The organism is Serratia sp. Tan611 (genome assembly GCF_905188235.1).
Taxonomy (GTDB): Bacteria; Pseudomonadota; Gammaproteobacteria; order Enterobacterales; family Enterobacteriaceae; genus Serratia_B; species Serratia_B rhizosphaerae.
Genome location: NZ_LR994655.1, coordinates 4,751,659 through 4,809,329, shown reverse-complemented (window position 1 = coordinate 4,809,329; position 57,671 = coordinate 4,751,659). Strand labels below are relative to the sequence as shown.

46 protein-coding genes, 4 tRNA genes, 3 rRNA genes and 1 riboswitch (2 of these 54 only partly in view) are annotated in these 57,671 nt (G+C 57.4%); of the genes, 33 read left to right on the top strand and 20 right to left on the bottom strand.

Annotation, left to right across the window (positions count from 1 at the left end; genetic code table 11):
* Positions 1–145, top strand: the 3' portion of a protein-coding gene (locus TAN611_RS22695) for a DUF805 domain-containing protein (RefSeq protein ID WP_111737952.1). 278 nt of this gene lie to the left of the window's left edge; only the last 145 of its 423 coding nucleotides appear in the window; the start codon falls outside the window, past its left edge; the stop codon is at positions 143–145.
* On the opposite strand, the gene fpr is transcribed toward TAN611_RS22695, so the two are convergent.
* Positions 146–892: a ferredoxin--NADP(+) reductase gene (gene fpr / locus TAN611_RS22690; protein ID WP_105233056.1), complete on the bottom strand. Its 747-nt coding sequence runs from the start codon at positions 890–892 to the stop codon at positions 146–148.
* Positions 893–1,240: 348 nt separating this feature from the next.
* On the opposite strand from fpr, the gene emrD reads away from it, so the two are divergent.
* A complete protein-coding gene (emrD, locus tag TAN611_RS22685; protein ID WP_105233055.1) occupies positions 1,241–2,425 on the top strand; it encodes a multidrug efflux MFS transporter EmrD in 1,185 nt (394 codons plus the stop codon).
* A 35-nt stretch (positions 2,426–2,460) separates the two neighbouring features.
* On the opposite strand, the gene glpX is transcribed toward emrD, so the two are convergent.
* The 3 genes from glpX to TAN611_RS22670 all read right to left on the bottom strand — a co-directional run bounded on the left by glpX (position 2,461) and on the right by TAN611_RS22670 (position 5,999).
* Positions 2,461–3,471 carry a class II fructose-bisphosphatase gene (gene glpX / locus TAN611_RS22680; RefSeq protein WP_203067027.1) on the bottom strand — a complete coding sequence of 337 codons (1,011 nt, stop codon included), beginning with the start codon at positions 3,469–3,471 and terminating at the stop codon, positions 2,461–2,463.
* A 126-nt stretch (positions 3,472–3,597) separates the two neighbouring features.
* On the bottom strand, positions 3,598–5,106 hold the full coding sequence (gene glpK, locus TAN611_RS22675; RefSeq protein ID WP_105233053.1) for a glycerol kinase GlpK: 1,509 nt from the start codon (positions 5,104–5,106) through the stop codon (positions 3,598–3,600).
* Between the two features lie 41 nt (positions 5,107–5,147).
* Positions 5,148–5,999 (bottom strand): MIP/aquaporin family protein, encoded by an 852-nt coding sequence (locus tag TAN611_RS22670; RefSeq protein WP_111737951.1) that lies wholly within the window; start codon positions 5,997–5,999, stop codon positions 5,148–5,150.
* A gap of 529 nt (positions 6,000–6,528) precedes the next feature.
* Between TAN611_RS22670 and zapB the strand changes: the two genes are divergently transcribed.
* Positions 6,529–6,768: a septal ring assembly protein ZapB gene (zapB, locus tag TAN611_RS22665; protein ID WP_015962322.1), complete on the top strand. Its 240-nt coding sequence runs from the start codon at positions 6,529–6,531 to the stop codon at positions 6,766–6,768.
* Positions 6,769–6,826: 58 nt separating this feature from the next.
* Here the strand turns inward: zapB and rraA are convergent, their stop codons facing one another.
* The 7 genes from rraA to priA form a co-directional block, all read right to left on the bottom strand.
* Positions 6,827–7,312 (bottom strand): ribonuclease E activity regulator RraA, encoded by a 486-nt coding sequence (gene rraA, locus TAN611_RS22660; protein WP_111737950.1) that lies wholly within the window; start codon positions 7,310–7,312, stop codon positions 6,827–6,829.
* Positions 7,313–7,391: 79 nt separating this feature from the next.
* The gene (locus TAN611_RS22655) at positions 7,392–8,309 is read right to left on the bottom strand and encodes a 1,4-dihydroxy-2-naphthoate polyprenyltransferase (protein WP_105233050.1); all 918 of its coding nucleotides are present in this window, start codon (positions 8,307–8,309) and stop codon (positions 7,392–7,394) included.
* Positions 8,310–8,405: 96 nt separating this feature from the next.
* Positions 8,406–9,737, bottom strand: a complete 1,332-nt coding sequence (gene hslU, locus TAN611_RS22650; RefSeq protein ID WP_105233049.1) for an HslU--HslV peptidase ATPase subunit — start codon at positions 9,735–9,737, stop codon at positions 8,406–8,408.
* 12 nt (positions 9,738–9,749) lie between these two features.
* A complete protein-coding gene (gene hslV, locus TAN611_RS22645) occupies positions 9,750–10,280 on the bottom strand; it encodes an ATP-dependent protease subunit HslV (protein WP_015962318.1) in 531 nt (176 codons plus the stop codon).
* A 102-nt stretch (positions 10,281–10,382) separates the two neighbouring features.
* Positions 10,383–11,240 (bottom strand): cell division protein FtsN, encoded by an 858-nt coding sequence (gene ftsN, locus TAN611_RS22640; protein WP_203067026.1) that lies wholly within the window; start codon positions 11,238–11,240, stop codon positions 10,383–10,385.
* A 65-nt stretch (positions 11,241–11,305) separates the two neighbouring features.
* Positions 11,306–12,334, bottom strand: coding sequence for a DNA-binding transcriptional regulator CytR (gene cytR / locus TAN611_RS22635; RefSeq protein ID WP_105233047.1), 1,029 nt, complete (start codon positions 12,332–12,334; stop codon positions 11,306–11,308).
* 272 nt (positions 12,335–12,606) lie between these two features.
* A complete protein-coding gene (priA, locus tag TAN611_RS22630; RefSeq protein ID WP_203067025.1) occupies positions 12,607–14,802 on the bottom strand; it encodes a primosomal protein N' in 2,196 nt (731 codons plus the stop codon).
* Between the two features lie 199 nt (positions 14,803–15,001).
* On the opposite strand from priA, the gene rpmE reads away from it, so the two are divergent.
* A complete protein-coding gene (gene rpmE, locus TAN611_RS22625; protein WP_015962314.1) occupies positions 15,002–15,217 on the top strand; it encodes a 50S ribosomal protein L31 in 216 nt (71 codons plus the stop codon).
* 74 nt (positions 15,218–15,291) lie between these two features.
* Here rpmE and metJ read toward each other — a convergent pair whose 3' ends face one another.
* Positions 15,292–15,609 (bottom strand): met regulon transcriptional regulator MetJ, encoded by a 318-nt coding sequence (gene metJ, locus TAN611_RS22620; RefSeq protein ID WP_006317756.1) that lies wholly within the window; start codon positions 15,607–15,609, stop codon positions 15,292–15,294.
* A gap of 314 nt (positions 15,610–15,923) precedes the next feature.
* Here metJ and metB point away from each other — a divergent pair, with 314 nt between their 5' ends.
* From metB to metF, 3 genes are all read left to right on the top strand, one after another.
* Positions 15,924–17,084 (top strand): cystathionine gamma-synthase, encoded by a 1,161-nt coding sequence (gene metB, locus TAN611_RS22615; protein WP_105233045.1) that lies wholly within the window; start codon positions 15,924–15,926, stop codon positions 17,082–17,084.
* Positions 17,085–17,086: 2 nt separating this feature from the next.
* Positions 17,087–19,522 carry a bifunctional aspartate kinase/homoserine dehydrogenase II gene (locus TAN611_RS22610; protein ID WP_105233044.1) on the top strand — a complete coding sequence of 812 codons (2,436 nt, stop codon included), beginning with the start codon at positions 17,087–17,089 and terminating at the stop codon, positions 19,520–19,522.
* A 226-nt stretch (positions 19,523–19,748) separates the two neighbouring features.
* Positions 19,749–20,645 (top strand): methylenetetrahydrofolate reductase, encoded by an 897-nt coding sequence (metF, locus tag TAN611_RS22605; RefSeq protein ID WP_105233043.1) that lies wholly within the window; start codon positions 19,749–19,751, stop codon positions 20,643–20,645.
* Between the two features lie 598 nt (positions 20,646–21,243).
* Here the strand turns inward: metF and TAN611_RS22600 are convergent.
* From TAN611_RS22600 to argE, 3 genes are all read right to left on the bottom strand, one after another.
* Positions 21,244–21,408 carry a hypothetical protein gene (locus tag TAN611_RS22600; RefSeq protein WP_187043904.1) on the bottom strand — a complete coding sequence of 55 codons (165 nt, stop codon included), beginning with the start codon at positions 21,406–21,408 and terminating at the stop codon, positions 21,244–21,246.
* 455 nt (positions 21,409–21,863) lie between these two features.
* Positions 21,864–24,509, bottom strand: a complete 2,646-nt coding sequence (gene ppc, locus TAN611_RS22595) for a phosphoenolpyruvate carboxylase (protein WP_105233042.1) — start codon at positions 24,507–24,509, stop codon at positions 21,864–21,866.
* Positions 24,510–24,844: 335 nt separating this feature from the next.
* Positions 24,845–25,990, bottom strand: a complete 1,146-nt coding sequence (gene argE / locus TAN611_RS22590; protein ID WP_105233041.1) for an acetylornithine deacetylase — start codon at positions 25,988–25,990, stop codon at positions 24,845–24,847.
* Positions 25,991–26,207: 217 nt separating this feature from the next.
* Here argE and argC point away from each other — a divergent pair, with 217 nt between their 5' ends.
* The 4 genes from argC (at position 26,208) to argH (ending at position 30,707) form a co-directional block, all read left to right on the top strand.
* Entirely contained in the window at positions 26,208–27,212 is a 1,005-nt protein-coding gene (gene argC, locus TAN611_RS22585; protein ID WP_105233040.1) for an N-acetyl-gamma-glutamyl-phosphate reductase, read from the top strand.
* Positions 27,213–27,232: 20 nt separating this feature from the next.
* Positions 27,233–28,006 carry an acetylglutamate kinase gene (argB, locus tag TAN611_RS22580; RefSeq protein WP_105233039.1) on the top strand — a complete coding sequence of 258 codons (774 nt, stop codon included), beginning with the start codon at positions 27,233–27,235 and terminating at the stop codon, positions 28,004–28,006.
* A gap of 27 nt (positions 28,007–28,033) precedes the next feature.
* On the top strand, positions 28,034–29,248 hold the full coding sequence (locus TAN611_RS22575; RefSeq protein ID WP_105233038.1) for an argininosuccinate synthase: 1,215 nt from the start codon (positions 28,034–28,036) through the stop codon (positions 29,246–29,248).
* Between the two features lie 85 nt (positions 29,249–29,333).
* Positions 29,334–30,707 (top strand): argininosuccinate lyase, encoded by a 1,374-nt coding sequence (argH, locus tag TAN611_RS22570; RefSeq protein WP_105233037.1) that lies wholly within the window; start codon positions 29,334–29,336, stop codon positions 30,705–30,707.
* Between the two features lie 189 nt (positions 30,708–30,896).
* Here the strand turns inward: argH and TAN611_RS22565 are convergent, their stop codons facing one another.
* On the bottom strand, positions 30,897–31,628 hold the full coding sequence (locus TAN611_RS22565) for a glutathione peroxidase (protein WP_105233036.1): 732 nt from the start codon (positions 31,626–31,628) through the stop codon (positions 30,897–30,899).
* 151 nt (positions 31,629–31,779) lie between these two features.
* Between TAN611_RS22565 and oxyR the strand changes: the two genes are divergently transcribed.
* The gene (gene oxyR, locus TAN611_RS22560) at positions 31,780–32,697 is read left to right on the top strand and encodes a DNA-binding transcriptional regulator OxyR (RefSeq protein ID WP_105233035.1); all 918 of its coding nucleotides are present in this window, start codon (positions 31,780–31,782) and stop codon (positions 32,695–32,697) included.
* On the opposite strand, the gene sthA is transcribed toward oxyR, so the two are convergent.
* On the bottom strand, positions 32,680–34,077 hold the full coding sequence (gene sthA, locus TAN611_RS22555) for a Si-specific NAD(P)(+) transhydrogenase (RefSeq protein ID WP_105233034.1): 1,398 nt from the start codon (positions 34,075–34,077) through the stop codon (positions 32,680–32,682). The two genes, oxyR and sthA, sit on opposite strands and share 18 nt — an antisense overlap.
* A gap of 216 nt (positions 34,078–34,293) precedes the next feature.
* On the opposite strand from sthA, the gene fabR reads away from it, so the two are divergent.
* On the top strand, positions 34,294–34,926 hold the full coding sequence (fabR, locus tag TAN611_RS22550) for an HTH-type transcriptional repressor FabR (RefSeq protein ID WP_015962297.1): 633 nt from the start codon (positions 34,294–34,296) through the stop codon (positions 34,924–34,926).
* Between the two features lie 18 nt (positions 34,927–34,944).
* Positions 34,945–35,319 (top strand): YijD family membrane protein, encoded by a 375-nt coding sequence (locus TAN611_RS22545; protein WP_105233033.1) that lies wholly within the window; start codon positions 34,945–34,947, stop codon positions 35,317–35,319.
* Positions 35,320–35,364: 45 nt separating this feature from the next.
* Here the strand turns inward: TAN611_RS22545 and trmA are convergent, their stop codons facing one another.
* Positions 35,365–36,468 (bottom strand): tRNA (uridine(54)-C5)-methyltransferase TrmA, encoded by a 1,104-nt coding sequence (gene trmA / locus TAN611_RS22540; RefSeq protein WP_105233032.1) that lies wholly within the window; start codon positions 36,466–36,468, stop codon positions 35,365–35,367.
* Between the two features lie 119 nt (positions 36,469–36,587).
* A riboswitch (cobalamin riboswitch) is annotated at positions 36,588–36,802 on the top strand.
* A gap of 67 nt (positions 36,803–36,869) precedes the next feature.
* Between trmA and btuB the strand changes: the two genes are divergently transcribed.
* The 9 genes from btuB (at position 36,870) to TAN611_RS22495 (ending at position 45,451) form a co-directional block, all read left to right on the top strand.
* Complete coding sequence (gene btuB / locus TAN611_RS22535; protein ID WP_105233031.1) at positions 36,870–38,738, top strand: TonB-dependent vitamin B12 receptor BtuB; 1,869 nt, start codon at positions 36,870–36,872, stop codon at positions 38,736–38,738.
* Positions 38,683–39,546, top strand: coding sequence for a glutamate racemase (gene murI, locus TAN611_RS22530; RefSeq protein ID WP_203067024.1), 864 nt, complete (start codon positions 38,683–38,685; stop codon positions 39,544–39,546). Before btuB ends, murI begins: the two co-directional genes overlap by 56 nt.
* 374 nt (positions 39,547–39,920) lie before the next feature.
* Positions 39,921–41,462 (top strand): 16S ribosomal RNA (locus TAN611_RS22525).
* A gap of 74 nt (positions 41,463–41,536) precedes the next feature.
* Positions 41,537–41,613: transfer RNA gene (locus TAN611_RS22520), tRNA-Ile, on the top strand.
* 130 nt (positions 41,614–41,743) lie between these two features.
* Positions 41,744–41,819 (top strand) — tRNA-Ala (locus TAN611_RS22515).
* Between the two features lie 207 nt (positions 41,820–42,026).
* A 23S ribosomal RNA gene (locus tag TAN611_RS22510) occupies positions 42,027–44,934 on the top strand.
* Positions 44,935–45,040: 106 nt separating this feature from the next.
* Positions 45,041–45,156: ribosomal RNA gene (rrf, locus tag TAN611_RS22505) — 5S ribosomal RNA — on the top strand.
* Together the 16S, 23S and 5S rRNA genes with 4 tRNA genes alongside form the textbook arrangement of a ribosomal RNA operon.
* A 91-nt stretch (positions 45,157–45,247) precedes the next feature.
* Positions 45,248–45,324, top strand: a tRNA-Asp gene (locus TAN611_RS22500).
* 51 nt (positions 45,325–45,375) lie between these two features.
* Positions 45,376–45,451, top strand: a tRNA-Trp gene (locus tag TAN611_RS22495).
* Positions 45,452–45,650: 199 nt separating this feature from the next.
* Here TAN611_RS22495 and hdfR read toward each other — a convergent pair.
* Entirely contained in the window at positions 45,651–46,478 is an 828-nt protein-coding gene (hdfR, locus tag TAN611_RS22490) for an HTH-type transcriptional regulator HdfR (protein ID WP_105233029.1), read from the bottom strand.
* 120 nt (positions 46,479–46,598) lie between these two features.
* Between hdfR and TAN611_RS22485 the strand changes: the two genes are divergently transcribed.
* The gene (locus TAN611_RS22485) at positions 46,599–46,937 is read left to right on the top strand and encodes a DUF413 domain-containing protein (RefSeq protein ID WP_105233028.1); all 339 of its coding nucleotides are present in this window, start codon (positions 46,599–46,601) and stop codon (positions 46,935–46,937) included.
* Between the two features lie 27 nt (positions 46,938–46,964).
* Here the strand turns inward: TAN611_RS22485 and TAN611_RS22480 are convergent, their stop codons facing one another.
* Complete coding sequence (locus TAN611_RS22480; RefSeq protein ID WP_187043909.1) at positions 46,965–48,485, bottom strand: YifB family Mg chelatase-like AAA ATPase; 1,521 nt, start codon at positions 48,483–48,485, stop codon at positions 46,965–46,967.
* Positions 48,486–48,817: 332 nt separating this feature from the next.
* Here TAN611_RS22480 and TAN611_RS22475 point away from each other — a divergent pair, with 332 nt between their 5' ends.
* The 9 genes from TAN611_RS22475 to TAN611_RS22435 all read left to right on the top strand — a co-directional run.
* Positions 48,818–50,050: an MFS transporter gene (locus TAN611_RS22475; protein WP_203067023.1), complete on the top strand. Its 1,233-nt coding sequence runs from the start codon at positions 48,818–48,820 to the stop codon at positions 50,048–50,050.
* 133 nt (positions 50,051–50,183) lie between these two features.
* Positions 50,184–50,282 (top strand): ilv operon leader peptide, encoded by a 99-nt coding sequence (ilvL, locus tag TAN611_RS22470; protein WP_015962288.1) that lies wholly within the window; start codon positions 50,184–50,186, stop codon positions 50,280–50,282.
* Positions 50,283–50,424: 142 nt separating this feature from the next.
* A complete protein-coding gene (gene ilvG, locus TAN611_RS22465; RefSeq protein WP_160029515.1) occupies positions 50,425–52,071 on the top strand; it encodes an acetolactate synthase 2 catalytic subunit in 1,647 nt (548 codons plus the stop codon).
* The gene (gene ilvM, locus TAN611_RS22460) at positions 52,068–52,331 is read left to right on the top strand and encodes an acetolactate synthase 2 small subunit (RefSeq protein WP_105233024.1); all 264 of its coding nucleotides are present in this window, start codon (positions 52,068–52,070) and stop codon (positions 52,329–52,331) included. Before ilvG ends, ilvM begins: the two co-directional genes overlap by 4 nt.
* A 20-nt stretch (positions 52,332–52,351) precedes the next feature.
* A complete protein-coding gene (locus TAN611_RS22455) occupies positions 52,352–53,278 on the top strand; it encodes a branched-chain amino acid transaminase (RefSeq protein ID WP_105233023.1) in 927 nt (308 codons plus the stop codon).
* A 114-nt stretch (positions 53,279–53,392) separates the two neighbouring features.
* Complete coding sequence (gene ilvD / locus TAN611_RS22450; RefSeq protein WP_105233022.1) at positions 53,393–55,243, top strand: dihydroxy-acid dehydratase; 1,851 nt, start codon at positions 53,393–53,395, stop codon at positions 55,241–55,243.
* A 5-nt stretch (positions 55,244–55,248) separates the two neighbouring features.
* On the top strand, positions 55,249–56,793 hold the full coding sequence (gene ilvA, locus TAN611_RS22445) for a threonine ammonia-lyase, biosynthetic (protein WP_111737942.1): 1,545 nt from the start codon (positions 55,249–55,251) through the stop codon (positions 56,791–56,793).
* On the top strand, positions 56,747–57,364 hold the full coding sequence (locus TAN611_RS22440; protein WP_238404487.1) for a hypothetical protein: 618 nt from the start codon (positions 56,747–56,749) through the stop codon (positions 57,362–57,364). Before ilvA ends, TAN611_RS22440 begins: the two co-directional genes overlap by 47 nt.
* 20 nt (positions 57,365–57,384) lie before the next feature.
* Positions 57,385–57,671, top strand: the start of a protein-coding gene (locus TAN611_RS22435) for a DUF2461 domain-containing protein (protein WP_203067022.1). The gene runs 415 nt beyond the window's last position; only the first 287 of its 702 coding nucleotides appear in the window; the start codon lies at positions 57,385–57,387; the stop codon falls past the right edge of the window.

Genomic DNA, 57,671 nt, shown 5'->3' with positions numbered 1-57,671 from the left:
GGCGCCGATCTGGCAGTGGGGCGTCGGGCGTTTTATCCCGACGCTGATTATCGTCATGATGGCCATCGATCTGGGCGCTTTTGTCGGTACGCCCGGCGACAACCGTTTCGGGCCTGAAGCTGAACCGGTCAAATTCCGCGGTTAATCACCAGTAATGTTCGCTGGTGATATGACCCGGCTTGCGGCGCAGGTGTTTGCGCATGCCGTGCAGTTCCTTCAGCGTTTGCTGGGTGTCGCGCACCATCTGCGGGTTGCCGCACAGCATTACATGGCTGGTTTCTGCATCCAGCGGCAGGCCAATGGCGGCCTCCAGCCGTCCGTCTTCAATCAGCGCCGGCACCCGGCCGGTCAGCGAGCCGGCGACGTCCTCGCGGCTGACCACCGTCTGAATGCGCAGTTTGCCGTTGTAGCGCTGCTGAAGCTGCTGCATCAGCGGCAGGTAGCTCAGGTCGCGGGCGAAGCGGGCGGCGTGCACCAGCACCAGGTTTTTGAAGCGCTCGAGGCCTTTGCCTTCTTGCAGAATCGACAGGTAAGGGCCAATGGCGGTGCCGGTCGCCAGCATCCACAGGGTTTCGCACTCCGGCACTTCATCCAGCACGAAGAATCCGGCGGCCTCTTTGGTCACCATCACTTCCGCACCCGGCTGCAGCTGGTTCAGGCGCGGGCTGAGTTTGCCCTCCGGCACCGTAACCAGATAAAACTCCAGGTTGGGGTCGCAGGGCGCGTTGACGTAAGAGTAGGCGCGCTGCACGCGCTCGCCGTCAATCTCTAACGCCAGTTTGGCAAACTGGCCGGCGGTAAATGGGTCGATGGCGGCATCGACGGTGAGACTGAACAGCCCATCGGTCCACTGTTCCAGATGAGTAACCTTGCCTTTTACCCATTCAGCCATACTTCATGCTCCCATCATCAAATCAAATAAAATTAGCACTCTGCGCGGTCGGCGTCGTTATTGCTGTCTGATATTTATCTTATGGCAAGTTGATGCAAACAATTATCGATTAAATGCTAAAGCCTTGCCTGCCCGCGTTGCTCGCGGCCGCGTCATGCGCGACGTACCGTTTAATTTACGAGAATGGATGACTTTGCTGCCAGTGTGATCGGGATCAATATTTGGCGGGGACTCGCTAAAAAAAATAGATTTGTTAGTTTATGCGCCAACAAGAGGATGTCTGCGCAACGCTGGCCAAAATTGCCGCCATGCGCAGGGTTTTGGCGAGTTAAGACGTTAACAAAGAGAATGAGAAAACTAGAGAATTTTCACCTGTTGGTGATGTTGATCCTGCTGGTTGCCGTCGGTCAGATGGCGCAAACCATTTATGTCCCGACGATTGCAGATATTGCCCACGACTTGTCGGTGCGCACCGGCGCCGTACAGCAGGTGATGGCGGCTTATCTGTTGACCTACGGATTTTCACAGCTGATCTACGGCCCGCTGTCGGATCGCGTTGGCCGCCGTCCGGTGATTCTGGCCGGGATGGCGATTTTTATGGTTGGCGCTGCCGGCGCGCTGCTGGCCGACAGCCTGACCATGCTGGTGGCCGCCAGCGCCATTCAGGGCATGGGCACCGGAGTGGCCGGCGTGATGGCGCGCACCATGCCGCGCGACCTGTATGCCGGCACCGCGCTGCGCTATGCCAACAGCCTGCTGAATATGGGTATTCTGGTCAGCCCGCTGCTGGCGCCGGTGATCGGCGGTGCGCTGGCGATGGTCTTCGGCTGGCGCGCCAGCTATGCGTTTCTGCTGGCGCTGTGCGTGGGCGTTGCTTTCGCCATGTTTCGCTGGCTGCCGGAAACCCGTCCAGAGCAAACTGAAAAACGGCGCATGCTGGCCAGCTTCCGTCAGCTGCTGGCGGACGGGTCGTTCAGCCGCTATCTGGTGATGCTGATCGGCGGTCTGGCGGGGATTGCGGTGTTTGAGGCCAGCTGCGGCGTACTGATGGGCGGCGTGCTGGGACTGAATGGACTGACCGTCAGCATCCTGTTTATTCTGCCGATCCCGGCGGCTTTTTTCGGCGCGTGGTATGCCGGCCGTGACGGCAAAAGCTTCCATCAGCTGATGTGGCATTCGGTGCTGAGCTGCCTGCTGGCGGGCCTGATGATGTGGATCCCCGGCTGGTTCGGCGTGATGAATATCTGGACGCTGATTGTTCCCGCTGCGCTGTTTTTCTTTGGCGCCGGGATGTTGTTCCCGCTGGCGACCACCGGGGCGATGGAGCCGTTCCCTTATCTGGCCGGCGCTGCTGGCGCGCTGGTGGGGGGGATGCAGAATATGGGCTCCGGCCTCGCCACCTGGTTGTCGTCCATGCTGCCGCAAACCGGGCAGTTCAGCCTGGGTCTGCTGATGTTCGCCATGGCGCTGCTGATTCTGCTGTGCTGGTGGCCGCTGTCCAACCGTATGCAGCAGGCGGGGCATACGGCTTAACGTGAGCGGCCAGAGGACTCTGGCCGCATAACGGATTACAGCAGGAACGGGTGCAGCGCCGGGTCCTTACGATCCAGATAGTGGGTTGAGCGGATGCGGCGGATGGTGCGTGATTTACCACGGATCAGCAGCGTTTCCGTGGTCGCCATATTGCCCTTGCGGCTGATGCCTTCCAGCAGGTCGCCTTTGGTGATGCCGGTGGCGGCGAAGATGACGTTGTCGTTGCGCGCCATATCGCCCAGCAGCAGCACCTTGCCCGCCTCTATGCCCATCTCTTTACAGCGCGCCAGTTCCTGTTCGCCGAGGCGGCGGTTGGCGTCGCTGTCTTCCTTCACCTGATGGCGCGGCAACAGACGCGCCTGCATATCGCCGTCCAGTGCGCGAATCACCGCGGCTGAAATCACCCCTTCCGGCGCACCGCCGATGCCGTACATCACATCCACTTCGCTCTCCGGCATACAGGTCAGGATGGAGGCGGCGACGTCACCGTCAGGAATGGCGAAGACTTTGACCCCCATCTGCTGCATTTGCGCGATAACGGCGTCGTGACGCGGTTTGGCCAGCGTAATCACCGTCAGCTGCGACAGCGGCTTGTTCAGCCGTGCCGCGACGTTTTGCAGGTTGTCGGCAAGCGGCAGGTTAAGGTCAATAGCGCCGCGGGCTTCCGGGCCTACCACCAGTTTTTCCATATACATATCCGGCGCGTGCAGGAAGGCGCCGCGATCGCCGACGGCCAGCACCGCCAGCGCGTTGGACTGCCCCATGGCGGTCATGCGTGTGCCTTCAATCGGATCGACGGCGATGTCTACCGCATCGCCCTGACCGGTGCCGACCTGCTCGCCGATATACAGCATCGGCGCTTCATCGATCTCGCCTTCGCCAATCACGATGCGGCCATCGATCGCCACCTTGTTGAGCATAATCCGCATTGCGTGCACGGCGGCGCCGTCGGCGGCATTCTTGTCGCCGCGCCCCAGCCATTGGTAGCCGGCTAACGCCGCAGCTTCGGTGACGCGGGAAAATTCGATGGCTAATTCACGTTTCATGGCAAAACCTGTCAGTGCGTAGAGGGGAAGAGCGGATAAGTTTACCACAGCGGCAGGGGCGCGCGGCGGAGCAAAAAAAAGCGCTGCCTTGCGGCAGCGCATTGATAACGTGACTCCGGCGCGGAATTATTCGTGATCTTCCCACGCCTGCGCGCGGGCGACCGCTTTTTTCCAGCCGCTGTAACGGTAGTTACGTTCGGTAGTTTCGATGCTCGGGCGGAATTCCCGCTCGATGACCGCCTTGCTCTTCACCTCATCCAGATCGTTCCAGTAGCCGATAGCCAGACCGGCGAGGAACGCCGCGCCCAGCGCGGTGGATTCGCGCACTTCAGGACGCTCTACGCGCGTGCCCAGAATGTCGGACTGGAACTGCATCAGGAAGTTGTTGGCGACGGCGCCGCCGTCAACGCGCAGCGACTGCAGACGGGTATTGGAATCGGCCTGCATGGCGTCCAGTACGTCGCGGGTTTGGTAGGCGATGGATTCCAGCGTCGCACGGATGATGTGGTTGCTGTTCGCGCCGCGGGTCAGGCCGAAGATGGCGCCGCGTGCATACGGATCCCAGTATGGCGCACCCAGGCCGGTAAAGGCCGGCACCACGTAGACGCCGTTGCTGTCTTTCACCTTGCTGGCGAAGTATTCGGAGTCGGCCGCATCGCTGATCAGTTTCAGTTCGTCGCGCAGCCACTGGATGGACGCGCCGCCGATAAATACCGCGCCTTCCAGCGCGTAGTTCACTTCGCCGCGCGGGCCGCAGGCGATGGTGGTCAACAGGCCGTGGCTGGAGCTGACCGCTTCTTCGCCGGTATTCATCAGCAGGAAACAGCCGGTGCCGTAGGTGTTTTTCGCCATTCCCGGCTGAACGCACAGCTGGCCGAACAGCGCAGCCTGCTGGTCACCGGCGATGCCGGCGATAGGGATACGCGTGCCGCCTTTGCCGCCGATGTTGGTCTGGCCGTAAATTTCGGAAGATGGGCGCACCTTCGGCAGCATGGCGCGTGGGATATCCAGCGCCTGCAGCATACGCTCATCCCAGTCGAGCTGGTGGATGTTGAACATCATGGTGCGCGAGGCGTTGGTGTAATCGGTAACGTGAACCCGCCCCTGCGTCATTTTCCACACCAGCCAGGTGTCTACGGTGCCGAACAGCAGTTCGCCGCGCTTGGCGCGTTCACGGGCGCCCTCGACGTGATCCAGGATCCATTTCACCTTGGTGCCGGAGAAATACGGATCGACCACCAGGCCGGTATTCTGGCGGATGTACTCTTCCATACCGTCGCGCTTGAGCTGCTCGCAGATATCCGCGGTGCGGCGGCACTGCCAGACGATGGCGTTGTAGATAGGCTTACCGGTCTCTTTTTCCCACACGATGGTGGTTTCACGCTGGTTGGTGATGCCAATCCCGGCGATTTGATCGGAGTTGATGTCGGCTTTCGCCAGCACTTCGACCAGCGTGGAGCTTTGGGAAGCCCAAATCTCCATCGGGTCATGCTCTACCCAGCCGGCCTTTGGATAAATTTGTTCAAATTCGCGCTGCGATACCGCAACGATATTGGCATCGTGATCCATGACGACGGCGCGTGAGCTGGTGGTTCCCTGGTCGAGAGCGACAATAAATTTTTTTTCTGTGGTCATGGTTGAGTCCTGCTGTTGTTAACCATTTTAAACTGCGCCAATTACGCTTTACGCTGCGGCGTTTTGGCGGCTGGCTGCTCTTGCTCTTCTTCGACGCAGTCGTCGCAAGGCAAGTGACGGCCAATCAAGGTACGGTAGCCGAATGCGCCCAGGATGGCCCCGAGAATCGGCCCGAAGATCGGTACCAGGAAGTACGGGATTTCACGTGCGCCGGTAAAGGCGACATTACCCCAGCCGGCGATGTAGGCGAACATTTTCGGCCCGAAATCACGCGCCGGGTTCAGGGCGAAGCCGGTCAAGGGTCCCATGGAGGCGCCGATAACGGCAATCAGAATACCGATCAATAGCGGCGCCAACGGGCCGCGCGGTACGCCGTTGCCATCGTCGGTCAGCGCCAGGATCAGGCACATCAGAATGGCGGTGATCACGGTTTCCACCAGGAACGCCTGCGCAACGGAAATATGCGGGTTTGGATAGGTGGAGAAAATCCCGGCCAGATCCAGACTCTCTGTGCTGCCGCGTACCATGTTGTGGGCGGTTTCGTAATCAAAGAACAGATTATAGTACAGGCCGTAGACCAGCGCGGCGGCGCAGAAGGCGCCGGCGACCTGGGCAATGATAAAGGGAACCACGCGGCGGCCGTTGAAGTTGGCGAACAGCCATAGCGCGAGGGTTACGGCCGGGTTGAGGTGGGCGCCGGAGATGCCGGCGGTCAGATAGATCGCCATGGCGACCCCGAAGCCCCAAATAACGCTGATTTCCCATTGGCCGAAGCTGGCGCCGGCCAGTTTTAGTGCGGCAACGCAACCTGCGCCAAAGAAGATCAGTAGGCCGGTGCCGAGAAATTCTGCGATACATTGGCCTTTTAATGTCGGACTGGTGTTTTGGCTCATAATGTTGTTGTCCTGCAGGGTTATAGGTTTTAGGCTCGGCGGATAGCCTGCCGGCCTTAAGGTACAGGTTTTTTTAATCTCATCCTCTTTTAAATTGAGGACGTGATGTAAATTTATCGTTAACGAACATAAACGAGAAATAGCGAAATCAAAATGTGTGTGCTTCGTCATAAAATTGAGCGAATTCGCGTTGTCAGGTGTTCTTTCTGAGCCATCTCGCGACGGATTTGGCCGGTTTTTTGTCTGACAATTGTTAACGCGCGTTTATTGTTATACGCGCATTTTCAGTTTTGGCTGATGGCGGGGGCAGGAAAATTGCAACAGACTGCGCGTTGAGCCGGTATGTTGCTAGACAGTAAGAGGCGGGCTACTTACAATCGTTTTTATCGAAAGAGCGTTTTATCGAGACAGGCGCGTTTTTAACCAAAGCGCGTGTCACTTGGCGCGATGCATATTCGCAGCGGCTGCAGCCTGTGTTGCGGCCGCTGTTTAATAGATGTACGCCTTGCTATCATGAGGGGACTGAAGAATGTCATTTGAAGTATTTGAAAAACTGGAAGCAAAAGTTCAGCAGGCGATTGATACCATCACTCTGTTGCAGATGGAAATTGAAGAGCTGAAAGAGAAGAACAACACGCTGTCTCAGGAAGTGCAGAATGCTGCCGGCAACCATGAATCACTGGTGCGTGAGAATCAGCAACTGAAAGAAGAACAGCACGTATGGCAAGATCGCCTGCGCGCGCTGCTGGGCAAAATGGAAGAGGTCTGATTCCGTTTGCCGCAGTAATGAAAAGGGCGCCGACGGCGCCCTTTTTCATGGTAACGGCTTATTCAATATCGAGCGGGTCTTCCGCGAGAATGATGCCGGTATTATCGGCATACAGATGATCGCCGGAGAAGAAGGTGACGCCGCCGAAGTTGACGCGGATATCGCTTTCGCCCACGCCTTCGCTGCTGGCGCCGACCGGGATGGCCGCCATGGCCTGAATGCCGATATCCAGCTCTTCCAGATCGTCCACCTGACGCACCGCGCCGTAAACCACAATGCCTTCCCACTCGTTCTGGGTCGCCAGACGCGCCAGTTCTGCGTTGATCAGCGCCCGGCGTACCGAACCGCCACCGTCGACCAGCAGTACACGGCCGCGGCCGTTTTCTTCAAGCAGGTCAAAAAGCAGGCCATTATCCTCGAAACACTTCACCGTGGTGATCTGTCCGCCAAATGAAGTACGCCCGCCAAAATTAGAGAACAGAGGCTCAACCACGTTGACCTCTTCATGATAGATATCGCAAAGTTCGGAAGTATCGTATTTCATAGGATTTTATGTCTGTTTGCCGCTGGAATAACCAGTATATCCCTTTCTGAGCCCTGTTGGCAAAATCATCAGTTTTTATCTAACTGAGCGCTACGCCGGCGGCAAACAAAATGTTCGCCAGCAGGGCGGCCTTGACCATGTGCTCCAACATCGGTCGCATGCCGGCCGGTGAAGGATCGCGCAGTACGCGCAGCGCATGGCGCCACAGCAGCGGCACCGCCAGCACAAACAACCAGCCCCACGGACCGCTCAGATTGAACAGGGTGAACAGAGCAAAGCACAGCACCGCGCCAATCAGCAGCAAGGCATGGTAGCGCCGGGCGTTCTTCGGCCCCAGCCGTACCGCCAGGGTATTTTTGCCGTTGTCGCGGTCGCTTTCGATATCCCGCAGGTTATTGATGTTCAGCACCGCCGCCGCCAGCAGGCCGCAGGCGGTGGCCGGCAGCATGACGATGCTGTCGAAATGCAGCGTCTGCAGGTAATAGGTGCCGGCCACGCTCAGCCAGCCGAAGAACGCCAGCACCGAGATATCCCCCAGCCCCAGATAGCCGTAAGGCTTATTGCCGACGGTGTAGGTGATGGCAGCGACGATAGCCAGCGCGCCGAGCGCCAGGAAGCCGGCTACGTCACTCGGCGTTTTGCAGGCCAGCGCGATCAGTGAACAGCCGGCGATGGCGATCAGCACCACGGTAACGATCAGCGCGCGTTTCATCTGCGCCTGGGTAATCAGGCCTTTTTGCATACCGCGCAGCGGCCCGATGCGGTCTTCTTTATCGCTGCCTTTGACGGCATCGCCGTAATCGTTGGCCAGATTGGAGAGAATTTGCAGCAGCCCGGCGGTTAACAGCGCCAACAGCGCGACGCCGGGTTTCAGGCTGCCTTGCCAGGCGGCAATGGCGGAGCCGACAACGATGGAGGCGAAAGCCAGCGGCAGGGTGCGTGGTCGTAAACTTTCCAGCCAGGCTCTGGCTGGGGTCGTGGAGGTAGATGAGCTCATTTTTCGCTTCAGCAAGTCAAGTGGCTGTGTCTGCAGATAAAAAAATGGGGGGCAACGCCCCCCATTTTAATGACTGACAGGACAATGATAGAGCGATTATAGGATAAAACGGCTCAAATCTTCATCCGCAACCAGCTCATCCAGGTGATTGCGCACGTATTCCGCATCAATTGTAATGGATTGACCATTAATCTCGCTCGCGTCGTAGGAAATTTCTTCCATCAGACGCTCCAGCACGGTGTGCAGACGACGCGCGCCGATGTTCTCGGTGCTTTCGTTAACCTGCCATGCGGCTTCGGCAATACGGCTGATGCCGTCGGCGGTGAAGTCGATGGTCACGCCTTCGGTGGCCATCAGCGCCTTGTACTGCTCGGTCAGCGACGCGTTCGGTTCGGTCAGAATGCGCTCGAAGTCTTCGGTCGTCAGCGCCTGCAGTTCAACGCGGATCGGCAGACGGCCCTGCAGTTCCGGGATCAGATCGGACGGGCTGGCAACCTGGAAAGCGCCGGAGGCGATAAACAGGATGTGGTCGGTTTTCACCATGCCGTGTTTGGTCGAGATGGTGCTGCCTTCCACCAGCGGCAGCAGGTCACGCTGCACGCCTTCGCGGGAGACATCCGGGCCGGAGGAGTCGCCGCGCTTACAGATTTTGTCGATCTCATCGATAAACACGATACCGTGCTGTTCAACGGCTTCAATCGCCTGCTCTTTCAGCTCTTCCGGGTTAACCAGCTTGGCTGCTTCTTCTTCCACCAGCAGTTTGAAGGCCTCTTTGATCTTCAGCTTGCGTGGTTTCTGCTTCTGGCCGCCGAGGTTCTGGAACATCGACTGCAGCTGGTTGGTCATCTCTTCCATACCCGGAGGCGCCATAATTTCGACGCCCATCGGCGCGGCGGCCAGGTCGATTTCAATCTCTTTGTCGTCCAACTGGCCTTCGCGCAGTTTTTTACGGAACGACTGGCGTGCGGCGGACGGCTCCTGCTGCTCTTCAGCCTGGCCCCAGTTGTTCTTGGCCGGCGGGATCAGCACGTCAAGGATGCGCTCTTCCGCCATCTCTTCGGCGCGGGTGCGGTTTTTCTCGATTGACTGCAGACGCACCATTTTCACTGCGGCGTCGGTCAGGTCGCGGATAATGGAATCCACTTCTTTACCGACGTAGCCCACTTCGGTGAATTTGGTGGCTTCGACTTTGATAAACGGCGCGTTGGCCAGTTTTGCCAGACGACGGGCGATTTCGGTTTTACCGACGCCGGTCGGGCCGATCATCAGAATATTTTTCGGGGTCACTTCGTGACGCAGCATCTCGTTGAGCTGCATACGGCGCCAGCGGTTACGCAAGGCGATGGCAACGGCGCGTTTGGCTTTGCTTTGGCCGATGATATAACCGTCCAGTTCGCTGACGATCTCGCGCGGAGTCATTTCAGACATAGTATTCGATCCTTACGCTTTGGAAGGCAGTTCTTCAATAGTGAGATTGTGGTTGGTGTAAATACAGATGTCGCCGGCGATGCCGAGAGATTTCTCGACGATTTCACGGGCGCCCAATTCGGTATTTTCCAACAATGCGCGCGCGGCTGACTGGGCGTACGGGCCGCCGGAGCCGATCGCGATCAAATCATTTTCAGGCTGAACCACGTCACCATTCCCGGTGATGATCAGCGAGGCGTTTTCATCGGCCACGGCCAGCAACGCTTCCAGCTTGCGCAGCATGCGGTCGGTACGCCAGTCTTTCGCCAGTTCGACGGCGGCTTTCACCAGATGACCCTGGTGCATCTCCAGTTTACGTTCGAAAAGCTCAAACAGCGTGAAGGCGTCAGCGGTGCCCCCGGCGAAACCGGCGATCACTTTATCGTTGTACAGGCGACGCACTTTTTTGACGTTGCCTTTCATCACCGTATTTCCCAATGTTGCCTGGCCATCGCCACCGATGACGACTTGGCCGTTGCGGCGTACGCTTACAATTGTTGTCACGAGCAGACCCTCGTTGCAGACTGAAAGAAGTCCCCGCAGCGCCTGCTTGCGCAGGTGCTACGGGGCATATTGAGAGTATAGATGGGGGAGGATTACGGCTTTTCAACCCCTGACGGAGAGGGGAATGCATCCTGACATGCCGATGCCCTTCAGACGGGAAAGGGTTTTGTCGGCGCCGGCGCGGCTGCTGAACGGCCCAAGCACCACGCGGTTCCAGCCGCCGCCGTTGGTGATGCGGCTTTCAATCCCTTCAAACGCCAGGCGCGCGCGGACAGACTCGGCCTGATCGGCGGCGCGGAACGAGCCGCACTGCACCATCCAGCGCTGTTTCTGCTCCGGCTTGCTTTCCGTCTTCGCTGCCGGCGGCGTCGCCGGTTTAGGCTGCTGCGCCGGCTGGCTGGCGCCGTTGCTGAACGGGTTGCGCGGCTGGCTTGCCGGCTGTTGTTGTTGCGCCTGCTGTTGCTGTTGCTGTTGCTGCTGTTGTTGACGCTGCTGCTGCATTTGCTGCTGCGCGTTGTTACGCGCCGCCTGGGCTGCATCGTTATACGGCACTTCATTGAGCTGGGTCGGGCGCTGCTGCATATCGGCCTGCATTTGCTCCAGCAGCTGGCGCTGTTCCTGCGTCAGCTGGGTTTTGGACTTCACCTCGCCGCCGGCCGTCGGTTCGGTCGGGGTTTGTACGCCGGTCTGGCGGTTTTCCAGCTCTTTAATATAGCGCCAGCGCTCTTCCGGCTTCGGCGGCAGGCCGTTGCCAGGACGGCTGCTGTGGGCCGGCGACAGCGGTTCGTCGTCCGGTTTGTTATGGGTAATAAAGTAGAGACCGCCGGCAAAGATCACCAACAAGGCGACCGCAAGCGCTACCACGGTTTTGGACACCTTCGGAGAACTGCTTTTTTTACGGCTGGGGGTTTTGCGCCGCGCTCCAGAGCGCCCGCGGCTTACATAGTCTTTCTGTGCCACTATTCTTCCGCTGTATCTTTATAAGAAATTAAGTTCATCATGTTACTGAACACTAAAATATTTGACTAGCGTTTAGGGGCGGCGGTGCTGCCTCTGACGATCAGTTCGCTGTCCAATAAACGGGAGCCGCTGGCGACATTTTGCCCGTGCAGCTGCTCCAGTAACAGTAACATGGCTTGTTGACCAATCTGAAAGCGCGGTTGCGCCACCGTGGTTAACGGCGGATCGCAATACTGCGTCATTTTCAGATCGTCAAAACCGACGATCGATAGATCGCCCGGGACGCTCAGGCCCATTTTACGCGCCTGCGACAATACGCCGATCGCCATGATATCGCTGTGGCAGAAGACCGCCGTCGGCGGTTTCGGCAGCGTCATCAGGGTTTTCAGCGCGGCTGCGCCCGCTTCATAAGTGAAATCACCCCGGGTAATATAGCCGCTTTCGACGGTAATGCCATTACGGCGTAGTGCCTGAATGTAACCCTGCAGGCGATATTCGCTGAGCGGCATCTGCTGCGGCCCGGCGACACAGGCGATTCGCGTATGTCCGAGCTGATGCAAATAATGTACGGCCTCGAAGGCGGCGGTCAGGTTGTCGATGTGCACCGTGGGCAGTTCCAGTTCCGGCGCAAACTCATTGGCCATTACCATCGGCGGCAGGTTGCGCTGCTCTTCCTTGCTGGCGTCAAAAGGCAGATTGGAGCCGAGCAGCAGCATGCCGTCGATCTGTTTGGTGATAATCAGATTAACGAAGGTGCGCTCCTGCTGATTTTGCTGCGCGCAGTCGCCGATCAGCACCAGGTAGCCTTGCTGCGCGGCAGTCTGCTCGATCCCTTGAATAATATCGGCGAAGAAGGGATCGCAGATATCCGGGACGATCACCAGGATGGTGCGGGATTCATTGCGTTTAACGTTGCGCGACAGCGCATGCGGAGAGTAACCCACGGCCAGTACGGCCTGTTCCACTTTCTGACGCGTTGGCGCTGAGACTTTCTCCGGATTCATCAGCGCACGTGATACGGTTGCCGTTGAAACGCCCGCCATTTCCGCAACGTCTTTCATGGTTGCCATGGATAACTCTTTCTTGTGTTCCAACGCCTTTCTCCTTGCGTCAGCCCAATGCCAACGCGATTACTGCCATACCCCAGGCAACGACGCCGTATCAGGGCGCATTTCCGCGTTGACGCCAGGTCCTGCGGATGTGCAGCCCGCCAGCGGAAATCTTCACGATATTCTAAACAGATTACGTACCGCTTTTGTTACCTAATTTGCATAAAAAATGTGATGAAGCGGGAGTTTTTCGCGTTCGCTCGCAAATTCAAGGGTAAACGTTTGCTTAACGCCAAAGAAATCAGACTTTTCCGTGTTCAGCCGTCGATAGGATCGACGTCCAGCGTCCATTTGACTTTACGGGCCTGCGGCAGGGTACCGATCAGCGGCAGCGTGTTCTTCATGATCGCCTGCAGGACGCGGCGTGACGGGTGTTGCAGCAGCAGTTGCCAGCGAAAACGTCCCCCGCGTTTGGACTGCAGCGCCGGTACCGGCCCCATCACCCACAGGGAATCGTCTTTCAGCGGGCTGGCTTCCAGCAGGTTGCGCAGCTGCTGCAGGAACATCGGCGCCTGCTGATTATCGTGATCGTCGGCGCGCAGCATGATATGGCTGGTGTAGGGGGGCAGGAAGACGCTGTTGCGCTCGCTCAACGCCTGTTTGGCGAAGGCGTCGTAACCCTGCTGTAGCAGCGTTTGCAGCAGCGGGTGTTCCGGGTGGTGGGTCTGCAGCAGCACCTCCCCCTGTTTGCCGGCGCGGCCGGCGCGGCCGGACACCTGGGTATACAGCTGGGCGAAGCGCTCGGCGGAGCGGAAGTCGGCGGAAAACAGCGCGCCGTCAACGTCCAGCAGCGCCACCAGCGTCACGTCCGGGAAGTGGTGGCCTTTGGCCAGCATTTGCGTGCCGATCAGGATACGTGCGCCGCCACGGTGGATCTCGTTCAGGTGCTGCTCCAGCGATCCTTTACGGCTGGTGGTGTCGCGATCGATGCGGGTAATCGGCGTGTCCGGGAACAGCGGCGCCAGCTCGTTTTCCAGCTGTTCGGTACCGACGCCGACCGATACCAGATGCGTGGAGCCGCATTGCGGGCACTGGTGCGGCACCGGCCGTTGGCTGTCGCAGTGGTGGCAGCGCAGCTGGCGGTAATTTTGGTGCAGGGTGTAGTAGCGATCGCAACGCTGACATTCGGCAATCCAGCCGCATTCGTGGCAGAGCAGCGCCGGCGCATAGCCGCGGCGGTTGAGGAACAGCATCACCTGATTATCGTTTTTCAGGTGGTGGCGCATGCTGTTTAGCAGCGGCTGCGACAGGCCGACCTTCAGCGGCAGGCCTTTCAGATCAATCAGGTGCTGGGCGGCCGGTTTGGCGTTGCCGGCGCGCTGCGTCAGTTTTAACTGCCGGTATTTGCCCAGCTGTACGTTATGCAGCGTCTCCAGAGCCGGCGTGGCCGAGCCCATCACCATCGGAATATTTTCCGCATGGGCGCGGAACACCGCCAGATCGCGCGCGTGGTAGCGCCAGCCTTCCTGCTGCTTATACGAGCTGTCGTGTTCTTCATCGATAATGATGACGCCCAGGCGGGCGAACGGGGTAAACAGCGCCGAGCGGGTACCGATGACAATCGCCGCTTCGCCGCTGCGGGCGCGTAGCCAGACGGCCAGACGCTCGCTGTCGTTCAGGCCGGAGTGCAGGACATCCACCGGCGCGTTGAAACGCTCGCGAAAGCGGGCGATGGTCTGCGGCGTCAGGCCGATTTCCGGCACCAGCACCAGCGCCTGTTTGCCTTTCGCCAAAATATTTTCCAGCACGCTGAGGTAGACCTCGGTCTTGCCGGAGCCGGTGATCCCGGCCAGCAGCCAGGCGGCGAACTGTTCATCCTCACTGCGGATGGCGCCGACGGCGGTGGCCTGTTCGGTATTGAGCCGCAGCCGTTCGCCCTGCACGCTGAAGCCGGGCCGCCAGTCCTGCAGCGCTGCGGTCTGCGCGCGCAGGTCGGCCAGGCCTTTGGCTCGCAGCGCCTGCAGCGCATTGTCGGTCAGATCGAGTTCACTGACCTGGTGACGATACACCGGGCGGTGCAGCAGGGCGGCGAGCGCCTGCTGCTGTTTGGGTGCGCGCTTCAGGTTTTCCGGCGGCGTGACACGGCCCGTTTCGGTCGCGAACCACTGCCACAGCGGCGTGGTTTCCGCCGGTTTACCTTGGCGCAGCAGGGTCGGCAGCGCATGAAACAGCACTTCGCCGAGCGGATAGTGATAATAGTCGCTGGCCCAGCGCAGGATGCGCCACATGCTGGCGGGAAACAGCGAATCACCGTCGATAATGCTGTCTATCGGTTTGAGTTTTTCCAGCGGCAGTTCGCTGCTTTCGCTACATCCAGTGACGATGCCGATGGCGCGCTGCTTTCCCCAGGGTACGCAAACGCGCGCGCCAACCACCGGCTGCAGCCCCTGGGGCAGCAGGTAATCGAAAGTGCGGGTCAGCGGAACCGGTAGAGCAACGTGAACAACGGGCATAGGGTCCATCCAAATGAGAAAGAGGGGGCTAGTTTACACGGCAGGCGGCCAAATGTACGGATCCGATTGCGTGGTGTATTTTATTCTGTATAATTTGCCGCCTTTGGTATAATTCGATACCAATAAATTATCATCAACCACGTGTGGTGTCTGGCGAAACAGGGCTGGATAGCGACACGGCCTTAACTGAGGTTTCCCCATGAAAGAAGGTATCCACCCTAAATACGATTTCGTTACTGCAAGCTGCTCTTGCGGTAATGTCATGAAGATCCGCTCCACCGTGGGCCACGATCTGAACCTGGACGTTTGTGGCGCATGCCACCCGTTCTACACTGGCAAGCAGCGTGACGTTGCTACCGGTGGCCGCGTTGACCGCTTCAACAAGCGCTTCAGCGTACCAGGCGTTAAGAAATAAGATTTCTTATCGACCGATAAAAAAGGCGCCTTCGGCGCCTTTTTTGTTTCTGTCACCGGCGTCCGCCGATGGCATCAATATTCCCAGGTATCGGGATCGACGCCCAGCTCACGCATCAACACCTTCGCGGCTTCCGGGATTTCATCGCTGCGCTCTTTGCGCAGGTCTTCATCATTCGGCAGCGGCTGGCCGGTAAAAGCGTGCAGGAACGCTTCACACAGTAATTCACTGTTGGTGGCGTGACGCAGGTTATTGACCTGGCGACGGGTGCGTTCATCGGTGAGGATTTTCAGGACCTTCAACGGAATCGACACCGTGATTTTTTTTACTTGTTCGCTTTTTTTACCGTGTTCAGCGTAAGGGCTGACATACTCGCCGTTCCACTCAGCCATGGGACACCTTAAAATTGTCAGAAAGATTACAATATTCTAAAAACCGGCCAATTATGCCCGATCTTCACTGTTCTCACTAAATAAATGTCAATATTACGCGACCAGAGTCACTGATGGATGCGGCGTGAGCGTGATGGGCTATGCTTATCGCGCCAGCCTCTTACCCGACCAAACTGACATAATGTTAGCGGGTATTATGCCTTTGCTTAATCTATACGCAAAGAAGTTTAGATGTCCAGATGTATTGACGTCTATTCGTCATGCGATTAATCTTTATGCCTCATTCATCCGCCTTTGAGAGCCGAGCGACTCCTATGACGCGTAAACCAGCCACGATTGCCGTGCGTAGCGGCCTGAACGATGACGAGCAGTACGGCTGCGTCGTCCCGCCCATTCATCTTTCCAGCACCTATAACTTCACCGACTTCAACCAGCCGCGTGCGCATGACTATTCCCGCCGCGGCAACCCGACGCGTGATGTGGTACAGCGCGCGCTGGCTGAACTGGAAGGTGGCGCCGGTGCGGTGATGACCGGCAGTGGTATGTCGGCGATCCATCTGGTGACCACCGTGTTGCTGCAGCCCGGCGACCTGCTGGTGGCGCCGCATGACTGCTACGGCGGCAGCTACCGGTTGTTCGACAGCCTGAGCAAGCGCGGCGCCTACCGGGTGTTGTTTGTCGATCAGGGCGATGAAGCGGCGCTGCAGCAGGCGCTGGCGCAGAAGCCGAAGCTGGTGCTGATCGAAACGCCGAGCAACCCGTTGCTGCGCGTGGTGGATATTGCCGCCATCTGCGACGCGGCGCATGCGGCCGGCGCGCTGACGGTGGTGGACAACACCTTCCTGAGCCCGGCATTGCAGCAGCCTATCGCCCTGGGGGCGGATCTGGTGGTGCACTCCTGCACCAAATACCTCAACGGCCACTCGGACGTCGTTGCCGGCGCGGTGATCGCCAAAGACGCCGACCTGGCGGTGGAGCTGGCATGGTGGGCGAACAATATCGGCGTCACCGGCGGCGCATTCGACAGCTACCTGCTGCTGCGCGGCATGCGCACGCTGGCGCCGCGTATCAGGGCGGCGCAGGAGAATGCCACCGCCATAATTCGTTATTTACAGCAGCAACCCTTGGTGAAAAAGCTGTATCATCCTTCCCTGCCGGAAAACCCGGGTCATGATATTGCGCGCCGGCAGCAACGCGGCTTTGGCGCGATGCTCAGTTTTGAGCTGGATGGCGATGAGGCGGCGCTGCGTCGTTTCCTGTCGGCGCTGCGTTTATTTACGCTGGCGGAATCGCTGGGCGGGGTGGAGAGCCTGATCTCGCATACGGCGACCATGACCCACGCCGGCATGGCGGCGGAGGCGCGGGCGGCTGCGGGGATTTCCGACAGTCTGCTGCGTATTTCCGTGGGTATTGAAGACAGTGACGATTTGATTGCCGATCTGGAACACGCCTTCCAGGCGGCGGCAACGAGGTAAGCATGAATGCAATTGCGGTAGCAGGACCGGTCAGCGGACGTCAACTGCACAAATTCGGCGGCAGCAGCCTGGCCGATGTGAAATGTTATTTGCGGGTGGCCGGGATTATGGCGGAGTACAGTCAGCCGGGCGATCTGATGGTGGTTTCTGCGGCGGGCAGTACCACCAACCAACTGATTAGCTGGCTGAAGCTCAGTCAGAGCGATCGACTTTCTGCACATCAGGTACAGCAAACGCTGCGCCGTTATCACAGCGAGCTGATCGGCGGTTTGCTGCCGCCTACGGCTGCTGACCCGTTGATTGCCGAGTTTACGCGCGATCTGGAGCGGCTGGCGGTATTGCTGGACGGTCAGGTTGATGACGTTACCTATGCCGAAGTGGTCGGCCACGGCGAGGTGTGGTCGGCGCGTCTGATGGCTGCAGTGCTTAATCAGCAGGATATTCAGGCGGCCTGGCTGGACGCGCGCGATTTCCTGCGCGCCGAGCGCGCCGCGCAGCCGCAGGTGGATGAAGGCCGCTCTTATCCGCTGTTGCAGCAGCTGATGGCGCAGCATCCCGGCAAACGGCTGGTAGTGACCGGCTTTATTTCGCGCAACGACGCGGGTGAAACCGTGCTGCTTGGGCGTAACGGCAGTGACTATTCGGCCACGCAGATCGGCGCCTTGGCCGGTGCGGAGCGCGTAACCATCTGGAGCGACGTCGCCGGGGTGTACAGCGCCGATCCGCGCAAGGTGAAAGACGCCTGCCTGCTGCCGCTGCTGCGGCTGGACGAAGCCAGCGAGCTGGCGCGCCTGGCGGCGCCGGTGCTGCATACCCGCACCCTGCAGCCGGTTTCCGGCAGCGATATCGACCTGCAACTGCGCTGCAGCTATCAGCCGGAGCAGGGGTCGACCCGGATTGAGCGGGTGCTGGCTTCCGGCACCGGTGCGAAGATTGTCACCAGCCATGATGACGTCTGTCTGGTTGAGCTGACGGTAGCACCGCAGCATGATTTCAAGCTGGCGCAAAAAGAACTGGAATTGGTGCTGAAGCGCGCGCAGGTCAAGCCGCTGTCTACCGGCCTGCACCCGGATCGCAACCTGATTCAGCTGTGTTACACCTCGGAGGTGGCCGACAGCGCGCTGCGCATGCTGCAGGACGCCGGTCTGCCGGGCGATGTACAGTTGCGACAGGGGCTGGCGCTGGTGGCGCTGGTCGGCGCCGGCGTGTGCAAGAATCCGTTGCACAGCCACCGTTTCTACCAGCAGCTGAAGGACCAGCCGGTCGAGTTTATCTGGCAGGCGGAAGACGGCATCAGCCTGGTGGCGGTACTGCGTCAGGGGCCGACCGCGTCGCTGATCCAGGGGCTGCACCAAAGTCTGTTCCGGGCGGAAAAGCGCATTGGCCTGGTGCTGTTCGGCAAAGGCAATATCGGCTCCCGCTGGCTGGAGCTGTTCGCCCGCGAGCAGAAGAACCTGTCCGCCCGTAGCGGTTTCGAGTTCACATTGGCCGGAGTGGTGGACAGCCGCCGCAGCCTGCTGAATTACGACGGCCTCGATGCCAGCCGGGCGCTGGCCTTCTTTGAAGAAGAGGCGCAGGAGCTGGATGAAGAATCGCTGTTCCTGTGGATGCGCGCGCATCCGTTCGACGATCTGGTGGTGCTGGACGTGACCGCCAGCGAAGATCTGGCGCAGCAGTATCTGGATTTCGCCAGCTACGGTTTCCACGTGATCAGCGCCAATAAACTGGCGGGCGCCTCCTGCGGCAGTAATTACCGCCAGATTCGCGACGCCTTCGCCAAAACCGGCCGTCACTGGTTGTACAACGCCACCGTCGGCGCCGGCCTGCCGGTCAACCATGCGGTGCGCGATCTGCGTGACAGCGGCGACGGTATTCTGGCGATCAGCGGTATCTTCTCCGGCACGTTGTCGTGGCTGTTCCTGCAGTTTGACGGCACCGTTCCTTTCACCGAGCTGGTGGATCAGGCGTGGCAGCAGGGGCTGACCGAACCGGACCCGCGCGTTGATCTGTCCGGGCAGGACGTGATGCGCAAGCTGGTGATTCTGGCGCGTGAAGCCGGCTACGATCTCGAGCCGAATCAGGTGCGGGTGGAGTCGCTGGTGCCGAGCGGCACTGAGCAAGACTCGGTCGATCAGTTCTTCGAGAACGGCGAGGCGCTGAATCAGCAGATGCTGCAGCGCTTTGAGGCCGCCAGCGAGATGGGCCTGGTGCTGCGTCACGTGGCGCGTTTCGATGCCAACGGTAAGGCGCGCGTCGGCGTGGAGGCCGTGCGTCCGGAGCATCCGCTGGCCGCGCTGCTGCCGTGCGATAACGTCTTTGCGATTGAAAGCCGCTGGTACCGCGATAATCCGCTGGTGATTCGCGGGCCGGGCGCAGGGCGCGATGTGACCGCCGGTGCGATCCAGTCCGATCTCAACCGGCTGGCGCAGCTGCTGTAATTTTTTCAGGTTACTGAATGCCGACGGGGCGCTGCTTGCAGCGCCCCGTTTGTTTTTTTAGCCGCGGCTAACATGAAATTCTCGCCGGTGGCGATGAGGATTAATCATCGTATTACCCTCACTTTTCTGTTGACTCTTTCACCAACATCCGGCATTTTCAATCTAGACGTCTAAACGTATAGACGCTTATTAAGATAACACCGCGATCGACAAGAGGCAGACAGGTATGAGTTTTTTTCACGCAAACCAGCGGGAAGCGCTGAACCAGAGCCTGGCCGAATTAAACGGTCAGATTAACGTATCGTTTGAGTTCTTTCCGCCGCGCACCAGCGAAATGGAAGAGACTCTGTGGCAGTCGATCGATCGTCTGAGCAGCCTGAAACCTAAATTCGTCTCGGTCACCTACGGCGCCAATTCTGGCGAACGCGATCGCACCCACGGCATCATCAAGGGGATTAAGGACCGCACCGGCCTCGATGCCGCACCACACCTGACCTGTATTGACGCCTCACGTGAACAGCTGAGCGCGATCGCCAGCGATTACTGGAACAACGGTATCCGTCATATCGTGGCGCTGCGCGGCGATCTGCCGCCGGGCAGCGGCAAGCCGGAGATGTACGCAACCGATCTGGTGGCGCTGCTGAAGGATGTCGGCGATTTCGATATTTCGGTGGCGGCTTATCCGGAAGTGCACCCGGAGGCGAAAAGCGCACAGGCCGACCTGATCAACCTGAAGCGTAAGATTGACGCCGGCGCCAACCGTGCGATTACCCAATTCTTCTTTGACGTGGAAAGTTACCTGCGTTTTCGCGACCGCTGCGTCGCCACCGGCATTGACGTTGAAATCGTGCCGGGCATCCTGCCGGTGTCCAACTTCAAGCAGCTGCAGCGCTTCGCCACCATGACCAACGTGCGGGTGCCGAGCTGGATGACCAGCATGTTCGCCGGGTTGGATGACGATCCGGAAACGCGCAAGATGGTGGGGGCCAATATTGCGATGGATATGGTGAAAATCCTCAGCCGCGAAGGAGTAAAAGATTTCCACTTCTATACCCTGAACCGCGCCGAGATGAGCTACGCGATTTGCCATACGCTGGGCGTGCGGCCAATAGCGGCGGCCTGATAGATAGATGAACGATGCAAAAAAGCGCTGTATAAACAGCGCTTTTTTTATCTCGGTAGGAAAGACGAGGAAAGGAGGTGCCATCGCACCTCCTGCTTGCCAACTTAGCCGGTATTTTGGTGTAGAAAATTCCGCCAGATCCCTCCAGGCGGTGTGGTAACGGGGAGGGTAAATTGAGAATTATTTATTTAATATGAAATTCAAAAATATATATTTTATTATTGCCATAAAATAAGAAAGTAAAATAAAGGAAAAAGCTAATGCAGTGATTCTGTAATAAGTGTCTATCCATGCTGATATTTTAGGGTTTATTTCTTCAAGGAAGCTATAGATAGCGTCGTTTTCGTCGTGCATAAATAGTGGTTTTCTTTTGTGTTTTAAACAATGAAAGTAGTACGACATCCCAAACGAACCAAAGAACCCCATCAGCGAGTGGAAATGGTACGCAGCACCAAATGAAAAATTTTTGGATAGATATTCATTGATAATTGTATAGTAATTGCCTTTTATTTTACAAAAATAAAAGAATAAATACACCATGGAGATGATAGATATCCATGCTGAGCCGATTCCAAGATAAGAAATTACAGTTATCATTTTAGTCTTTAAGGAGGTAATCAATAAACGCTTCGCCGGACTGGCTACCGAGATATCCGCCTGCCAGCGAGCCTACAGCAGCACACGCGAACCCCCCAGCTCCGGCGGCAGGTGCAGTTACTATTCCTAAACCGATGCGAATGGCCCCTTCTGCGGTTGCCATCATTGCCTTTCCTCCAAGTCCACCTGCAGTACTGAATCCAAATTTAGAATATTCTTTAAAGGCCGATTTCCCGTATTCAATAACCGGGGGCAATGTTACGTGGAATATTATCCCTCTTATAGTTCCAACCCATTGTTCCAGCAATAGTAACCTAATGCCCCGTGGTGGGTACACCAGAAAATGTTTTTTGCATGGTTTCCCTTTAACCCTCACTGATTAGATAAACCATGCCTCCAGATAGTGGTTTTGATAGGAAAGGCATTTAATCGCCCTTTTTTACTAAACTGAATAAGGAAGAAAGCAGGCCGTTAGATGTCTTAATAAATTAAACGGGTTTTTTATCACGGGTTTATCGCTGCAGTCTTTACGGCATCCTCTGCCTGGCTGAATAACTACAGACAAAAAATGCCCGCTATATCAATAGCGGGCATTGGTCAGAGACGTGGCAGGCCTATGACTTAGCCGGTATTGCGCATCCCGGCGGCGACGCCGGCGATGGTGACCATTAATGCCTGCTCGACGCGTGCGTCTTGCTGGCCGTTTTCCTCTTGCTGACGTGAGCGGTGCAGCAGCTCCGCCTGCAGAACGTTCAGCGGATCGGTATAGACGTTGCGCAGTGCGATGGATTCGGCGATCCACGGCAGGTCTTCCATCAGGTTGTCATCGTTGGCGATGGCCAATACCACTTTGATGTCGCTTTCCAACTGCTCGCGCAGCTGTTTGCCCAGCGGCCACAGTGACTCATCCACCAGGCGCTGATCGTAGTATTCCGCCAGCCACAGGTCGGCCTTGGCGAACACCATTTCCAGCATGGCGATGCGGGTGGAGAAGAACGGCCAGTCGCGGCACATCGTTGCCAACTGCTCCTGCTTGCCGGCCTTCACTGCTTCCTGCAGACCGGCGCCGGCACCCAGCCAGGCTGGCAGCATCAGGCGGTTCTGCGTCCAGGCAAAGATCCACGGAATGGCGCGCAGGCTTTCCACGCCGCCGTTCGGCCGGCGTTTGGCCGGGCGCGAACCCAGCGGCAGTTTACCCAGCTCCAGTTCCGGCGTGGCCGCGCGGAAGTAGGGCACAAACTCCGGGTTTTCGCGCACGTAGCCGCGATACATCTGGCATGAAGTGTCGGATAGCTCGTCCATCAGGGTACGCCACTCTTTCTTCGGTTCCGGCGGCGGCAGCAGGTTGGCTTCCAGAATGGCGCCGGTATACAACGCCAGGCTGCTGATGGTGACTTCCGGCAAGCCGAACTTGAAGCGGATCATCTCCCCCTGTTCGGTGACGCGCAGCCCGCCTTTCAGGCTGCCGGGCGGCTGTGACAGCAGCGCCGCATGGGCCGGCGCACCACCGCGGCCGATTGAGCCGCCGCGGCCGTGGAACAGCGTCAGCGCGACGCCGGCTTTTTCGCAGGTTTTGATCAGCGCGTCCTGCGCACGGTACTGCGCCCAGGAGGCGGCCATCACGCCGGCGTCTTTCGCCGAATCGGAATAGCCAATCATCACCATCTGCTTGCCCTGGATAAAGCCGCGGTACCAGTCGATATTCAGCAACTGGGTCATCACGTCGTCGGCGTTGTTCAGATCGTCCAGAGTTTCGAACAGCGGCGCCACCGGCAGAGCGAACGGGCAGCCGGCCTCTTTGAGCAGCAGGTGCACCGCCAGCACGTCAGACGGCGTACGCGCCATGGAGATCACATAGGCGGCGATGGATCCCTGCGGCGCTTCGGCGATCACCCGGCAGGTTTCCAGCACTTCCTGCGTATCTTCACTCGGTTGCCACTGCAGCGGCACCAGCGGACGCTTGGAGTTCAGCTCGCGGATCAGGAACGCCTGTTTATCCGCTTCTGACCAGCTCTCATAATCGCCCAGGCCCAGATAGCGCGTCAGTTCGGCGATGGCTTCTGTGTGGCGGGTGCTCTCCTGACGCACGTCGATGCGCACCAGCGGCACGCCGAAGCAGCGCACACGGCGCAGGGTATCGAGCAGCTGGCCGTTGGCGATGATGCCCATGCCGCAGGCGACCAGCGACTGATAGCAGGCGAACAGCGGTTCCCACAGCTGCTCGTTACTTACCAGCAGGTCGTGTGGCTTCAGCATACGTTCGCCTTTCAGGCGGCCTTCCAGATAGGTCTGTGAACCGATCAACTGGCTGCGCAGGCGCTTCATGATCTCACGGTATGGCTCCTGCACCGACTCGCCGCCGGCCAGCTCGCGCAGTTCCGGCGTACATTCGGTCATCGACAGTTCCGAGACCAGCACCTGAATATCGCGGGTGAACAGGTCGCAGGCTTTCCAGCGGCTCAACAGCAGCACGTGGCGGGTGATTTCTGCGGTGACGTTCGGGTTGCCGTCACGGTCGCCGCCCATCCAGGAGGTAAAGCGTACCGGTACGGCCTCCACCGGCAGACGGTAGTCGATGGCATTTTCCAGCTGTTCGTTAAATTCGCGCAGGAAGGCCGGAACGCCTTCCCACAGGCTGTTCTCCACCACCGCAAAACCCCACTTGGCTTCATCGATCGGCGAAGGGCGGTTTTTACGGATTTCATCGGTGTGCCACGACTGCGCCACCAGCTGACGCAGACGGCGCATGATTTTGTTGCGCTCGTAGTCGGCCAGATCGTTGTGGTCCAGCTGGCTGAGGCAGGTATTCACCTCCACCAGTTTGTGGATCAGGGTGCGGCGGGTGATTTCCGTCGGGTGGGCGGTGAGCACCAGCTCGATGGAGAGTTGATCCACGGCATCGCACAGCTCTTTGTTACTGAGTTTTTTGCCTTTCAGGCGGCTGAACAGCTGCGCCATCGCTTCCGGATTGCTGGCGGCCTCGCCGTGCGGCGAAATGCTGTGATACTGCTCGGCCACGTTGGTTAAATTGAGGAATTGGCTGAAAGCGCGCGCTACGGGCAGCAGCTCATCGTTGGACAGGTTTTGCAGCGTAGTGAGCAGTTCCTGACGATGCGCCTCATTGCCTGCGCGTGAAGATTTGGAAAGTTTACGGATGGTTTCAACACGATCGAGAATATGCTCGCCCAGCGCTTCTTTAATGGTTTCGCCGAGCAGTTTGCCGAGCATACTGACATTACTTCGCATTGCCGAATATTGTTCGTTCATATAACCCCTGACCCAATCTGTACGTATTTGCATACCTTTCATGTGCGGGATGTATCTGTTTTGGCTGTTGTCCCTGATGCCTGGATACCACCCCGGATGCATTTAGGTATCTGTTGTAAGTAAATTTCACGTGTCAGGCAAAGGAAGCCTGTTTTATCGCACCACGTGTCTGTCCAATGGTTAATTGACACTATTTTCAGCAAAAAAACATCAAAATCATCGTTTTTTCTGAAATTTAATTACAGCCTGCGGCTTATCAGTCTGGCTAATTACGCACGGGCTTACGCCTTTCAGCAAGGGGCATGATAGGTCATTGCCCCTATGATTTCGTTGGTTTATTGATGGCAGAAGTGATCGACCAGCTGGCCGATCAGCGTGCGGGTTGGTTCAATAAAGGCGGTATCAATGTATTCATCCGGCTGGTGCGCCTGGTTGATGGAGCCGGGGCCCAGCACCAGCGTCGGGCACACTTCCTGGACGAACGGCGCTTCGGTGCAGTAGTTAACCACCTCAGTGCGTGAGCCCAGCAGCTGCTCGATCACTGCCACCAGATGGTGATCGGTCGGGCACTCGTAGCCGGGGATCGGCGGATGCAGTTCATCAATGCTCAGCCGGCCCGGCCAGCGTTCGCTGACCGGCGCCAGTGCGCTGTGCATCAGCTCATTAATATTCTCCAGCGTCATGCCCGGCAGCGGACGGATATCCAGATGCAGTTCACAACAGGCGCAAATACGGTTTGCCGCATCGCCGCCATGAATATGCCCGAAGTTCATCGTCGGATACGGCACGGCAAACGCCGGATTGTTATAGCGTTCCTGCAGGGTGTTACGCAGTTCCATCAGATGGCCGATCGATTCATGCATCAGATCGATGGCGTTAACACCGCGCGCCGGATCGCTTGAGTGGCCGGACTGGCCGGTGATGCGGATGGCGTTGGAGAGGTGGCCTTTATGCGCGCGCACCGGGCGTAACGACGTCGGTTCGCCGATGATGGCGAAATCCGGGCGGATGGCGGTTGAGGCGGCAAAATAGCGTGCGCCGGCCATCGTCGTTTCTTCATCCGCCGTGGCCAGGATATACAGCGGCTTGGTCAGTTTGCTGGCGTCGATATCGCGCACCGCATCCAGAATAAAAGCAAAGAAACCTTTCATATCCGCCGTGCCGAGACCGTACAGCTTATTGTCATGTTCGGTCAGAGTGAACGGATCGCGCGTCCAGCGTCCTTCATCATAAGGTACGGTGTCGGTGTGGCCGGCAAGCAGCAGGCCGCCGCTGCCTTCACCGATGCTGGCCAGCAGGTTGAATTTGTTGCGGGTGTCCGGCACCGGTTGTACGTCGACGCGGAAGCCTAAATCGCTAAACCAGCCGGCCAGCAAATTGATTAACGCTTCATTACTCTGATCGAGAGCGCCATCGGTGGCGCTGATCGACGGGGTGGCGATCAGCGCCCGGTACAGCTCAATAAATGGAGGTAATTTCATCTTCACTGTTGACAGCCTTTGGTTAGGGTAGTATCAATATTCATGCATTTATTTTGAATAAAAATACAGTAAACTAAAGCGTAACGGAACCCGAGGACCGGATGTTTATAAAAACATCAACGCTCAATCACGTGGGTGAACGACGCAACAACGCGGTCGAGCCCTGTTACCGGGGTCGCAAGCGACCACTTGGCAAGTTTAGAAGGTGAAAGGCCACATGTTGAACACGCTGATCGTTGGTGCCAGCGGCTATGCCGGAGCGGAGCTCACGGCGTACCTGAATCGCCACCCACATATGAACATAACCGCTTTAGCGGTTTCAGCGCAAAGTGCAGATGCAGGAAAATTGCTTTCCGACCTGCATCCTCAGTTGAAAGGCATCGTTGATTTACCGCTGCAGCCGCTGACGGACGTGGCGCAAGCGGCGCAGGGCATTGATGTGGTGTTCCTCGCCACCGCCCATGAAGTCAGCCATGACATTGCGCCGGCGTTTCTGGCTGCCGGCTGTGTGGTGTTTGATCTATCCGGCGCCTTCCGGGTGCAGGATGCGGCGTTTTATCAGCAATATTACGGGTTTGAGCATCAGCATGCCGGCTGGCTGGAACAGGCGGTGTACGGGCTGGCCGAGTGGCAGAGCGAAAAAATCAAAACGGCGCAGCTGATTGCGGTGCCGGGCTGCTACCCGACCGCCGCTCAGCTGGCGCTAAAACCGCTGATCGACGGCCAGTTGCTGAACCTGACGCAGTGGCCGGTGATTAACGCCACCAGCGGCGTCAGCGGCGCCGGACGCAAGGCCAGCGTCACCACCAGCTTTTGCGAAGTGAGCCTGCAGCCGTATGGAATTTTCACCCACCGGCATCAGCCGGAAATCGCCGCACATCTCGGCGCACCGGTGATCTTCACCCCGCATTTGGGCAACTTCCCGCGCGGCATTCTGGAAACCATTACCTGCCGGCTGCAGCCCGGCGTGAGCGCTGCGGATATCGCCGCCGCCTATCATGCCGCCTATGACGACAAGCCGCTGGTGCGGCTGTACGAACAGGGCGTGCCGGCGCTGAAGGCGGTGGTGGGGCTGCCATTCTGCGATATCGGCTTTGCCGTGCAGGGTGAGCACCTGATCGTCGTAGCGGTGGAAGATAACCTGTTAAAAGGCGCGGCCGCTCAGGCGGTGCAGTGCCTGAATATTCGCTTTGGGTTCCCTGAAACCCAATCATTACTTTAAGTCCGCGTGAGTAAATAACGATGAATCCGTTAATTATCAAGTTAGGTGGCGTGTTATTAGACAGTGAAGAAGCGCTGGAGCGTCTGTTTACCGCGCTGGACAGCTATCGCGCCCAGTATCAGCGTCCGCTGGTGATCGTGCACGGCGGCGGCTGCGTGGTGGATGAGCTGATGAAGCAGCTGTCTTTGCCGGTGGTGAAGAAAAACGGCCTGCGGGTCACGCCCGCTGAACAGATCGACATTATTACCGGCGCGCTGGCGGGCACGGCCAATAAAACCCTGCTGGCCTGGGCGGTTAAGCACCAAATCAACGCGGTCGGCCTGAGCCTGGCGGACGGCAACAGCGTTGCGGTTACGCAGCTCGATCCGGAGCTGGGCCACGTGGGCAACGCGCAGCCGGGGTCGCCAGCACTGCTGCAAACCCTGCTGGGCGCGGGTTATCTGCCGGTTGTCAGCTCCATCGGCATTACCGCCGGCGGCGAGCTGATGAATGTCAATGCCGACCAGGCCGCGACGGCGCTGGCCGCCACGCTGGGCGCCGACCTGATCCTGCTGTCGGACGTCAGCGGCATTCTGGACGGCAAGGGCCAGCGCATTGCCGAAATGACGGCGCAAAAAGCGGAGCAGCTTATCGAACAGGGCATCATCACCGATGGTATGGTGGTGAAGGTTAACGCGGCGTTGGACGCTGCCCGCACCCTTGGCCGCCCGGTCGATATTGCCAGCTGGCGCAATGCGGAAAAATTACCGGCGCTGTTCAACGGTGAATCAATCGGCACCCGGATTCTTGCTTAACTTCAGATTTGAAATAGGAATAAGACAATGCAAAACCAAAATATCAAAAAAATCGTGCTGGCTTACTCCGGCGGCCTGGATACTTCTGCCATCATTCCGTGGCTGAAAGAGAACTACGGCGGCTGTGAAGTGGTGGCGTTTGTGGCGGATATCGGCCAGGATCGCAGCGATCTGGAAGGGGTGGAGAAAAAGGCGCTGCAGTCCGGCGCCTCCGAGTGTCACGTGGTCGACCTGCGTGAAGAGTTCATCCGTGATTATGTCTATCCGGTGCTGCAGACCGGCGCATTGTATGAAGGCACCTACCTGCTCGGCACCTCCATGGCGCGTCCGATTATCGCCAAGGCGCAGGTTGAGCTGGCGCTGAAGGTTGGCGCCGACGCGCTGTGCCACGGCGCAACCGGTAAAGGTAACGATCAGGTGCGTTTCGAAACCACTTACACGGCGCTGGCGCCGCAGCTGAAAGTGGTGGCGCCTTGGCGTGAGTGGAACCTGCGTTCCCGTGAAGCGCTGTTGGACTACCTGAAAGAGCGTAATATTCCGACTACCGCGTCGCTGGAAAAAATCTACAGCCGTGATGAAAACGCCTGGCATATTTCCACCGAAGGCGGCGTGCTGGAAAGCCCGTGGAATGCGCCGAACAAAGATTGCTGGGTATGGACCGTCGATCCGCTGGAAGCGCCGGATCGGCCGGAGCAGGTCACCATCCGCGTAGAAAAAGGCCGGGTGGTGGCGGTGAACGGTGAAACACTGACGCCGTACCAGTGCCTGGAAAAACTGAACGAACTGGGCGCCAAGCACGGCGTGGGGCGGATCGATATCGTCGAGAACCGTTTGGTCGGCATCAAATCCCGCGGCTGCTATGAAACCCCGGGAGGCACCATCATGGTTGCGGCGCTGCGCGGCGTCGAGCAGCTGGTGCTGGATCGCGACAGCTTCAAATGGCGCGAGCAGTTAGGGCTGGAAATGTCCTACGTGGTTTATGACGGCCGCTGGTTCGCGCCGTTGCGTCGTTCGATCCAGGCTTCTGCCGAAGCGCTGGCGGAAGAGGTGAACGGTGAAGTGGTGCTGCAGCTGTATAAAGGCCAGGTGACGGCGGTTCAGAAAAAATCGGCCAACAGCCTGTATTCAGAAGAGTTCGCCACCTTTGGCGAAGACGAAGTTTATGACCACAGCCATGCCGGCGGCTTTATCCGCCTGTTCTCTCTGTCTTCACGTATCCGTGCGTTGAACGAACAGAAGTAAGGTCAGCGGTTGTGAGTTTGTCGGGGCGCAGCATGCTGCGCCCCTGATGTTCTGAGCGAATGCATAAAAAATTCAGGAGCAGATTATGGCACTTTGGGGCGGGCGGTTCAGTCAGGCGGCGGATCAGCGGTTCAAACACTTAAATGACTCACTGCGTTTCGATTACCGTCTGGCGGAGCAGGATATTGTCGGCTCCGTCGCCTGGTCGAAAGCGCTGGCGACCGTCAACGTACTGACGGCGCAGGAGCAGCAGCAGCTGGAACAGGCGTTGAACGCCTTGTTGACGGAAGTTCAGGCCGATCCGCTGGCGATCGTGCAGAGCGATGCGGAAGATATCCACAGTTGGGTGGAGCAAAAGCTGATTGAGAAAGTCGGCGATCTGGGTAAAAAGCTGCACACCGGGCGGAGCCGTAACGATCAGGTGGCGACCGATCTGAAACTATGGTGCAAACAGCAGGTCGGCGATCTGCTGACGGCGATCGTCCAGTTGCAGCAGGCGCTGGTGGAAACTGCCGAAGCCAATCAGGATGCGGTGATGCCGGGGTATACCCACCTGCAGCGCGCACAGCCGGTGACATTCGCTCACTGGTGCCTGGCGTATGTAGAAATGCTGGCCCGTGACGAAAGCCGCCTGCAGGATACGCTGAAACGGCTGGATGTCAGCCCGCTTGGCTGCGGCGCACTGGCGGGGACCGCTTATCCTATTGACCGCGAACAGCTGGCCGGCTGGCTGGGTTTTGCTTCCGCCACCCGCAACAGTCTGGACAGCGTTTCCGACCGTGACCACGTGCTGGAACTGCTGTCCAACGCTTCAATCAGCATGGTGCACCTGTCGCGCTTTGCCGAAGACCTGATCTTCTTTAACAGCGGCGAAGCGGACTTTATTGAGCTTTCCGACCGTGTGACGTCCGGCTCGTCGCTGATGCCGCAGAAGAAAAACCCGGACGCGCTGGAGCTGATCCGCGGTAAATGCGGCCGCGTGCAGGGCGCATTGACCGGCATGATGATGACGTTAAAAGGCCTGCCGTTGGCGTATAACAAAGACATGCAGGAAGACAAAGAAGGGCTGTTCGACGCGCTCGACACCTGGATGGACTGCCTGCAGATGGCGGCGCTGGTGCTGGACGGTATTCAGGTGAAACGTCCGCGCTGTCAGGAAGCGGCGGAGCAGGGCTATGCCAATGCCACCGAACTGGCGGATTACCTGGTTGCCAAAGGCGTGCCTTTCCGTGAGGCGCACCATATCGTCGGTGAGGCGGTGGTCGAGGCCATTCGTCAGGGCAAGGCGCTGGAAGCGTTGCCGCTGGCCGATTTGCAGCAGTTCAGCAGCGTGATCGGCGATGACGTCTATCCGGTGCTGTCGCTGCAGTCCTGCCTTGATAAACGCGCGGCGAAAGGCGGCGTATCGCCGCAGCAGGTCGCCAGCGCCATTGCCGCCGCCAAGCAGCGGCTGGCATAACGCTCAGGGCTAGTGAACAACGTAAAGGCGCGGCATGATGCTGCGCCTTTTGCGTTTTTCAGCCGGCGAGCCGGGCGCACAGGTAGCGATTCAGGCTGACGCAAATGCGTCCAGGCCCCGCAGAATAAAAAAGGCGGGCCACTTGACCGGCCCGCCCAATGTTTACCTGGGTTTGTTATTAATCGTTAATCAGACTGACAGGAATTTTTCCAGATCGTCGCTGCCGCCGATATGACGGCCGCCGATAAATACCTGCGGCACGGTGGCGCGGCCGCTGACGGCGCGCAGGCTGACGGTGGTTGCATCCTGGCCCAGAACGATCTCTTCATACTGCATGCCGCGCTCTTGCAGCATCTGTTTGGCTTTGGCGCAGAACGGACAGCCCGGCTTGGTGAACACGGTGATGGACTCCTGCACTTTGAACTCCGGCGCCAGGTATTTCAGCATGGTGTCGGCGTCAGACACTTCAAACGGGTCGCCCGGTTTGTTGGGTTCCACGAACATTTTTTCGACCACGCCGTTGCGCACCAGCATGGAGTAGCGCCATGAACGCGGGCCGAAGCCGAGCTCGGCTTTCTCAACCAGCATATTCATGCCTTTGGTGAATTCGCCGTTGCCGTCCGGCACGAAGGTAATATTTTCGGCGTGCTGGTCCGCCTTCCAGGCGTTCATCACGAAGGTGTCGTTGACGGAAACGCACAGGATGCTGTCGACACCGTGCTGCTTAAACACGCTGAACAGCTCGTTATAGCGTGGCAGATGGCTGGAAGAGCAGGTCGGGGTAAAGGCGCCCGGCAGGGAAAACACGACCACGGTCTTGTCTTTAAACAGATCGCTGGTGGTGACGTCGACCCATTGGTCGCCTTGGCGGGTGTGGAACGTAACCTGAGGGACTTTTTTGCCTTCTTGGCTGGTAAACATAGAGTAACCCCTTCATAAGATAAAATAATTTTTCTTTGCTGACGCAATGCCGCTTCGTTGATGAACATTATTCACGCCGGGACTTGATAGTTCTAATCACTCATTGCTATCTTATCTATCGCCACGGGCTATCGTGGCGTGGAGGGAAACAATGAATATTCGTGATTTAGAGTACCTGGTCGCCTTGGCCGAGCACCGCCACTTCCGGCGCGCTGCCGATTCATGCCATGTCAGCCAGCCCACGCTGAGCGGCCAGATCCGCAAACTGGAAGATGAACTGGGCGTGATGCTGCTGGAACGCACCAGCCGTAAAGTGCTGTTTACTCAGGCGGGTCTGCTGCTGGTGGAACAGGCGCGAACCGTACTGCGTGAAGTCAAGGTGTTAAAGGAGATGGCCAGCCAGCAGGGGGAAACCATGTCCGGGCCGCTGCATATCGGTCTGATCCCGACGGTGGGGCCTTACCTGCTGCCGCAGATTATCCCGACGCTGCATAAGTCCTTCCCGAAGCTGGAAATGTATCTGCACGAAGCACAAACCCAGCAGCTGTTGGCCCAGCTCGACAGCGGCAAGCTGGATTGCGCGATTCTGGCGTTGGTCAAAGAGACCGAAGCCTTTATTGAAGTGCCGCTGTTTGACGAACCGATGAAGCTGGCGGTCTATTCCGATCATCCGTGGGCGCAGCGTGAGCGCGTCGCGATGCCGGATCTGTCAGGGGAAAAACTGCTGATGCTGGAAGACGGCCACTGCCTGCGCGATCAGGCGATGGGCTTTTGTTTCCAGGCCGGTGCGGATGAGGACACCCATTTCCGCGCTACCAGTCTGGAGACGCTGCGCAATATGGTGGCCGCCGGCAGCGGGATTACGCTGCTGCCTTCACTGGCGGTGCCGTCGGAACGCGAGCGTGACGGCGTGTGCTATCTGGATTGCTATAAACCGGAGCCGAAACGCACCATTGCGCTGGTATATCGCCCCGGCTCCCCGCTGCGCAGTCGTTATGAGCAGCTGGCCGAGGCGATTCGCGAGCATATGCAAAGTTACATCGGCTCGACGTTAAAACAAGCGGTTTAAGCCGTTGAGTGCCGCCACCCGGTAGGCTTCGGCCATGGTTGGATAGTTGAAGGTAGTATTAACGAAATACTCGATAGTATTACCTCCATTCTTCTGTTCCATGATCGCCTGACCGATGTGAATGATCTCGGCGGCACGCTCGCCAAAGCAGTGGATCCCCAGGATCTCCAGCGTATCGCGGTGGAACAGGATCTTCAGGCTGCCGACGTTCATGCCGGCAATCTGCGCCCGCGCCAGGTGTTTGAACTGGGCGCGGCCCACTTCATACGGCACTTTCATCGCCGTCAGTTCCTGCTCGGTTTTACCGACGGAGCTGATTTCCGGAATGGTGTAAATCCCGGTCGGGATATCGTCGATCAGGTGCCCGCCCACTTCACCGCTGGAGATCGCCTGCGCGGCGATGCGCCCTTGATCGTAAGCGGCAGAAGCCAGGCTCGGGTAGCCGATGACGTCGCCCACGGCATAGATATGCGGCACCGCGGTTTGGTACATGCTGTTGACTTTCAGCAGCCCGCGGCTGTCTGAATCCAGGCCGACATTCTCCAGCCCCAGCGAGTCGGTGTTACCGGTACGGCCGTTGGCGTACAGCAGGCAGTCCGCTTTCACTTTCTTGCCGGACTTCAGGTGTACGATAACCCCGTCATCCACCCCTTCGATTTTCTCGTACTCTTCGTTATGGCGGATCACTACGCCGTTGTTCCAGAAGTGGTAGGAGAGTGAATCCGACATTTCCTGATCGAGGAACGCCAGCAGACGATCGCGGGTGTTGATCAGATCGACCTTGACGTTCAGGCCGCGGAAGATCGAGGCGTATTCGCAGCCAATCACCCCGGCGCCATAAATAATGACGTGGCGCGGTTCGTGGTTCAGCTCAAGGATGGAATCGCTGTCGTAAATACGCGAGTGGTTAAAGTCGACGCCGGCCGGATGATAAGGGCGCGAGCCGCAGGCGATGACGATATGCGTCGCGCTGACCGTGTCCTGCGTGCCGTCCGGGTAAGTGACGCTGACGGTATTGGCGTCGATAAAGTGGGCGTCGCCGGCAAACAGTTTGCACTGGTTGCGCTCATAGAACCCCTGGCGCATACGCGTTTGCTGATTGATAACGTTGTCGGCGTGGCGGAGGATGTCAGGGAAAGTGGCGCTGAGCGTACGGGAATTATTGTAGAGCGGGTTTTGGTTGAATTCGATAATACGGCTGACGGCGTGGCGGAGGGCTTTCGAGGGGATGGTGCCCCAGTGGGTACAACCACCGCCGACGTTATTGAACCGCTCAATCACGGCCACACGGGCGCCTTGTTTCACCAACCCCATAGCGGCACCTTCGCCGCCAGGGCCCGAGCCAATAATTATGGCGTCAAATTGATAGTGCTGTTGCATGTAGGAGGGACCTATTCTTATACAAAATTACAACGGTATCTTAACATCATAGCGCTGCACACCCAATCACCATTAGGCTTTTTGAGGCAAAGTGCGACAGAGAGCGACTATCATCGCCGCTGGGCGCGTTTGTATAAATGCTGTTGCAATAAAATTTGCTATATTGCCACCCTTACGGCGTTAGACTGAGAGAATGGAAGTTATCTGGATATGCATATGGGCGTCAGAGCACAACAGAAAGAACGGACGCGTCGTTCCCTGATTGAGGCGGCTTTTAGCCAACTCAGCGCCGAACGCAGTTTCGCCAGCCTGAGCCTGCGGGAAGTTTCCCGCGAGGCAGGGATTGCGCCGACCTCGTTTTATCGTCATTTCCGCGATGTGGATGAGCTGGGGCTGACGATGGTCGATGAAAGCGGCCTGATGCTGCGCCAGCTGATGCGGCAGGCGCGTCAGCGCATCGCCAAGGGCGGCAGCGTGATCCGCACGTCGGTGTCCACCTTTATGGAATTTATCGGCAATAACCCTAATGCGTTTCGCCTGTTGCTGCGTGAACGTTCCGGCACCTCTGCGGCATTTCGCGCCGCGGTGGCGCGTGAAATCCAGCATTTTATTGCCGAACTGGCGGATTACCTCGAACTGGAAAACCATATGCCGCGCAGCTTTACCGAAGCGCAGGCCGAGGCAATGGTGACCATCGTGTTCAGCGCCGGCGCCGAAGCGCTGGATATTGATATTGAGCAGCGCTGCCAGCTGGAAGAGCGGCTGGTGCTGCAACTACGCATGATCTCTAAAGGCGCTTACTACTGGTATCGCCGCGAGCAAGAAAAAACGTCTGTGTCCCACGTATAAAAAAGAAGGTGAAAAGTAATGGAAAAACCAGGCCGTGAGAATGGCACCTTACTGCTGGCATTGGTTGCCGGCCTTTCTGTTAATGGTTCTTTTGCCGCACTGTTTAGTTCGGTCGTGCCGTTTTCGGTCTTCCCGCTGATTGCTTTGGTGCTGGCGGTGTACTGCCTGCATCAGCGTTATCTTAACCATGCGATGCCGGACGGTATGCCAAAGCTGGCGGCGGGCTGCTTTTTACTGGGGCTGCTGCTGTATAGCGCCATTGTGCGCGCGGAATATCCGCAGATCGGCTCCAACTTCCTGCCGTCGATTCTGTGCGTAGCGCTGGTGTTGTGGCTGGGCGTGAAGTTGAAGGCGCGCAAAGCGCTTAACGTTGAGAACGGCCCGCAGTCATAAGCGTGGCTGATGTCGGGCGCCGCTGAGCGCCCGACAATATAACGATCAGGCGCGTTTTTCCAACAGTACGCCGCACTCCATATGGTGGGTATACGGGAACTGATCGAACAGCGCCAGACGCGTAACCTGATGCGTTTCCTGTAGGGTCGCCAGATTGGCGCACAGCGTTTCCGGATTGCAGGAAATATACAGAATGCGCGGGTAGGCCTGCACCATCTTCACCGTCTCGTCATCCAGCCCGCTGCGCGGCGGATCGACAAAAATCGTCTCGCAGTTATAGTCACTTAATTCAATGCCCTGCAGACGGTTGAAGCTGCGCACGCCGTTCATTGCCTGAGTAAACTCTTCCGCCGACATCCGAATGATCTGCACGTTATCGATCTGATTGGCGGCGATATTGTATTGCGCCGCCGCAACCGAAGGCTTGGCGATCTCGGTGGCCAGTACGCGCTCGAAGTTGCGCGCCAGCGCCAGCGAGAAATTGCCGTTCCCGCAGTACAGCTCCAGCAGATCGCCTTTGGCGCCGGCGGTCACGTCCAGCGCCCACTCCAGCATTTGCACATTCATCGCCGCGTTGGGCTGGGTAAAGCTGTTTTCCACCTGGCGGTAGATCATGTCGCGGCCGGCGACCGGCAGCACTTCATCGACATAATCCTGATCCAGCATCATCTTCATTTTTGACGCACGGCCGATCAGGTGCAGGTCGAAGCCTTGCGCGCGCAGCGCGTCACGCAGTTGCTCCGCATGCTGCCGCCACTCTTCGTCCAGTTTGCGGTGATACAGCAGTGAGGCGATGATTTTGCCGCTTTGGGTGGAGAGATAATCAATCTGGAACAGCTTACGCCGCAGGATGGGTTCCGGTTTGATGGCGGCGATCAGCGCCTGCATCAGGCGGTTAATCAGCTCGCTGGCGGCCGGGAAACGATCGATGCGGATGCGCTGCTTGGTCTGCTGATCGAACATGATGTGGTACATCTCGTCTTCATCATGCCAGATGCGAAACTCGGCGCGCATGCGGTAGTGCTGGACTGGCGAGCGGTACACTTCCGGCTCGGGCGCCCCGAACGGCGACATCATGGTTTTCAGGCGGCTGGTTTTTTCCGCCAGCTGCTCGTCGTAGCGTTCAATCGGCAAATTCTCGGGGGTCATGGTCTTCTCGTCAGTCAAATTGGATCAGCGGGGATTGTAGGGAATTGGGCTGTGAAGTCCAGTTTTGTCCGCTGTCATGTTGTTGCCCAGATTGGCAGTCTAGACATCCATTTACATTGATCGTAGCATTGCCGTCCGGCCTCAAGCAGCGAGTTAAAAGGGAATCCGGTGAGAATCCGGAGCTGGCGCGCAGCGGTATGGGGAAGTCACGGCGATAGCGTATTCACGCAGACACTGTCCATCTGCAGGACGGGAAGTCATCGCCCGGTGTCGGCGGTTTTCTGCCACCGGCAAATCCCAAGCCCGAAGACCTGCCGGTATTACGTCGCAACTACCCTGAACGGCGCGAATCTCGGCCAGGGATCTGCGGCATCCGCCAATTAAGTTTGGATGCTTTTCTCATGATAACGATAAAAAATACGCTGCTGGCGGTGGCTTCCTCCGTCACGGCTTTTTCCGTCTGGGCGCAAGACAACGCAGCAATCAATAACAACGGCGAGAATCTGGTGGTGTCGGCCAACCGCTTCCCGCAACCTGTTTCTTCCGTATTGGCGCCGACCTCGGTGGTCACCCGCAATGATATCGATCGCTGGCAGGCCAAAAGCCTGACCGACGTGATGCGTCGTCTGCCGGGGGTAGATATCGCGCAGAACGGCGGTATGGGGCAGAACAGTTCACTGTTTATCCGCGGCACCAACTCCAGCCATGTACTGCTGCTGATCGACGGTATTCGCCTGAATCAGGCCGGCGTCAGCGGTTCTTCCGATCTGAGCCAAATTCCTCTCTCGCTGGTGCAGAAGGTGGAATATATTCGTGGCCCGCGTTCGGCGGTGTACGGTTCCGACGCTATCGGCGGCGTGGTCAACATTATCACCACCCGTGAAAAGAACGGCACCACGCTGTCTGCCGGCGTTGGCAGCAACGGCTATCAGGCCTATGACGCTGCGACTCAGCAGCCACTGGGGGAGAATACCGTCGCCACCCTGGCCGGCAACTATACCTATACCAAAGGGTATGACGTTGTCGCCTACGGCAGTACCGGCCTGCAAAGCCAACAGGACCGCGATGGCTTTATGAGCAAGTCGCTGTATGGCTCGGTTCAGCACCAGTTTAATGAACGGCTCAGCGGCTTCTTCCGTGGCTATGGTTATGACAACCGCACGGCGTATGACGGCTATTATTCACCCGGCGCGGCGCTGGTGGACACGCGTAAATTGTACAGCCAGACCTGGGACAGCGGTGTGCGCTATCAGCAGGGTATTTACGCCACCCAACTGGTAGGTAGTTACAGCCACAGCAAAGATTACAACTACGATCCGCGCCTTGGGCAGTATGCAAGTTCAGCGCGGCTGGATGATGTTGAGCAATACAATCTGCAGTGGGGAAATACATGGCGGCTAGGGCAGGGGACGCTGAGCGCCGGCGCTGACTGGCAGAATCAAAAAATCAAACCGAATACCGCCTCGGTGACGGAAGAAAAAAGCCAGCGCAATACCGGACTGTACCTGACCGGCCAGCAGCTGCTTGGCCCGGTAACGCTGGAAGCGGCGGTACGCGGCGACGACAACAGCGAGTTTGGCTGGCATGGTACCTGGCAGACCAGTGCAGCGTGGGAATTTGTGGAAGGCTACCGGTTTATCGCCTCTTACGGCACCGCATTTAAAGCGCCGAATATGGGGCAGCTGTACAGCGACTTTTATGGCAACGGCTCCCTGAAGCCGGAAGAGAGTAAACAGTGGGAAGGCGGCTTTGAAGGGGTGAGCGGGCCGGTGAGCTGGCATGTATCTGCTTACCGTAATGACGTTGATAACCTGATTGACAGCGATCCGGTGACTTACCGTTATTACAACATCGGCAAGGCGAGAATTAAGGGCGTTGAGGCTACCGCATCGTTTGATACCGGTCCGTTAACCCATCAGTTGGGTTACGACTATGTGGATGCGCGCAATGCCAAAACCAATGAGTTGCTGCCGCGTCGCGCCAAACAGCAGGTAAAGTATGAGCTGGACTGGCAGATATACGATTTGGACTGGGCGGTGACCTATCATTACCTGGGACAACGTTACGATAAAGACTACAGCGGTTACCCGGCGCGCAGCGTGAAGCTCGGCGGCGTCAGCCTGTGGGATCTCGCGGTGTCGTATCCGGTCACATCACATCTGACAGTTCGTGGTAGAATTGCCAACCTGTTTGATAAAGATTATGAGACGGCATATGGCTACGCTACTCCAGGGAGAGAGTACTACCTCACCGGAAGCTATACCTTCTAATTCCACCGCTGCGCCGCGCCCGACGGTGCTGGTATTTGATTCCGGCGTCGGCGGGTTGTCGGTGTATCAGGAGGTTCGGCAGCTGTTGCCGGATCTCCACTATATATACGCTTTCGATAATGTGGCCTTCCCTTATGGTGAGAAGTCCGAGGAATTTATCGTTGAACGCGTGCTGGAGATTGTCGGCGCAGTACAGCAGCGACACCCTCTGGCGATTGTGATTATTGCCTGTAACACCGCCAGTACCGTTTCCTTACCTGCTTTACGTGAACGCTTCGAGTTTCCGGTGGTGGGCGTTGTTCCCGCTATCAAGCCCGCCGCCCGTTTGACGGTTAATGGCAGCGTCGGGCTGCTGGCAACGCGCGGAACCGTGCAGCGCGCCTATACCCGTGAATTGATCGCCCGCTTTGCCACCGACTGCCAAATTGAGTTGCTGGGCTCGTCCGAGCTGGTAGAGCTGGCGGAGGCGAAACTGCATGGCGAAGAGGTGCCGCTGCCGGCGCTGAAGAAAATTCTGCAGCCTTGGCTGAGCATGCGCGAACCGCCGGACACGGTCGTGTTGGGCTGCACCCACTTCCCGCTATTAGCGGATGAGTTGATGCAGGTGCTGCCGGAAGGGACGCGGCTGGTGGATTCCGGTGCGGCGATTGCCCGTCGTACCGCCTGGTTGATCTCAACGCAGGAAAATTTGGTATCGACGCAGGATGACAATCTTGCCTACTGTCTGGCGTTAAATGAAGATACTGATGCTTTATTGCCCGTTTTACAGGGTTACGGCCTCAAATCGCTGAAAAAACTGCCGCTTTAACGCCATTTTGATTAAATGTTCAACGGTTGAAAAGTTTTTTGAAATTAGGGGTTGCGGCGTTCTGAGAACTCCCTATAATGCGCCTCCACTGACCGGGAACAACGACTGACAAGCCGCCGGGTCAGCGAGAAGAAAGCGAAATAAACGCTTGACTCTCCGGGCGAAAAGCGTAGTATACGCAGCCCGCGCCGATGAGAATTATCTCCGGCGATGCTCTTTAACAATTTATCAGACAATCTGTGTGGGCACTCACAAGACGATATCCAGCATCTTCGGATGCAAAAAAATATCAAGTCTTGAAGAGTGACTAACTGAAGTAAAATTCATGCAGTAAATCTTTGAGCAATAGCTATTAACTTAGCGAATCAAGCTTTTAATTGAAGAGTTTGATCATGGCTCAGATTGAACGCTGGCGGCAGGCCTAACACATGCAAGTCGAGCGGCAGCGGAAAGTAGCTTGCTACTTTGCCGGCGAGCGGCGGACGGGTGAGTAATGTCTGGGAAACTGCCCGATGGAGGGGGATAACCACTGGAAACGGTGGCTAATACCGCATAACGTCTTCGGACCAAAGTGGGGGACCTTCGGGCCTCACACCATCGGATGTGCCCAGATGGGATTAGCTAGTAGGTGGGGTAATGGCTCACCTAGGCGACGATCCCTAGCTGGTCTGAGAGGATGACCAGCCACACTGGAACTGAGACACGGTCCAGACTCCTACGGGAGGCAGCAGTGGGGAATATTGCACAATGGGCGCAAGCCTGATGCAGCCATGCCGCGTGTGTGAAGAAGGCCTTCGGGTTGTAAAGCACTTTCAGCGAGGAGGAAGGGTAGTGTCTTAATACGGCATTACATTGACGTTACTCGCAGAAGAAGCACCGGCTAACTCCGTGCCAGCAGCCGCGGTAATACGGAGGGTGCAAGCGTTAATCGGAATTACTGGGCGTAAAGCGCACGCAGGCGGTTTGTTAAGTCAGATGTGAAATCCCCGAGCTTAACTTGGGAACTGCATTTGAAACTGGCAGACTAGAGTCTCGTAGAGGGGGGTAGAATTCCAGGTGTAGCGGTGAAATGCGTAGAGATCTGGAGGAATACCGGTGGCGAAGGCGGCCCCCTGGACGAAGACTGACGCTCAGGTGCGAAAGCGTGGGGAGCAAACAGGATTAGATACCCTGGTAGTCCACGCCGTAAACGATGTCGATTTGGAGGTTGTGCCCTTGAGGCGTGGCTTCCGGAGCTAACGCGTTAAATCGACCGCCTGGGGAGTACGGCCGCAAGGTTAAAACTCAAATGAATTGACGGGGGCCCGCACAAGCGGTGGAGCATGTGGTTTAATTCGATGCAACGCGAAGAACCTTACCTACTCTTGACATCCAGAGAACTTTCCAGAGATGGATTGGTGCCTTCGGGAACTCTGAGACAGGTGCTGCATGGCTGTCGTCAGCTCGTGTTGTGAAATGTTGGGTTAAGTCCCGCAACGAGCGCAACCCTTATCCTTTGTTGCCAGCGGTTCGGCCGGGAACTCAAAGGAGACTGCCAGTGATAAACTGGAGGAAGGTGGGGATGACGTCAAGTCATCATGGCCCTTACGAGTAGGGCTACACACGTGCTACAATGGCGTATACAAAGAGAAGCGAACCTGCGAAGGCAAGCGGACCTCATAAAGTACGTCGTAGTCCGGATTGGAGTCTGCAACTCGACTCCATGAAGTCGGAATCGCTAGTAATCGTAGATCAGAATGCTACGGTGAATACGTTCCCGGGCCTTGTACACACCGCCCGTCACACCATGGGAGTGGGTTGCAAAAGAAGTAGGTAGCTTAACCTTCGGGAGGGCGCTTACCACTTTGTGATTCATGACTGGGGTGAAGTCGTAACAAGGTAACCGTAGGGGAACCTGCGGTTGGATCACCTCCTTACCTAAAGATATCCTGACTGTGCAGTGTCCACACAGATTGTCTGATGAAAAAGTAACGAGCAGAAATACCTTTATAGGCTTGTAGCTCAGGTGGTTAGAGCGCACCCCTGATAAGGGTGAGGTCGGTGGTTCAAGTCCACTCAGGCCTACCAAATTCTTCCTTATGCTGCGTTATGCTCTCGGTACGTTTACCAAAGTAAACTTCCCGGTCGCATGCCTTGCCTAAGAAAGAATTAACTCTTTACGAGTTGGTAATAACAAAGGTATTGCACGCGATTATATGGGGCTATAGCTCAGCTGGGAGAGCGCCTGCCTTGCACGCAGGAGGTCAGCGGTTCGATCCCGCTTAGCTCCACCATATAAGTCCGAAAATCAATACTTCAGAGTATATTGGCAACAGTATGCTGCGAAGTATTTTGCTCTTTAACAATCTGGAACAAGCTGAAAATTGAAACATGGCAGCTGAAACTTGTCCCCCGTAGACGTTTGGGATGAGGAGTAACCTGTCATAGAGTCTCTCAAATGTAGCAACGCGACGATGTCGGAAGACACCTTCGGGTTGTGAGGTTAAGTGACTAAGCGTACACGGTGGATGCCTAGGCAGTCAGAGGCGATGAAGGGCGTGCTAATCTGCGAAAAGCGTCGGTAAGGTGATATGAACCGTTATAACCGACGATACCCGAATGGGGAAACCCAGTGTGTTTCGACACATTATCATGTCATGAATACATAGTGGCATGAGGCGAACCGGGGGAACTGAAACATCTAAGTACCCCGAGGAAAAGAAATCAACCGAGATTCCCCCAGTAGCGGCGAGCGAACGGGGAAGAGCCCAGAACCTGAATCGGCTTGTGTGTCAGTGGAAGCGTCTGGAAAGTCGCACAGTAAAGGGTGATAGTCCCGTACACGAAGATGCACAGGTCGTGAGTTCGATGAGTAGGGCGGGACACGTGTTATCCTGTCTGAATATGGGGGGACCATCCTCCAAGGCTAAATACTCCTGACTGACCGATAGTGAACCAGTACCGTGAGGGAAAGGCGAAAAGAACCCCGGCGAGGGGAGTGAAATAGAACCTGAAACCGTGTACGTACAAGCAGTGGGAGCACCTTCGTGGTGTGACTGCGTACCTTTTGTATAATGGGTCAGCGACTTATATTTTGTAGCAAGGTTAACCGAATAGGGGAGCCGTAGGGAAACCGAGTCTTAACTGGGCGTCTAGTTGCAAGGTATAGACCCGAAACCCGGTGATCTAGCCATGGGCAGGTTGAAGGTTGGGTAACACTAACTGGAGGACCGAACCGACTAATGTTGAAAAATTAGCGGATGACTTGTGGCTGGGGGTGAAAGGCCAATCAAACCGGGAGATAGCTGGTTCTCCCCGAAAGCTATTTAGGTAGCGCCTCGTGAACTCATCTTCGGGGGTAGAGCACTGTTTCGGCTAGGGGGCCATCCCGGCTTACCAAACCGATGCAAACTCCGAATACCGAAGAATGTTATCACGGGAGACACACGGCGGGTGCTAACGTCCGTCGTGAAGAGGGAAACAACCCAGACCGCCAGCTAAGGTCCCAAAGTCATGGTTAAGTGGGAAACGATGTGGGAAGGCACAGACAGCCAGGATGTTGGCTTAGAAGCAGCCATCATTTAAAGAAAGCGTAATAGCTCACTGGTCGAGTCGGCCTGCGCGGAAGATGTAACGGGGCTAAACCATGCACCGAAGCTGCGGCAGCGACACTTAGGTGTTGTTGGGTAGGGGAGCGTTCTGTAAGCCGTTGAAGGTGTGCTGCGAGGCATGCTGGAGGTATCAGAAGTGCGAATGCTGACATAAGTAACGATAATGCGGGTGAAAAACCCGCACGCCGGAAGACCAAGGGTTCCTGTCCAACGTTAATCGGGGCAGGGTGAGTCGACCCCTAAGGCGAGGCTGAAAAGCGTAGTCGATGGGAAACAGGTTAATATTCCTGTACTTGGTGTTACTGCGAAGGGGGGACGGAGAAGGCTAGGCTAGCCGAGCGACGGTTGTCTCGGTTTAAGCGTGTAGGGGGAGTGACCTGGTAAATCCGGTTACTTGTTAACCCTGAGGCGTGATGACGATGCACTACGGTGCAGAAGTAGTTGATGCCAAGCTTCCAGGAAAAGCCTCTAAGCTCCAGGTAACACGAAATCGTACCCCAAACCGACACAGGTGGTCAGGTAGAGAATACCCAGGCGCTTGAGAGAACTCGGGTGAAGGAACTAGGCAAAATGGTGCCGTAACTTCGGGAGAAGGCACGCTGGCGCGTAGGTGAAGTCCCTCGCGGATGGAGCTGAAGCCAGTCGCAGATACCAGCTGGCTGCAACTGTTTAATAAAAACACAGCACTGTGCAAACACGAAAGTGGACGTATACGGTGTGACGCCTGCCCGGTGCCGGAAGGTTAATTGATGGGGTTATGGGTAACCAGAAGCTCTTGATCGAAGCCCCGGTAAACGGCGGCCGTAACTATAACGGTCCTAAGGTAGCGAAATTCCTTGTCGGGTAAGTTCCGACCTGCACGAATGGCGTAATGATGGCCAGGCTGTCTCCACCCGAGACTCAGTGAAATTGAACTCGCTGTGAAGATGCAGTGTACCCGCGGCAAGACGGAAAGACCCCGTGAACCTTTACTATAGCTTGACACTGAACATTGAGCCTTGATGTGTAGGATAGGTGGGAGGCTTTGAAGTGTGGACGCCAGTCTGCATGGAGCCAACCTTGAAATACCACCCTTTAATGTTTGATGTTCTAACTCGGCCCCCTAATCGGGGGTGAGGACAGTGTCTGGTGGGTAGTTTGACTGGGGCGGTCTCCTCCCAAAGAGTAACGGAGGAGCACGAAGGTTAGCTAATCACGGTCGGACATCGTGAGGTTAGTGCAAAGGCATAAGCTAGCTTGACTGCGAGAGTGACGGCTCGAGCAGGTGCGAAAGCAGGTCTTAGTGATCCGGTGGTTCTGAATGGAAGGGCCATCGCTCAACGGATAAAAGGTACTCCGGGGATAACAGGCTGATACCGCCCAAGAGTTCATATCGACGGCGGTGTTTGGCACCTCGATGTCGGCTCATCACATCCTGGGGCTGAAGTAGGTCCCAAGGGTATGGCTGTTCGCCATTTAAAGTGGTACGCGAGCTGGGTTTAGAACGTCGTGAGACAGTTCGGTCCCTATCTGCCGTGGGCGTTGGAAGATTGAGAGGGGTTGCTCCTAGTACGAGAGGACCGGAGTGAACGCACCACTGGTGTTCGGGTTGTCATGCCAATGGCATTGCCCGGTAGCTAAGTGCGGAAAAGATAAGCGCTGAAAGCATCTAAGCGCGAAACTTGCCTCAAGATGAGTCTTCCCTGGGCCTTTAAGGCCCCTGAAGGAACGTTTAAGACTAAGACGTTGATAGGCTGGGTGTGTAAGTGCAGCGATGCATTGAGCTAACCAGTACTAATGAACCGTGAGGCTTAACCTTACAACACCGAAGGTGTTTTAGAGACGCGATTTGATTTTCAGTGAAGTTCCGAGATTGGATTGACTGGCGACGTGGACGCGTTGCGGGTTGATTAAAACAGAATTTGCCTGGCGGCAATAGCGCGGTGGTCCCACCTGACCCCATGCCGAACTCAGAAGTGAAACGCCGTAGCGCCGATGGTAGTGTGGGGTCTCCCCATGCGAGAGTAGGACACTGCCAGGCATCAAATAAACGTTATCAGCGTGACGCCTGATAATTGCAAGGCTCAGAAGAAGCCTTGCTGCTTTGAAAAAAGCAACGTAACAGAATCGGTGGAGCGGTAGTTCAGTTGGTTAGAATACCTGCCTGTCACGCAGGGGGTCGCGGGTTCGAGCCCCGTCCGTTCCGCCACTTATTTAGATTATGCCTGCTGACAAGCGGGCATAATGGTAAGCACGATTTAGGGGCGTAGCTCAGTTGGTAGAGCACCGGTCTCCAAAACCGGGTGTCGCGAGTTCGAGTCTCTCCGCCCCTGCCATATTAAAAACCCTTTGCGCAAGCGAAGGGTTTTTTGCTTTTTACTCCCGCCATTTTTCCTTCACGTTAACTCTTTTTGCGATGATGATGCGCCTATAAATTGGCGAGTGGCTTTATTGCCGCTTAAAAGGCCATAGAGGCCTTTTTGATTGATGCAGACTCTACCCCTACCATTGAAAAATTAAAACGGCTGTGGCGCCTCATGCTGCGGTATTTAAAGGTATTTTTAGTAGTTGACGGATAAGCGGCTGCTGATCGCTATTTTGCAGCCAAACGGCATATAGCGGGCGCGTAATACTTGGCGCTTCTGCGTTGGCGATCAAGTTCGGATACTCCTTTTCCCATTGGCTTGGCAAAAAGGCGCAGCCGCCGGTGGTTTCCAGCAGCTGGCGCGTCAGATGCGCAGATGTGGTAGTCAGAACCGGTACGGTCTCCGCGTCCAACATTCGGCTTTCCTGCTGATGGAAATCTGCACCCCATTCCAGTTTGATATAGGGCATTGGCGCCTGTCGATCGCGTAGCGATGAGGAAAAGAGTCGTAACGAAAAGTTGCCCAGTAGCTGGCTGGTTAATTCATCCATTTTGGGCGGCTCGGTGGTAATCAGTAAATCGAGCTGTCTTTCGTGCAGCTGTTTTACCAACGAATGCCGTAATGCGATGCGTGCTTCCAGCTGTAATGTCTCACGCTGTTGGTAAAGCGACTGCAGCCACGGAGTCAGATAGGCTTCCCATAATGATGCGCTAGCGCCGATCGACAGTTCGCTATGCTGAGGCGACCGTACAACTTCTTTTTTGGCCAGCTGCCAGGTGTTCATCAGGCTTTCTGCGTAGGGCAGCAGACGTTCTCCGGCCGGCGTCAGACGAATATTATTGCGGTGGCGGGTGAATAAATTCGCACCTAATTGATTTTCCAACTGACGAATACGAAAGCTGACTGCCGACTGCGTTAAATACAGAGATTCTGCGGCTCGGCCAAAGTGACGCGTTCTACTGACCTCCAAAAAGGTTTTCAGTAATTCGGTATCCACGCCTTTCTCCAAAATTTTTTTGTCGTTAAGATTTAAATGTTTTGTTTTACACGCTGTCAAGCCTATCTAATACTCCGCGCCATAAACAGCACGGCCATAAGAGAATTAGGAGCGTGTCAGATGGCGGATAGTTTCACCACGACTAATCGTTTTTTTGATAATAAACACTACCCTCGCGGGTTCTCCCGTCACGGCGATTTCACCATTAAAGAAGCGCAATTGCTAGAGCGTTTCGGCTATGCGTTCAATGAGTTGGATGCAGGGAAACGCCAGCCAGCCACTGAAGAAGAACAGCTGTTCGTCGCAGTGTGCCGCGGTGAACGTGAGCCGGTTACCGAGCAGGAAAAAGTATGGACCAAGTATCTGGCACGCACGCGTCGCCCGAAAAAATTCCATACTCTGTCCGGCGGTAAGCCACAGGCTGATGCGGTGGAAGATTACACCGACAGCGATGATTAAAAAGAATGGGGCTTCGGCCCCATTTTTTTATTCCAGGCTGCGATGTAGCTGGATCAGCAGACGCTCCATCCTCCGGTAGCCTAACGCTTCGCTGAGATGGTGACGGGCGATCTGTTTTTCTCCCGCTAAATCGGCCAGCGTGCGTGCGACCTTCAGAATGCGGTGCCAGGCACGCACGGATAGCCCCAGCTTAAGCAGCGTCGTTTCCAGGTAGTGCGCGTCTGCATCACTCAGTGAGCAATCGCGATCCACCTCGGGCTTATCGAGAATGGCGTTAATCTTGCCGGCACGCTGTAATTGCCGCTCCCGCGCTGCCATGACCCGCTGGCGCACCTGCTGGCTGCTTTCCCCTATCTGTTGTTGTTTACTCAGCGTGCCGGGTGGCAGTAAGGGGACTTCGATCGATAAGTCGAACCGGTCGAGGAACGGCCCGGAAAGTCGCCCCAGGTAGCGTAGTATCTGCTGCGGCGGGGTACGGTTATGCATGCCCTGATAGTGGCCTGTCGGGCTGGGATTCATGGCGGCTATCAGCTGAATTCGCGCCGGAAAGCAGACTTTGGCGCTGGCGCGCGAGATGACAATTTCTCCCGACTCCAAAGGTTCGCGCAGGGCGTCCAGCGTGCGCCGTTCAAACTCTGGCAGCTCGTCAAGGAACAGCACGCCGTTGTGCGCCATGGATATTTCCCCTGGGCGCGGCAGAGAACCGCCGCCGACCAGCGCAGCCATGGATGCGCTGTGATGCGGTGCCCTGAATGGCCGCTGGCGCCACGGCAGCTTGCCGGCAGACTGATGCTGCAGACTGGCCACCGCAACGCTCTCCAGCGCTTCCTGGTCGGTTAACGGCGGTAATAACCCCGGCAGGCGGCTTGCCAGCATGGTTTTGCCGGTGCCTGGCGGGCCGAGCAGCAGCAGGTTATGCCCGCCGGCGGCGGCGATCTCCAGCGCCCGCTTGGCCTGTTCCTGGCCAATAATATCCTGCAGGTCGCCCTGGCAGGCGTTGAACAGAGCGGCAGGAGGCTCGGCAAGCGCCAGCTCGCCTTGGCCCTGCAGAAAGGCGCAGACGGCTAGCAGGTGTGCCGCAACGCGTGTTCCCTCATCCGGTAGCAGGCCAACTTCGCCCTCGTTTTCCTCGGGCAATATAAGCCCTCTGCCGTCTTGCTGCGCAGCAATCGCCGCAGGAATGGCGCCGCTGACGGCGCGCAGTGCGCCAGACAGCGCCAACTCGCCGAGAAATTCGTGTTTTGCCAACCGATCGGTTGGGATCTGTTCTGAAGCGGCAAGGATCGCCAGGGCGATTGGCAGATCGTAGCGCCCGCCTTCCTTGGGCAAGTCCGCCGGCGCCAGATTGACGGTAATGCGTTTTGCAGGAAAGGTAAAACCGTTGTTGAGCAACGCGCTGCGTACCCGATCTCTTGCTTCCTTGACCGTGGTTTCCGGCAGGCCGACCAACGTTAATCCGGGCAATCCGTTGCTGATATGAACTTCAACCGTCACCGACGGTGCCTGAACGCCCAGCGTAGCCCGAGTAAAAATAACCGCCAATGACATAGAGCCTCCTTACTCAGGCTGGCAGCATGCGCTTCCCTGGCCGCGAATGCAGGGCATGATTGGTGAAATTGCGTCGTTAATTCAGATTAATGTTAATTATTTCATTGAGATACATGGTTTTTGCGAGTTGTGCGGCAATACTGGTTAACAATTCCATGAATGATGCAACAAATTAGCAGGCTAACCAAGTTGCAACCAGAGAGTTAATGGGTGTATTTAACAATTGATTAAAATAAAAAACACTTAATCAACACAATCCCCGACCGTCACCCGCTCCGCGGCGACTGCCGTTGAATCCCATTCACTTTGTACTCTATGGTAGGAATAACGTTATGTTTGGTTGGACGTCGTTGCAACGCAATGCAGCCATCGCCAGCTTTGCCAGCTGGACGCTAGATGCTTTTGATTTCTTTGTTCTGGTTTTTCTGCTCAGCGATATTGCCGAGGCTTTCCACGTCGGTATGGAAGAGGTCACGCTGGCGATTCTGCTGACGCTGGCCGTACGGCCGATCGGTGCGCTGCTGTTTGGCCGAGCGGCGGAAAAATATGGGCGCAAGCCAATCCTGATGCTGAACATTGTGTTCTTCTCCGTGTTTGAGCTGCTGTCTGCCGCCGCGCCTTCGCTGACCATCTTCCTGCTGCTGCGCGTGCTGTACGGCGTTGCCATGGGCGGCATCTGGGGCGTTGCCTCCTCGCTGGCGATGGAAAGCATTCCTGACCGTTCACGCGGCCTGATGTCCGGTATTTTTCAGGCGGGTTACCCGTTCGGTTATTTGCTGGCGGCGGTGGTGTACGGCACGTTGTTCGAGCTGCTGGGCTGGCGCGGTATGTTTGTGATCGGCGCGGCGCCGATCTTGCTGCTGCCGTTTATTTACTATTGCGTGCAGGAGTCGCCGGTGTGGCTGGCAGCGCGTCAGCGCAAAGAAAGCACCGCGCTGCTGCCGGTGCTGAAGCAGCATTGGAAACTGTGTATTTATCTGGTCGCGCTGATGGCGGCGTTTAATTTCTTCTCTCACGGCACGCAGGATATGTACCCGGCGTTCTTGAAAGTTCAGCACGGTTTCGATCCACAAACCGTCAGTATCATCGCGATTAGCTACAATATCGCCTCAATTATCGGCGGCGTATTTTTTGGCGTGCTGTCGGAAAAGATCGGCCGTAAAAAAGCCATTGTCATCGCTGCATTGCTGGCATTGCCGGTGATCCCGCTGTGGGCGTTTGCCAGCGGTTCGCTGATGTTAGGAGTCGGCGCGTTTCTGATGCAGTTTATGGTGCAGGGCGCCTGGGGCGTGGTGCCGACTTACCTGAATGAGCTGGTGCCTGCCAACACGCGTGCGGTACTGCCGGGGTTTGTTTATCAACTGGGTAATTTGATTGCCTCGGTGAATGCGACGCTGCAGGCGAGCATCGCGGAAAGCCATGGCCATAACTACGGTTTAGCGATGGCGATCATCGCCGGTACGGTGGCCATCGTGATTACTCTGCTGGTGATGTTTGGTAAAGACACGCGCGGCAAAGCGCTGTCCGGCGCGGCCAAATCGCCGGCTGTACATGTTAACGTTTGAAAATACAGCACTTTGTTCGAGGTATGACCAGATTGCGTAGAATAATAACGCAAAAAAAGTATTGTCATATCGAGTATGACTATGGTAACTCTGTAGACATTAGTTCGAAACGAGCACAGTGAACATACCTATTATGAAAGCGTTTGCCCAAGTGATTAGCCTAGTCGTGATTAGCGTGGTGGTGATTATTATCCCACCGTGCGGGGCTGCACTTGGACGAAGAATGGCTTAAAAAACAAGCCGGAATCGCAAGAGAACCCCCGCACCGTCAGGTCCGGGGGTTTTTTATTGGCAAGAGAAAAGTGAAGTGAGGGGCAGAGAGTGAACAACAGAACAAAATCCTGCAATTCTCGAAGTAAGGCGGGGAAATAACTATGAATGGTGCTCAGTGGGTGGTTCAAGCGTTGCGCGCACAGGGGGTTGATACTGTATTCGGCTATCCGGGCGGCGCAATCATGCCGGTGTACGATGCGTTGTATGACGGCGGGGTGGAACACCTGCTGTGCCGTCATGAACAAGGGGCGGCGATGGCGGCGATCGGCTATGCGCGCGCCACCGGTAAAACTGGCGTCTGCATCGCCACCTCCGGCCCCGGCGCCACCAACCTGATCACCGGCCTGGCGGATGCGTTGCTGGATTCCGTGCCCGTGGTGGCTATCACCGGGCAGGTCGGTTCTGCGTTGATCGGTACCGATGCCTTTCAGGAGATCGATGTTTTGGGCCTGTCGCTGGCCTGCACCAAGCACAGCTTCCTGGTGGAATCGCTGGATGCGCTGCCGGGCATCATGGCCGAGGCGTTTGCCATCGCCGCCAGCGGCCGTCCCGGCCCGGTGCTGATTGATATCCCGAAAGACATCCAACTGGCGCAGGCGGATTTACCGCCGCACCTGATGCCGGTCAACGACGAATTCGACCTGCCGATGGATGGCATCGAACAGGCCAGCGCCCTGTTGGCGCAGGCGCAAAAGCCGGTGCTGTACGTCGGCGGCGGCGTCGGTATGGCGCAGGCGGTGCCGGCGCTGCGCGCATTTATCGCCGCCACCCAGATGCCGACGGTCGCCACCCTGAAAGGGCTGGGCGCGCCGGACGCCGCACACCCGTATTATCTCGGCATGCTGGGCATGCACGGCACCAAGGCGGCGAACCTGGCGGTGCAGGAGTGTGATTTGCTGATTGCGGTCGGGGCACGTTTTGACGATCGCGTGACCGGCAAGCTGAACGCCTTTGCGCCGCACGCCAACGTTATCCATATGGATATCGACCCCGTTGAGTTGAACAAACTGCGTCAGGCGCACGTTGCGCTGCAGGGCGATCTGAAGGCGCTGCTGCCGGCGCTGCAGCAACCGCTGACGATCGGCGAGTGGCAGCAGCGCGTCGGCGAACTGAAAGCGATGCACGCCTGGCGCTACGATCACCCGGGCCAACCGATTTACGCGCCGTTATTGCTGAAACAGCTGTCGGAGCGCATGCCGGCCGATGCGGTGGTGACCACCGATGTCGGGCAGCACCAGATGTGGAGCGCCCAGCACATGACATTCAACCGGCCGGAAAACTTCATCACCTCCAGCGGGCTGGGCACCATGGGCTTTGGCGTGCCTGCCGCGGTCGGCGCACAGATCGCCCGGCCGGAAGATACGGTGATCTGCGTGTCGGGCGACGGCTCTTTCATGATGAACGTCCAGGAGCTGGGCACTATTAAGCGTAAGCAACTGCCGGTGAAGATCGTTTTGCTGGATAACCAGCGTCTGGGCATGGTGCGCCAGTGGCAGCAGCTGTTTTTTGACGGCCGTTACAGTGAGACCAACCTGTCCGATAACCCCGACTTCCTGACGCTGGCCAGCGCGTTCGGTATCCCCGGCCAGCGCATTACCCGTAAAGACCAGGTGGCGGAGGCGCTCGACGCGCTGTTAAACAGCGACGGGCCGTATCTGCTGCAGGTGGCGATTGATGAACTCGAAAACGTCTGGCCGCTGGTGCCGCCGGGCGCCGGCAACGAAACCATGTTGGAGAAAGTATCATGATGCAGCATCAACTCTCGATCCAGGCCCGTTTTCGCCCTGAAATGTTAGAACGCGTATTGCGTGTCGTGCGTCATCGCGGCTTCCAGGTTTGTGCTATGAATATGGCGTCGGGCCTGAACAGCGACCGGGTCAATATCGAATTGACCGTTGCCAGCCAGCGTTCGGTAGATTTACTGTCATCCCAGTTAAATAAATTGATGGATGTCTCCTGCGTAGAAATCCAGCAACACAACAACACATCACAACAAATACGCGCCTAAGACGCGAGAAGGAAAGAACAATGACGAAGAAAGCCGATTATATCTGGTTCAATGGTGAGATGGTTCCTTGGGCCGAGGCTAAAGTACACGTGATGTCACATGCTTTGCATTACGGCACGTCGGTGTTTGAAGGGGTACGTTGCTATGACTCCCACAAAGGCCCGGTGGTGTTCCGCCACCGCGAGCATATGCAGCGCCTGCATGACTCGGCAAAAATCTACCGCATGCCGGTTTCCCAGAGCGTGGATGAGCTGATGGAAGCCTGCCGCGCCACGCTGCGTAAAAATAATCTGGTCAGCGCCTATATCCGTCCGCTGGTCTTCGTTGGTGATGTCGGGATGGGCGTTAACCCACCGGACGGCTACAAGACAGACGTGATTATCGCGGCGTTTCCTTGGGGCGCGTATCTGGGTGAAGAGGCGCTGGACCAAGGTATCGATGCGATGGTTTCTTCCTGGCAGCGCGTGGCGCCAAATACTATCCCGACTGCGGCCAAAGCGGGCGGCAACTACCTCTCTTCCCTGCTGGTGGGCAGCGAAGCGCGCCGTCACGGTTATCAGGAAGGCATCGCGCTGGATGTGCATGGCTACATCTCGGAAGGTGCCGGTGAAAACCTGTTTGAAGTAAAAGATGGTGTGCTGTTCACGCCGCCGTTCACCTCCTCGGCGCTGCCGGGCATTACCCGCGACGCCATTATCAAACTGGCGAAAGATCTGGGTATTGAGGTGCGTGAGCAGGTGCTGTCGCGTGAATCGCTGTACCTGGCCGACGAAGTGTTTATGTCCGGCACCGCGGCGGAAATTACGCCGGTGCGCAGCGTTGACGGCATTCAGGTCGGCATCGGCAAGTGTGGCCCGGTCACCAAGCAGATTCAGCAGGCGTTCTTCGGCCTGTTTACCGGCGCCACCGAAGACAAATACGGCTGGCTGGATCCGATCAACCCATAACAAACCACGCCAGACAGACAACACCACAGCCCCGCGCTTTGCTGTATCCGGGGAATAAACGGGCGGTTCGTTCGCCGCCCGTATAAAAACAGTATTTATTGGAGTGAAAAGAGCATGCCTAAGTTACGTTCCGCCACCACCACCCACGGCCGCAATATGGCCGGCGCCCGCGCACTGTGGCGCGCAACCGGGATGACCGAGGCCGATTTCGGCAAGCCGATTATCGCGGTGGTCAACTCCTTTACCCAGTTTGTGCCGGGCCACGTGCATCTGCGCGACCTAGGTAAACTGGTTGCCGAACAGATCGAAGCCTCCGGCGGCGTGGCGAAAGAGTTCAATACCATTGCGGTGGACGACGGTATCGCCATGGGGCACGGCGGCATGCTTTACTCCCTGCCTTCGCGCGAGCTGATCGCCGACTCGGTGGAGTATATGGTCAATGCTCACTGCGCCGACGCCATGGTGTGCATCTCCAACTGCGACAAAATCACGCCGGGCATGATGATGGCGGCATTGCGCCTCAATATTCCGGTGATCTTCGTCTCCGGCGGGCCGATGGAGGCCGGTAAAACCAAACTGTCCGACCAGATTATCAAACTGGATCTGGTGGACGCGATGATTCAGGGGGCGAACCCCAACGTCAGCGACGCCGAGAGCGAGCAGATTGAACGCTCCGCCTGCCCGACCTGCGGCTCCTGCTCCGGCATGTTCACCGCCAACTCGATGAACTGTCTGACCGAAGCGCTGGGGCTGTCGCAGCCGGGCAACGGCTCATTGCTGGCGACGCACGCCGATCGCAAGCAGCTGTTCCTTAATGCGGGCAAACGCATCGTCGAGCTGACCAAGCGTTACTATCAGCAGGATGACGAAAGCGCGCTGCCGCGCAATATCGCCAATAAGGCGGCGTTTGAGAACGCCATGACGCTGGATATCGCCATGGGCGGCTCGACCAATACCGTCCTGCACCTGCTGGCGGCGGCGCAGGAAGGTGAGGTGGACTTCACCATGGAGGACATCGATCGCCTGTCGCGCAAGGTGCCGCACCTGTGCAAGGTGGCGCCGAGCACGCAGAAATACCATATGGAAGACGTACACCGTGCCGGCGGGGTGATCGGCATCCTCGGCGAGCTGGATCGCGCCGGTTTGCTGAACCGCGACGTCAGCAACGTCCTGGGGCTGACGCTGCCGCAAACGCTGGAAGCCTATGATGTGATGCTGACCCAGGATGAAGACGTGAAGAACATGTACGCCGCCGGGCCGGCGGGGATTCGCACCACGCAGGCATTCTCGCAGGATTGCCGTTGGGACTCGCTGGACACCGATCGCCAGGAGGGCTGTATCCGCACCCGTGAGCATGCCTACAGTCAGGACGGCGGGCTGGCGGTGCTGTACGGCAACCTGGCGGAAGACGGCTGTATCGTTAAAACCGCCGGCGTCGACAAGGAAATTCTGGTATTCAGCGGCCCGGCCAAAGTGTATGAGAGCCAGGAGGACGCGGTGGAGGCAATCCTCGGCGGCAAAGTCGAGGCCGGCGACGTGGTGGTCATCCGCTACGAAGGGCCGAAAGGCGGGCCGGGCATGCAGGAAATGCTCTATCCGACCACCTACCTGAAATCGATGGGGCTGGGCAAGGCCTGCGCGCTGATTACCGACGGGCGCTTCTCCGGCGGCACCTCCGGTTTATCCATCGGTCACGCCTCGCCGGAGGCGGCCAACGGCGGCCTGATCGCGCTGGTGCAGGATGGCGATACGATCGCCATTGATATCCCGAACCGCGGCATCAAACTGGACGTGGCAGACAGCGAACTGGCGGCGCGGCGCGAAGCCGAACTGGCGCGCGGCGATGCGGCCTGGACGCCGAAGTCCCGTGAACGTCAGGTGTCTTATGCGCTGCGTGCCTACGCAACGCTGGCCACCAGCGCCGACAAAGGCGCAGTACGCGATAAGAGCAAGCTGGGAGGCTAAGCGGCATGGCGGTATCACAACCCCTATCAGAGGCCCCCTGCGGGGCGGAATATTTGCGGGCGGTGCTTCGCTCGCCGGTTTACGAGGTGGCGCAGGTCACCCCGTTGCAAACCATGGAGAAACTCTCCTCGCGACTGGGCAACGTAGTGCTGGTCAAGCGTGAGGATCGCCAGCCGGTGCACAGCTTCAAGCTGCGCGGCGCTTACGCGATGATTGCCGGCCTGAACGAAGAGCAGAAGGCGCGCGGTGTGATCACCGCCTCCGCCGGCAACCACGCACAGGGCGTGGCGCTGTCCGGCAGCCGTCTGGGGATTAAAACCCTGATCGTGATGCCGGTCGCCACCGCAGATATCAAGGTGGATGCGGTGCGCGGCTTCGGCGGCGAGGTGTTGCTGCACGGCGCTAATTTTGACGAAGCGAAGGCGAAAGCGGTGGAGTTGTCCCGCCAGCAGGGCATGACCTTTGTGCCGCCGTTCGACCATCCGGCGGTGATCGCCGGTCAGGGCACGCTGGCGATGGAGCTGTTGCAGCAGGACGCGCATCTGGACCGGGTGTTTGTTCCGGTCGGCGGCGGCGGCCTGGCGGCCGGCGTGGCGGTGCTGATCAAACAGCTGATGCCGCAAATCAAGGTGATCGGTGTGGAAGCGGAAGATTCGGCCTGTCTGCGGGCGGCGCTGGATGCCGGTCAGCCGGTGGATTTGGCCCGCGTCGGGCTGTTTGCCGAAGGCGTGGCGGTCAAACGCATCGGCGATGAAACCTTCCGTCTGTGCCGTGAATACCTGGACGACGTGATCACCGTCGACAGCGACGCCATCTGCGCCGCGGTAAAAGACCTGTTTGAGGACGTGCGTGCGATTGCCGAACCGTCGGGCGCGCTGGCGCTGGCGGGGCTGAAAAAATACGTGCAGCAGCACGATATTCAGGGCGAACGGCTGGCGCACGTGCTGTCCGGCGCCAACCTGAATTTCCACGGTCTGCGCTACGTGTCTGAACGCTGTGAGCTGGGCGAACAGCGCGAAGCCTTACTGGCGGTGACGATCCCCGAACAGCAGGGCAGCTTCCTCAAGTTCTGCCAGCTGCTGGGCGGCCGCTCGGTCACCGAGTTCAACTATCGCTATGCCGATGCCGACAACGCCTGCATCTTCGTCGGCGTGCGCTTAACGCGCGGCCATGCGGAACGGCGGGAAATCATCAGCGAACTGACGGCCGGCGGCTATCAGGTGGTGGATCTGTCCGACGATGAAATGGCCAAGCTGCACGTGCGCTATATGGTGGGCGGCCGCCCTTCCAAGCCGCTGCGCGAACGACTGTACAGCTTTGAGTTCCCGGAATCTCCCGGCGCGTTGCTGAAGTTCCTGAATACGCTCGGCACCCACTGGAATATTTCCCTGTTCCATTACCGCAGCCACGGCACCGACTTCGGCCGCGTGTTGGCGGCCTTCGAGCTGGCGCAAAGCGAGCCGGAGTTTGAACAGCATCTGACGGCGCTGGGCTACGACTGCCATGATGAAACGGATAACCCGGCGTTTCGTTTCTTCCTACAGGGCTAGGGCGATCGTTACCCGTCTGATTGCCCAGGGACGCGAGATGGAGCGGCAGATCGCAGCGCGCGATCCTGCCGTGTTTGCCGACATTGAACCTGAACTGGAGCAGCTTTTTCTGACGCCTGGCCAACGGCTAGCCCCGCCGGGCATTGGCAATATCATGGGGATGATGATTGGCCTGACATGCGGCGTAGCGGGCGTGATGGGCATGATGGCTGATGTAGCGTTTGCCTTCACGAACGTGTCGCCGGCGCTGGCGCTGTTGGGCAGCGGCGCCACATTGGCGGTATGGATGTCGTTAATCCTGCTGCAACTGACGCAGGGTAAAAACAGCGGCGTGCTATTGTTGAAATATTATCTGCTGTTGTTGCTGGTTGCGTTGCTGGCTGCGCTGTTTGCCTGGGGGGTTGGTGTCTCCGGTTTCTTCAGCGCGGCGCTGTTGTCGCTGGGCATCGCAGGCGGTTTTATTTTCAGCCATCGAACGATTTTTTATCTGTATGTGGCTTACTTTCGCAGTCGGCGCCGGGTGTTTGTCAAACGGCGTTGGCAGATGGCGGAGATTCGTCGCGGCAGATAGTGCAAACAACAGGAGAAACCATGATGCAGTCGTTTGCCGGATTTAGTCAGCAGGGATTGGACTTTCTGCAACAGGTGCGGATTGAAAACGACAAGGCGTGGTTTGAGGCGCACCGCGTGCTGTACGAACAAACGCTGTTAACGCCGTTCCGCCGGCTGGTGGAGCAGCTGGCGCCGGCGATGCTGGCGATCGACCCGCAGTTTGAGACCCGGCCGGCGATCGGCAAAACGCTGTCGCGCATTCACCGCGATACGCGTTTTTCCCACGATAAATCCCGTTATCGCAGCCGCATGTGGCTGACCTTCAA

Excerpts from the sequence above, each read along its gene's own strand:
- fpr (WP_105233056.1), bottom strand. The coding sequence starts at position 892 with ATGGCTGAATGGGTAAAAGGCAAGGTTACTCATCTGGAACAGTGGACC.
- emrD (WP_105233055.1), top strand. The coding sequence starts at position 1,241 with ATGAGAAAACTAGAGAATTTTCACCTGTTGGTGATGTTGATCCTGCTG.
- glpX (WP_203067027.1), bottom strand. The coding sequence starts at position 3,471 with ATGAAACGTGAATTAGCCATCGAATTTTCCCGCGTCACCGAAGCTGCG.
- glpK (WP_105233053.1), bottom strand. The coding sequence starts at position 5,106 with ATGACCACAGAAAAAAAATTTATTGTCGCTCTCGACCAGGGAACCACC.
- TAN611_RS22670 (WP_111737951.1), bottom strand. The coding sequence starts at position 5,999 with ATGAGCCAAAACACCAGTCCGACATTAAAAGGCCAATGTATCGCAGAA.
- zapB (WP_015962322.1), top strand. The coding sequence starts at position 6,529 with ATGTCATTTGAAGTATTTGAAAAACTGGAAGCAAAAGTTCAGCAGGCG.
- rraA (WP_111737950.1), bottom strand. The coding sequence starts at position 7,312 with ATGAAATACGATACTTCCGAACTTTGCGATATCTATCATGAAGAGGTC.
- TAN611_RS22655 (WP_105233050.1), bottom strand. The coding sequence starts at position 8,309 with ATGAGCTCATCTACCTCCACGACCCCAGCCAGAGCCTGGCTGGAAAGT.
- hslU (WP_105233049.1), bottom strand. The coding sequence starts at position 9,737 with ATGTCTGAAATGACTCCGCGCGAGATCGTCAGCGAACTGGACGGTTAT.
- priA (WP_203067025.1), bottom strand. The coding sequence starts at position 14,802 with ATGCCCGTTGTTCACGTTGCTCTACCGGTTCCGCTGACCCGCACTTTC.
- rpmE (WP_015962314.1), top strand. The coding sequence starts at position 15,002 with ATGAAAGAAGGTATCCACCCTAAATACGATTTCGTTACTGCAAGCTGC.
- metJ (WP_006317756.1), bottom strand. The coding sequence starts at position 15,609 with ATGGCTGAGTGGAACGGCGAGTATGTCAGCCCTTACGCTGAACACGGT.
- metB (WP_105233045.1), top strand. The coding sequence starts at position 15,924 with ATGACGCGTAAACCAGCCACGATTGCCGTGCGTAGCGGCCTGAACGAT.
- TAN611_RS22610 (WP_105233044.1), top strand. The coding sequence starts at position 17,087 with ATGAATGCAATTGCGGTAGCAGGACCGGTCAGCGGACGTCAACTGCAC.
- metF (WP_105233043.1), top strand. The coding sequence starts at position 19,749 with ATGAGTTTTTTTCACGCAAACCAGCGGGAAGCGCTGAACCAGAGCCTG.
- TAN611_RS22600 (WP_187043904.1), bottom strand. The coding sequence starts at position 21,408 with ATGATGGCAACCGCAGAAGGGGCCATTCGCATCGGTTTAGGAATAGTA.
- ppc (WP_105233042.1), bottom strand. The coding sequence starts at position 24,509 with ATGAACGAACAATATTCGGCAATGCGAAGTAATGTCAGTATGCTCGGC.
- argE (WP_105233041.1), bottom strand. The coding sequence starts at position 25,990 with ATGAAATTACCTCCATTTATTGAGCTGTACCGGGCGCTGATCGCCACC.
- argC (WP_105233040.1), top strand. The coding sequence starts at position 26,208 with ATGTTGAACACGCTGATCGTTGGTGCCAGCGGCTATGCCGGAGCGGAG.
- argB (WP_105233039.1), top strand. The coding sequence starts at position 27,233 with ATGAATCCGTTAATTATCAAGTTAGGTGGCGTGTTATTAGACAGTGAA.
- TAN611_RS22575 (WP_105233038.1), top strand. The coding sequence starts at position 28,034 with ATGCAAAACCAAAATATCAAAAAAATCGTGCTGGCTTACTCCGGCGGC.
- argH (WP_105233037.1), top strand. The coding sequence starts at position 29,334 with ATGGCACTTTGGGGCGGGCGGTTCAGTCAGGCGGCGGATCAGCGGTTC.
- TAN611_RS22565 (WP_105233036.1), bottom strand. The coding sequence starts at position 31,628 with ATGTTTACCAGCCAAGAAGGCAAAAAAGTCCCTCAGGTTACGTTCCAC.
- oxyR (WP_105233035.1), top strand. The coding sequence starts at position 31,780 with ATGAATATTCGTGATTTAGAGTACCTGGTCGCCTTGGCCGAGCACCGC.
- sthA (WP_105233034.1), bottom strand. The coding sequence starts at position 34,077 with ATGCAACAGCACTATCAATTTGACGCCATAATTATTGGCTCGGGCCCT.
- fabR (WP_015962297.1), top strand. The coding sequence starts at position 34,294 with ATGGGCGTCAGAGCACAACAGAAAGAACGGACGCGTCGTTCCCTGATT.
- TAN611_RS22545 (WP_105233033.1), top strand. The coding sequence starts at position 34,945 with ATGGAAAAACCAGGCCGTGAGAATGGCACCTTACTGCTGGCATTGGTT.
- trmA (WP_105233032.1), bottom strand. The coding sequence starts at position 36,468 with ATGACCCCCGAGAATTTGCCGATTGAACGCTACGACGAGCAGCTGGCG.
- btuB (WP_105233031.1), top strand. The coding sequence starts at position 36,870 with ATGATAACGATAAAAAATACGCTGCTGGCGGTGGCTTCCTCCGTCACG.
- murI (WP_203067024.1), top strand. The coding sequence starts at position 38,683 with ATGGCTACGCTACTCCAGGGAGAGAGTACTACCTCACCGGAAGCTATA.
- TAN611_RS22485 (WP_105233028.1), top strand. The coding sequence starts at position 46,599 with ATGGCGGATAGTTTCACCACGACTAATCGTTTTTTTGATAATAAACAC.
- TAN611_RS22480 (WP_187043909.1), bottom strand. The coding sequence starts at position 48,485 with ATGTCATTGGCGGTTATTTTTACTCGGGCTACGCTGGGCGTTCAGGCA.
- TAN611_RS22475 (WP_203067023.1), top strand. The coding sequence starts at position 48,818 with ATGTTTGGTTGGACGTCGTTGCAACGCAATGCAGCCATCGCCAGCTTT.
- ilvL (WP_015962288.1), top strand. The coding sequence starts at position 50,184 with ATGAAAGCGTTTGCCCAAGTGATTAGCCTAGTCGTGATTAGCGTGGTG.
- ilvG (WP_160029515.1), top strand. The coding sequence starts at position 50,425 with ATGAATGGTGCTCAGTGGGTGGTTCAAGCGTTGCGCGCACAGGGGGTT.
- ilvM (WP_105233024.1), top strand. The coding sequence starts at position 52,068 with ATGATGCAGCATCAACTCTCGATCCAGGCCCGTTTTCGCCCTGAAATG.
- TAN611_RS22455 (WP_105233023.1), top strand. The coding sequence starts at position 52,352 with ATGACGAAGAAAGCCGATTATATCTGGTTCAATGGTGAGATGGTTCCT.
- ilvD (WP_105233022.1), top strand. The coding sequence starts at position 53,393 with ATGCCTAAGTTACGTTCCGCCACCACCACCCACGGCCGCAATATGGCC.
- ilvA (WP_111737942.1), top strand. The coding sequence starts at position 55,249 with ATGGCGGTATCACAACCCCTATCAGAGGCCCCCTGCGGGGCGGAATAT.
- TAN611_RS22440 (WP_238404487.1), top strand. The coding sequence starts at position 56,747 with ATGATGAAACGGATAACCCGGCGTTTCGTTTCTTCCTACAGGGCTAGG.